This window comes from Blastococcus sp. URHD0036, from assembly GCF_000701365.1.
Classification (GTDB): domain Bacteria; phylum Actinomycetota; class Actinomycetes; order Mycobacteriales; family Geodermatophilaceae; genus Trujillonella.
Map to the genome: position 1 here is coordinate 56,217 of NZ_JNIK01000003.1, position 56,972 is coordinate 113,188.

Below are 56,972 nucleotides of genomic sequence, written 5' to 3' on the forward strand. Positions count from 1 at the left end.
TGTTCGAGCTGAACGAGGCGTTCGCCATCCAGGTGCTGGCCTTCCTCGACCACTTCGGCATCGCCGACGACGACGCGCGAGTGAACCCCTGGGGCGGCGCCATCGCCGTCGGCCACCCGCTGGCCTCCTCCGGCGTCCGGCTGATGACGCAGCTGTCGCGGCAGTTCGCCGAGCGTCCCGACGTCCGCTACGGCCTGACCGCGATGTGCGTGGGCCTCGGCATGGGCGCCACCGTGATCTGGGAGAACCCCAACTGGGAGGGCGACAAGTGACCGCCGTGTTCGAGAACGAGGTCGTCACCGAGGCGCACGTCCGCTTCCTGACCTACCCGGGCCTGGCCGGGGAGATCGCGCTGATCACCCTGGACAACGGGCACGACCACACCCGGCCCTCGACCTTCGGCCCGGGCGGGCTCGCGTCGCTGGACGCCGCCCTCGACGAGGTCGCGGCGCACACCCCGGCGCCGGCGGCCATCGCCGTCACCGGCAAGCCGTTCATCTTCGCCGTGGGTGCCGACCTCTCCGGCGTCCCGTCCGTCACCGACGCCGCAGCGGCGCGGGAGATCGCCGAGACCGGCCACCGGGTGTTCCGGCGGCTCAAGGACTCGACGATCCCGACGTTCGCCTTCGTCAACGGCGTGGCGCTCGGCGGCGGCCTGGAGCTGGCGCTGCACTGCCACTACCGGACGATCAGCGGCGGCGCGGCCGTCGCGTTCCCCGAGGCCTTCCTCGGGCTGGTCCCCGGCTGGGGCGGCACGCAGCTGCTGCCGAACCTCATCGGCATCGACGAGGCCGTCACGGTCATCGTCGAGAACGCCCTCGCGCAGAACAAGGTGACCGCCGGCCCGAAGGCGGCGGAGCTCGGCATCGCCGACGCGCTGTTCGAGCCGGCCGACTTCCTCGAGCGGTCGCTCGAGTGGGCCGTCGGCGTGCTCGACGGCTCGGTGGCCGTGCAGCGGCCCGAGGTCGACCGGTCGGCGTGGGATGCCGCGATCGAGCGGGCCCGCGGCATCGTCGCGGCCCGCACCCGCAACGCCTCCCCCGGCGCCGTCCGGTCGGTCGACCTGCTCGAGCTGGCGCGCGACGGCATGGGCGGCGAGGCCTTCACCGCCGGCACCGCCGCCGAGGACGAGGCGCTCACCGAGCTGCTGATGAGCGACCCGCTAAGGGCCTCGCTGTACTCGTTCGACCTGGTCAACAAGCGGGCGAAGCGGCCGGCCGGCGCGCCGGACAAGGCCCTGGCCCGCAAGGTCACCAAGGTCGGCGTCGTGGGCGCCGGCCTCATGGCCTCGCAGCTGGCGATGCTGTTCGTCCGCCAGCTGAAGGTGCCGGTCGTGCTGACCGACATCGACCAGGCGCGGGTCGACAAGGGCGTGGCCTACGTGCACGGCGAGCTGGACAAGCTGGCCCAGCGCGGTCGGCTGAACCCCGACCGGCTCAACCAGCTCAAGGGCCTGGTCACCGGCTCGCTGTCCAAGGACGTCTTCGCCGACGCCGACCTCGTCATCGAGGCCGTCTTCGAGGAGATGTCGGTCAAGCAGCAGGTGTTCGCCGAGCTCGAGGCGATCGTGTCGCCGGAGTGCGTGCTGGCGACCAACACCTCGGCGCTCTCGGTCACCGAGATGGCGTCGAAGCTCGAGCACCCGGAGCGGGTCGTCGGGCTGCACTTCTTCAACCCGGTCGCCGTCCTCCCGCTGCTGGAGGTCGTCCGCGCCGAGCAGACCGACGACGCGTCGCTGGCCACCGCCTTCGCCGTCGGGAAGTCGCTGAAGAAGTCCTGCGTGCTGGTCGCGGACGCCCCGGCGTTCGTGGTGAACCGGCTCCTCACCCGCTTCCTGGGTGAGGTCACGGCGTCGGTGGAGCAGGGCACCCCGGTGGCCGTGGCCGACCGCGCCCTGGACCCGCTGGGCCTGCCGATGACGCCGTTCGAGCTGCTCACGCTCGTCGGCCCGCCGGTGGCGCTGCACGTGGCCGAGCGCATGCACGAGGCCTTCCCCGACCGGTTTGCCGTCGGCGAGGGCCTGCGCAAGATGGTCGAGCTGGGCAAGTCGAGCGTCTACAGCGAGCCGGGCGTCGTCGACCCCGAGCTCGAGGGCATCGACGCCGGCGACGACCCGCTCACCGAGGAGCAGGTCCGGGACCGCGCCGTCGAGGCGCTGGCGCAGGAGATCCGGCTGATGCTCGACGAGGGCGTCGTGCAGGCGGTGCAGGACATCGACCTGTGCATGATCCTCGGCGCCGGGTGGCCGTTCTGGCTGGGCGGCATCTCCGCCTACCTGGACCGCGCCGGCGTCTCGGAGCGGGTCACCGGCTCGCGGTTCCTCCCGGAGGGTGTGGCCTCGCTGCCCGCCTGACGCACCGACCCGGCGGCCCGGACCCCTCAACGGCGAGGGGTCCGGGCCGTCGTCCTTTCCGGGGGCGCCCCCAGGTGCGGCAGGGGGTCAGCGGAACTTGTGGGTGAGGCTGTCCATGTCGCGCTGCACCGAGGCGATCTTCACGTGCGACAGCCCGCCGCGGGCGCCGGCCAGCATCATCGCCTCGTGCGCGGCCCGGAGCGTGTCCCAGACGAGGTCGGCCTCGCCCTCGAGCGTCGTGCCGAGCGCGCCGACCTCGTAGCGCAGCCCCGAGCCGGCGATCACCTCGATCGCGGCCTCGACGTGCGCGTGCGGGTTCTCCGGGTAGCCGGGCGGCGAGGGAGCCACCTGGATCTCGGCGATCACCCACTCGCCGGTCGGCTCACTCACTGCTGGGCGCCGTCGACGGGCTGGGCGACCCGGGCGTCGGCGCGGTCGGCCAGCACCGCCGACCACTCCACGATCCGGCGGGCGATGTCCTGCTCGGTGAGGCCGGCGTCGGCGAGCACCTGGCCGCGGCTGCCGTGCTCGAAGAACCGCTGCGGCAGACCGAGAGTGCGCACCGGGACGTCGCACTGCTGGTCCTGCAGCACCTGGCTCAGCGTCGTCCCGACACCGCCGGCCCGCCCGCCGTCCTCGACGGTGACGACGAGCCGGAAACCGGACGCAAGCACAGCGAGATCAGGGGACACCGGCAGCACCCACCGCGGGTCGACCACCGTGACGTCCACCCCGTGGTCGGCGGCGCGCTCGGCGACGGCCAGGCACATCGGCACCATCGAGCCGACGGCGACCAGGAGCACGTCACGCCGCTCGCCGCGGCGCATGACGTCCACCGGCCCGCGCCGCTCCAGGGCCGGGAGGTCCGGCGGGAGCACGCCCTTCGGGAAGCGGACGACGGTCGGGCCGTCGGCCACCGCCACCGCCTCGCGCAGCGCCTCCCGCAGGGTCGCCTCGTCGCGCGGCGCGGCGAGCCGCAGCCCCGGCACGATCGACATCAGCGACATGTCCCACATGCCGTTGTGCGAGGCCCCGTCGTCGCCGGTCACCCCGGCGCGGTCCAGGACGACGGTGACCGGCTGGCCGTGCAGCGCGACGTCCATGAGCAGCTGGTCGAAGCCGCGGTTGAGGAACGTCGAGTAGACCGCGACCACCGGGTGCAGGCCGGCCATCGCCATGCCCGCCGCCGAGGTCAGCGCGTGCTGCTCGGCGATGCCGACGTCGAAGGTCCGCTCGGGGAAGCGCTCGGCGAACGGCGCCAGCCCGGTCGGGTGCAGCATCGCCGCGGTGATCGCGACGACGTCCGGCCGCTCGCCGCCGATCCGCACGAGCTCGTCGGCGAAGGCGTCCGTCCAGGCGAGGCCGGTCTTGCGCACCGCCGCGCCGCTGTCGGGGTCGAAGATCCCGGTCGCGTGCCAGGCGTCGATCTGGTCGGTCTCGGCCGGCGCGTAGCCGTAGCCCTTGGTGGTGACGGTGTGCACGATCACCGGCCCGCCGAAGGATCGGGCGCGGCGCAGGGCGGACTCCAGGACCTCGATGTCGTGCCCGTCGACCGGGCCGACGTACTTGAGGCCGAGGTCTTCGAACATGCCCTGCGGGGACAGGACGTCCTTGAGGCCCTTCTTGATGGCGTGCAGCGCGTCGTAGAGCGCCGAGCCGAGCACCGGCGCGCGGCGCAGCGCGTGGCGGACCTGCAGGAGCGCCTGCTCGTAGCCGGGCCGCAGCCGCAGCGTGGCGAGGGCGTCGGCGACACCGCCGATGGTCGGCGAGTAGGAGCGGCCGTTGTCGTTGACGACGATGACCACCGGCCGGTCCTGGGCGGCGGCGATGTTGTTCAGCGCCTCCCAGGACATGCCGCCGGTGAGCGCGCCGTCGCCGACGACGGCGACGACCGGCCGCGAGTCGCCGCGGACGGCGAACGCCTTGGCCAGCCCGTCGGCGTAGGACAGCGACGTCGAGGCGTGGCTGTTCTCCACCCAGTCGTGCTCGCTCTCGGCCCGGCTGGGGTAGCCGGACAGGCCACCGCGCTGGCGCAGCCGCTCGAAGTCCTCGACCCGGCCGGTCAGCATCTTGTGCACGTAGGACTGGTGGCCGGTGTCGAAGACGATCGGCTCGCGCGGGGAGTCGAAGACGCGGTGCAGCGCGATGGTCAGCTCGACCGCGCCGAGGTTGGGGCCGAGGTGCCCGCCGGTGCGGGCCACGCTGGTGACCAGCGCGTCGCGGATCTCGGCGGCCAGCGCGGGGAGCTGGTCGGCGGGCAGGGCGCGGAGGTCGGCAGGACCGCGGAGCGAGCGCAGGAGCGACACGAGGTGTCAGCGTCCTCTCTGTCGGCTGCAGGTGGGGGCGGTGCGGCACGGAGGCAGCGGGACGCCGTTCCCGACCACTGTAATCGCGAACGGCCGCCTCCTCCGGGTGAGCGGAGGAGGCGGCCGTCACGGGACGGGCGCGCTACAGCCGCGGTACCCAGCGCTCGCCGCGCAGCGCGCCGGCCACGACCGCCACGCCCCGGGCGGCGGCGGCCAGGCGGGCGCCCTCCCGCTCGTAGGCGGTCATCGCCGCCTCCATCGCGTCGGCCGGCAGCTGGTCGGCGAGCTCCACGCGCACCGTCCGCCACCCGCTGCGGGCGGCCTCCAGCCCGGCCGCGACGTGGTCGCGGGCGAACCGGGCCAGCAGCACCGGGTACCGGCGCAGCACCTCGTGGGCGCGGTAGTCCGGCGGCACCAGGTCGTACAGCCAGGCGACCGCGGTGTGCTCCCAGTCGGGGGCACCCGGCGGCCGCACGGCCTCGGGCCAGCCCGGCGGCGTCGCGTCCACGCCGCTGATCGTGCCACGTCAGTCGAACGCGTGTTCGACCGACGCGCTCACTCGACGGGGCGCTTCAGCCAGAACTGCTCGAAGCCCCAGGTGCCCGCGCCGCTGGAGTGGTAGCTGACCAGCTCCCACCCCTCGGCACCCAGGCGGTTGAGGACCGAGCTGGTGTCCCCCGCCTGACGTTCCAGCGCGCCGTGGGGCAGCTTCACGCTGACCCCTGCCCGCTGCGACTGCGCGTCGTTGGCCGTGATGACCGAGGCGTACTCCCAGGAGGTCACCCGACGACCGTAGCGGGACGCCCTCCCGGCCGGACGGCCCCCGCCCGGGAGGCGGCTACCAGCCCTGGTCCATGCAGATGGACAGGGCGTCGAGCACGTGCAGGTCCAGGTACCGCGCCTTGCCCCCGTCGACGAGGCGTTCCGCGTCGGACACGACCTTCTCCACGTACGGCCGCAGGTCGGTCGACAGGGTGCCCCCCTCCGCCACCGGCCCGAGCCGGTCGACGATCTCCTCGAGGGCCGGGACGTCGTCGTCGAGGGAGCTGTCCTGCTTGCTGAACAGGTAGTCGCATGTCTGCGCGTCGGCGTCGGAGACGTGCGCGCACCCCGCCAGTAGGAACCCGCCGAGGAGGACGACCGCGGCAGCCGGCCCCGTCCGCGCCCGTCCCATCACGCCTCCATGATCGACGACGGGGCGGCGGGCACCAGCAGCGCCACGCACTCGACGTGGGCGGTCATCGGGAAGGCGTCGAACCCGCGCAGCTCGGCGAGCCGCCACCCCGCCGTCCCGAAGGCGGCGACGTCGCGGGCGAGCGCCGCGGGATCGCAGGCGACGTAGACGACGGCCCGCGCGCCGGAGCCGGCCAGCACCCGGCTCACCGCGGGCCCGGCGCCGGCCCGGGGCGGGTCGAGGACGACCACCGACGGCGCCTCCCCGAGCTCCGCCAGCAGCTCCTCGAGCCCCTCGGCGTCGACCTCGCCCTGCCAGACCTCGGCCTGCGGCAGGCCGGCCAGGTTGGCCTCGGCGGCCGCGCAGGCGCCGGCGTCGGCCTCCACGCAGACGACGCGCCCCTCCGCGCCCGCGGCCGGGGCGAGCGCGCCGCCGAACAGGCCGGCGCCGGCGTAGAGGTCCAGGACGGTGTCCCCCGGCTCGACCCGGGCGAGGCCGGTGACCGCGGCGACGAGCGCGTCGGCGGCGGCCGGGTGCACCTGCCAGAAGCCGGTGCCCTCGACCTCCCAGTCGCGGCCCCCCGCCGTCCGGGCGGCCCGCGCGACCGGCTCCTCGGGCAGGTCCCCGCCGGGTCGCAGCACCCGCGAGGTCGTCGGCACCCCGCGCCGGTCCAGCCGGGTGGTGGTCACCGCTCCGGCGGAGTCGATGGCGACGTCCACCGCGCCGGCGCCGGGCCAGCGGCGGCCCAGCACCACGGCCGCGGCCGGCTCCAGGGTGATCGGGCAGTCCGCGAGCGGCACGACGTCGTGCGACCGGTGCCGGCGCAGCCCCGGCGTCCCGGAGCGGTCGACGGCGAAGCGGGCCCGCGAGCGCCAGCGCAGCGGCCCGCCGGGCAGCTCCTCGACGACCAGGCCCTCGACGACGGGGTCCCCGGCGAGCCCGGCCAGCCGGCTCAGCTGCTCGCGGACGACGGCGGCCTTGAGCCGGTGCTGCTCGGCGGGCGCCACGTGCTGCCAGTCGCAGCCGCCGCACCGGCCGGGGCCGCTGTACGGGCAGGGCCGCTCCACCCGGTGCACGGACGCGGTCAGCACCTCGACGGCGTCGGCGCGGCAGTAGCCGGGCTGGCGGTCCTCGGTGACCTCGACGACGACCCGCTCCCCCGGCAGCGCGTGCCGCACGAAGACGACGCGGCCCTCGTGCCGGGCCACGCAGTGCCCGCCGTGCGCCACGGGGCCGACCTCGACCTCGAAGCGCCGGCCTCCCCAACCGAGGCCCCGGTCAGCCATACGGCGTGGGATCGACGTCGTCGGTGATGCCCCGGCGGAGGTCGCCCGGAGCGGGCCCGTTCCGGCGGCCGTCCTCGTCGTCCCGTCCGACGGAGCTCTCCAGCTGCCACGGCACGGTGGTGATCATGACGCCGGGCTGGAACTGCAGCCGGGCACGCAGTCGCAGGGCGCTCTGGTTGTGCAGGACGTTCTCCCACCAGTGCCCGACCACGTACTGCGGCACGAACACCACGACCAGCTCGCGCGGGCTGGTGCGGCGGATCGCCTTCACGTAGTCGACGACCGGCCGGGTGATCTCCCGGTAGGGGGACTCGAGCACGGTCAGAGGCACCGGGATGTCGTAGCGCTCCCAGTCCGCCTGCAGCCCGCGGAGATCGGCGTCGTCCACGTTGACCGTCAGCGCCGTCAGCGCGTCGGGCCGGGTGGCCCGCGCGAAGGCCAGCGCCCGCAGCGTCGGCTTGTGCACCTTCGAGACGAGCACGATCGCGTGCACCTTGCTCGGCAGCATCCGGGAGTCGGTGTCGGGCACCAGCTGCTCGGACACGTGCGAGTAGTGCCGGTTGATCGCCCGCATCAGGACGAACAGGATCGGCATCGCCACGAGCACGAGGTAGGCGCCGTGGGTGAACTTCGTCAGCACGATGATCACCAGGACGACGGTGGTGAGCGAGCCGCCGACGGTGTTGATGATCTGCGACCTGCGGCTGCGCCGCCGGACGGCGGGATCGGTCTCGGTGCGCAGTTCCCGGTTCCAGTGCCGCACCATGCCCCACTGGCCGATGCTGAAGCTGGTGAACACCCCGATGATGTAGAGCTGGATCAACCGGGTGACGTCGGCCTCGAACGCGATGATCAGGAGGGCGGCGAAGCCGGCGAGCAGCAGGATGCCGTTGCTGTAGACCAGCTTGTCGCCGCGGGTGTGCAGCTGCCGTGGCAGGAAGCGGTCCTGGGCGAGCACCGACCCCAGCAGCGGGAAGCCGTTGAAGGCGGTGTTGGCGGCGAGGATGAGGACGAGCGCCGTCGCGGCCTGGATGTAGAAGAAGCCGAACGAGCCGTCGCCGCCGAAGATGGCCGCTGCCAGCTGGGCGATGACGGTCCGCTGCGGCTCGGTCTCGCAGTCGGCGAAGCCCTGCAGGTCGCAGGCGTTCTCCGTGTAGCGGACGTCGGAGATGAGCGCCAGCGCGGTCACCCCGGCGAACATCGTGCAGGCCAGGCCGCCCATCAGGGCCAGCGTGGTGGCCGCGTTCTTGCTCTTCGGCGGCTTGAACGCCGGCACGCCGTTGGCGACGGCCTCGATGCCGGTCAGGGCCGTGGTACCCGAGGCGAAGGCGCGCAGGGCGAAGAACAGGAGTGCGAGGCCACCGAGGTCGGTGTACCCGGCCTCGGGCGTGATGCTGTACGCCGCGGTCTCCGCGACCGGCGCCGATCCGAAGACCGCTCGCAGCAGGCCGGTGGTGATCATCACCAGGATGCCGGCGGCGAACAGGTAGGTCGGGACGGCGAACGTCTTCCCGGACTCGCGCAGGCCGCGGAGGTTGGCCGCGGCCAGCAGCGCGACCAGGGTGACCGCGATCAGCACGCGGTGCTCGTTGAGCGCCGGGAAGGCCGAGATGATGTTGTCCGTGCCCGAGGAGACCGACACGGCGACCGTCAGCACGTAGTCGACGAGCAGGGCGCTGGCGACGACGAGGGCGGCGAACCGGCCGTGGTTCTTCATGGCGACCTCGTAGTCGCCTCCGCCCGACGGATAGGCCCGCACCACCTGCCGGTACGAGAGCACGACCACGACCAGCAGCACGACGACGCCGGCGGCCAGCCACGGCGCCAGGTACAGGTAGGCCGTCCCGCCCAGCGTCAGGATGATCAGGATCTCCTGCGTGGCGTAGGCCACGGAGGAGAGCGCGTCGCTGGCGAAGATCGGCAGCGCGAGGCGCTTGGGGAGCAGCGACTCACCCGCACGGTCGCTGCGGACCGGACGGCCGAGGACGAGGCGTTTCGGGAGTTGCCCGAGGTCGGACAGGCTGGGCACGGCGGCGATGGTACGGACGCACGGCCCGTTCGCCGCGCGCCCGGCCGCGACACCGCCCGCGAGAGGGACTCCCCCGCCGGCGGCCCCCTGCGCCGGCGGGCGGGTGTAGCTTCGCGCCGGTGCGGGCGCCGGTCGTGCGCCCGCAGGACCCCCGATCGAGGAGCGACACGTGCACGTGGTCGTCATGGGCTGCGGCCGCGTCGGCTCGGCCATCGCGCGGCGGCTCGAGGAGGTCGGCCACAGCGTGGCGGTGATCGACCAGGACCCGGAGGCCTTCCGCCGGCTGGGTCCGGAGTTCGCCGGCCGCCAGGTGACCGGGCTCGGCTTCGACCGGCAGACCCTGCTGGACGCCGGCATCGACTCCGCCGGGGCCTTCGCCGCCGTGAGCAGCGGCGACAACTCGAACATCATCAGCGCCCGCGTGGCCCGCGAGACCTTCGGCGTCCAGCACGTCGTGGCCCGCATCTACGACTCGAAGCGGGCCGAGGTCTACGAGCGGATGGGCATCCCCAGCGTGGCCACCGTCCCGTGGACGGTGAACCGCCTGCTGCGCGAGCTGCTCTCGGTCAAGGTCAACGAGCTGTGGCGCGAGCCCACCGGGCAGGTGCTGATGCTGCGGGTGACCGTGACCGACGTGTGGGTGGGCCGCAAGCTCGTCGAGCTGGAGAAGGCGACCGGCGCGCGGGCGGCGTGGCTGGTGCGTTTCGGCGAGGCGCAGCTGGCGACGTTCACCACAGTCCTCCAGGACGGCGACCAGCTGGTCCTGGCCGCGACCGACGCCATCACCGCCCGGGTGCACGAGGTCGTCGAGCGCGGGCCCGAGGGAGGACACGGCTCATGAGGGTCGCCATCGTGGGCGCGGGCGCCGTCGGCCGCTCGATCGCCGGGGAGCTGCTCAGCAACGGGCACAGCGTGATGCTCATCGAGAAGGACCCCCGCAAGGTCCGCACCCGGGCCGTGCCGGGCGCCGAATGGGTGCAGGCCGACGCCTGCGAGGTGACCTCCTTGGAGGAGGCCCAGCTGGCCACCTGCGACGTCGTGGTCGCGGCCACCGGCGACGACAAGGCCAACCTCGTCATCTCGCTGCTGGCCAAGACGGAGTTCGCCGTCAACCGCGTGGTGGCCCGCGTCAAGGACCCGCGCAACGAGTGGCTCTACACCGAGTCCTGGGGCGTCGACGTCGCCGTCTCCACCCCGCGCGTGCTCGCGGCCCTGGTCGAGGAGGCCGTCACCGTCGGCGACGTCGTCCGGCTGATGACCTTCCGCAAAGGCGCGGCCAACCTGGTGGAGATCACCCTCGCCGAGGACACCCCGTGGGTGGGCCGGCCGCTGCGCGAGGTGCCGCTGCCGCGGGAGACCGTGCTGACGGCGATCCTGCGCGGGGAGCGGGTGATCACCCCCAGCCCGGACGAGCCGCTCGAGGCCGGTGACGAGCTGCTGTTCATCGCCCACTCCGACGTCGAGGAGCAGCTGCAGGAGGTCCTCTCCGCCGCCCGTCCCGTCTGAGAGGGACGTCAGGCGGCGGGCTGCCCGCCCGACCGGTGCCGGTGCAGGCGGGAGACCGCCCAGAGGGTGATCGCCAGCTCGACGACGGTCACCGGGATGCCCAGCACCAGCGAGACGACGCCGAGCGCCGTGGCGTTCCCGTCCTCGCTGGAGAAGTACAGCGGCCCGGTGACCGCGGCGCGGATGAGGAAGACGACGGCCCAGAACACGGTCAGCCAGCCGTAGGCGCGCACCAGCCGCGGGTCGTCGCGCCAGTGGCACTCGGCCTCGGGGTCGACCGCGCGCGTGCCGGTCTCCGGGTCCCGCTCGGCGGGGCGCAGCACCGCCGAGGCGCGGTGCAGCCGGCCGCGCAGGCCCGGCGGGTGCGCCTCGTGCGTGGCCATGGCCCCCAGGTGGCTGGGGGCGAGGAACTCGGCGATCACCCCGACCAGCGGCCAGCGGACCACCACCGACCCGAGCAGGACCACGCCGATGGCCGCGTTGCGGATGATCCCGATGACGTAGAAGTCGCGGGCCTGCCCGGAGTAGGCGGCGATGGCCACCGCGATCCCGACGGCGAACAGGCCGCTGAAGGCCTGCTGGACGCTCTCCCGCCGGACCAGGCGCAGCAGGAAGACGAGGAGCGCGGCACCGAGGGCGCTCCAGATCCCGACCCGCAGCCCGGCGAGGGAGTTGGCGACGATGAACGCCACCGTCGGCAGGCTCGCGTCGAGCATCCCGCGCCAGCCGCCCAGCTGGTCGAGGACGACGTGCCGGTCGAAGACCGGTGCCCGTCCGGCGTCGTCCGCGTCGGGACCGGGCCGCTCCTCCCCCGTCGCGCCCTCGGCAGGGCGGTCGCCGCCGGCCGCAGCCGTCACCCGAGGCCCAGCTCGTACCAGGGGTTGTAGATGACCTCGCGGCCCTCGAAGGAACCGAACCGGCCGCGGGCGGTGAGGGTGCGGCCCGGCTCGATGCCGGGGATCCGCCGGCGGCCGAGCCAGACCAGCGTGACCGAGCCCGAGCCGTCGAACAGCTCGGCCTCGAGGGTGGGCACGGTCTCCCGCGGCGTGTAGACGACCGACTTCAGCCGCCCGGTCACGGTGACGACCTTGCCCTTCTGGCAGGCGCTGACGGCCTCGCAGCCGGCGAAGGCCGCCTCGTCGCGCAACTGCTCGGCATCACGGGTCTGGTCGTCGACCGTCAGCCGCTGGAGCTTCCGGGTCAGCCAGCCTGCCGGCCGGGTCTCTGTCACGGTTCCAGCGTAGTCCCGGCACCGCGGCGGCCGCGTCGTGTCCGCAGCCACTCCCGGACCAGCGCCCAGGCCGGCCCCGCCGGGTCGATCATCGCCATGTGGTCGCCGGGCACGAGGCGGACCTCCACGGCGTCGCCGGCGCGCCCGGCGGCCTGCGCGTAGCGCTCGCTCTGCTCCGGCGGGACGACGTCGTCGCCGGTGCCGTGCACGCAGAGGACCGCCGCGCCGGTGGGCAGGAGGGCGACCGGTGAGGCCAGCGCGAGGACGTCCGGGGCGGGCGGGCCGCCGAGGAACTCCCGCACGGCTCCCCGGCCGAGCCCCTGCTCGTCGGCGCGCGCCAGGTCGAGCACGCCGGCCTGCAGCACCGCGGCCGCCACCCGCACGCGCGGACCCGCGCCGGGTGCCCCCGCGGGCAGCAGCGCCCGTCCGGCGGCCCAGGCCGCCAGGTGACCGCCCGCCGAGTGGCCCACCACCGTGACGTCGTCCAGGTCGAGCCGGGCGACCTCGTCCAGCCCCGGCAGGGCGTCCAGCGCGGCGGCGACGTCCTCGACCGTCGCCGGCCAGCCACCGCCGGCACCCACCCGGCGGTACTCCACGGCGACCGCGGCGAACCCGGCGGCCGCGAGGTCGGCGGCCAGCGGACGGGCCAGGTCGATGCCGTACGCGGCCCGCCAGAACCCGCCGTGCAGCACGACGACGACCGGAGCCCGGTCCTCCCCCGCGGGGAGGGTGAGCTCGAGGAACTGGTCCGGGTGCGGCCCGTAGGCCACTCCCGGGGTCACGCGGGCGGGGGCGGGGCCGCCGCGCCGCCCTGCTGGCGTGCGGCCTGCTGGGCGGCCACCTGGGCCGCCGCCTGGGGCGGCAGGGTGAGCGGCAGCTGCTCGCGCACCGGCATGGGCTCGGTCCCCCGGACGACGACGATGCCGCGGAAGACCTCCTCCAGCGGAGCGGCCGCCTCGGCACTCTCCGCCGCCGGGCCGCTGATCATGCCGCGCAGGAACCAGCGGGGCCCGTCGACCCCGAGGAAGCGGGTGGCCCGCCGGACCGGGGCCGGCGCCGGCTGTCCCGGCTGGGCCGGCGGGGAGACCCGCACGTGCCCGGCGAGCTCGGGCCCGAAGGGGCCCTCCACCTCGGTGAGCGAGCCACCCTGGCCGGAGGCGCTGACCGCCAGGTCGGCGCGGACGTCGTCCCAGATGCCGGTCGCCCGGGGCGCGGCGAACGCCGAGACCTGCAGCAGCGACTCGCCGTAGCGCATCGTCGCGCCGACGACCTTCTGCTGCTGGTTCACGTCCACCCGCAGCTCCATCCCGCCGACCGCGGGCAGCCGGAGCGCGCCCAGGTCGATGCGGGCGCGGCCGTCGTCGGGCGCGTCGGCCTCGTCGTAGGGGCCGGCGGTCTCCTCGACCTCCCGCGCGCGGATCTGCGGCTCCGGAGGCACCCCGCGCTCGCGCAGGCTGCGGTCGATGCGGTTGCGGCGGCGTCCGAACGGCATGTCAGGCCCCCGCGCCCTCGTCGGTGGAGCCCACGCCGGTCGAGCCGTGCCCGCCGGCGCCGCGGTCGCTGCCGGGCAGCTCCGCCACGGGCACGAACCGGGCGCGGACCACCGGCTGCACGACCAGCTGCGCGACCCGGTCGCCGCGGCGCAGGGTCAGCGCCGTCGTCGGGTCCAGGTTGACCAGGTTCACCTTGATCTCCCCCCGGTAGCCGGCGTCGATCGTCCCCGGCGCGTTCACCAGGCTCAGGCCGAGCCGGTGGGCCAGGCCCGAGCGCGGGTGCACGAACCCGGCGTACCCCTCCGGGATGGCCACGGCCACCCCGGTGCCGACCAGCGCGCGCTGGAGCGGGGCCAGTTCGACGTCCTCGGCCAGGGTGAGGTCGGCGCCGGCGTCGCCGGGGAGGGCGTAGCGGGGCGCCAGGGCCGGATCGGTGAGCCGCACCGGCACCTCCACCTCGGCGGGACCGGGCGGGACCGGGGGCGTGAGCACGGTGCCGATCCTAGGAGGGGCGGCGCAGGTCGTCGCGGACCCGGCGGGCGAGCGTCTCGGTGGCCCTGCGGTTGCCCCGGCTGCCCAGCGCGGCGCCGAGGAGGAAGGGGGCCGCGGCGGGGGCGCCGCGGACCATGCGGCGACCGAGCCGGCGGCTCAGCGCGCGGAATCCGGCGACGCCCAGGACCACGCCCACGCCCGTGGGGCCGGTGCGGTCGGCGGCGCGCTGCGCCGACCAGCTGGCCAGGTAGGCCGCCGCGCGCTCCCGTGCGTCGCCGGCCGGGCCGCGGCCGTGCAGCTCGTGGAGCTCGCCGAGCAGGACGATCTCGACCGCGGCCGTCAGCACCGTCTCGGCAGCGAGCTCCAGCGGCAGCGCCACCATCGACGGGGGCGCGAACCAGTGCGCGGCCGACAGCCCACCGGTGGCTCCGCCGACGGCGGCGGTGAGCCGGCCGGCGCGCAGCACCAGGGCGTCGGCGATCTCCTCGTCCGACGCCCCGTGGTGGGCCGCCCGCAACCGGGCGGCGTCGCGGATCGGCAGCCTCGGCACCGCGGCGGCCAGCAGGTCCCCGAGGACCGCGCCGGGTGCCCGCGGGGCGTCGCCGGGCGCACCGGGATCGCCGGAGCCGCCCCGTCCGGGGGTCACCGCCGACGCGACGGCGGCGAGGACGTCCCGGAGGGTGCCCGCCGTCCCCGGCGCGCCGCCGTCCGACGCCCCCGGGCGCGACGGGTGGCCGAGGAGACCGGTCACGGCGTCGGCGAGGAGCCGGGCCGCGCGCGGTGCCCCGCTCTCCACGTCGGCGGCCGCAGGGCGGCCGACCGGTCGTGGTGGCGGCACCTCGCGCGGCGGCCCGGTGCGGTGGGACCCGGTCACGGTCGCCTCCCCCTCCCGCGGCGTGCGGGGAACCTCAGGCGCAGTCGCGGCAGAGCAGCTGGTCGCCCCTGGTCGACGCGAGCCGGGTCCGGTGCTGCACCAGGAAGCAGCGCGAGCAGGTGAACTCGTCCTCCTGCTTGGGCAGCACGCGGACGGTCAGCTCCTCGCCGCTCAGGTCGGCGCCGGGCAGCTCGAGGTTCTCGTTGAAGTCGGTCTCGTCCACGTCGACGGACGAGGACTGGGCCTCGGCGCGCCGTGCCTTGAGCTCCTCGAGCGAGTCCTCGCCGAGCTCGTCCGCCTCGTTGCGGCGCGGGGCGTCGTAATCGGTGGCCATGGAGTGTGTGCCCCTCCTCCGGGGTGCGTCGGGCTGGTGGCCCGGCTGGTCGACGGCGGCACCGGGGCACCACCGTCCTGGCCGGCCGCTCGTGGCGACCGGATGGTCGGTCCCGGCGGCCGGCGCGTGCGCGCCTGCCGCTGGAGGTCGTTCACCGGGCCACCCGTCACCGGCGCAGTACGCGGCGGCGGAGGACCGGCAGGCCCCCCAACGCCGTGCAGCCCCGGTTTGTGCCCGGCTGCCGCCGACCGACGCATTCGCGCCGGATCGAGCCGGAGGGCCACGGAGCGCCAGAGGTTACCCTGCGGCGGTGTCGACTCCCGTGGGTGCTGATCCGGTCGTCGTCGGGCCCTACCTCGCCACCGCGCTGGGCGACCAGCGCTGGCGGCAGGTGAGCGTCGAGCTCATCGCGGCCGGCATGTCCAACCTCACGTACGTGGTGACGCCGCAGGGCGGCACCGCCGACGACGCGGTGATCCTGCGCCGCCCGCCGACCGGCGCCGTGCTGGCCACCGCGCACGACATGGAGCGCGAGCACCGCGTCATCTCCGCCCTCGGCGGGACCGCCGTCCCCGTGCCGCGGACGCTGCACCTGTGCACCGACACCGCCGTCCTGGGCGCGCCCTTCTACGTGATGGAGAAGGTCGACGGCGTGCACGTGGTCGACGCGCTCCCCCCGGGCTACGCCGACAAGCCGGCCCAGCGGCGGGCGATCGGCGACGGGCTGGTCGACGTCCTGGCCGACCTGCACGCCGTGGACCCCGCGGCCGTGGGGTTGGCCGACTTCGGCCGCCCCGAGGGCTTCGCCGCCCGCCAGGTGCGCCGGTGGAGCAAGCAGTGGGACGCCACCCGCGACCGCGACCGGCCCGCCATGGACGCCCTGGCCGCCCGCCTGGCCGAGACGGTGCCGGCCACCCAGCGGTCCGGGATCGTGCACGGCGACTACCGGCTGGACAACTGCCTGCTCGACCCGGGAACGCCGGGGCGCATCCGCGCCGTCCTGGACTGGGAGATGTCCACCCTCGGCGACCCGCTGACCGACATCGGGATGCTGTTCGTCTACTGGCCGGAGGCCGGTGAGGACCCGCCGGCGGTGCAGAGCGCGGTCACCGCGCTGCCCGGGTTCCCGACCCGGCAGGAGATCGCCGAGCGGTACGCGCAGCGCAGCGGCATGGACCTGGGCGAGCTCTCCTGGTACGTCGGGTTCGCCTACTTCAAGTTCGCCGCGATCGTCGCCGGCATCGTGGCCCGCTCGAAGGCCGGGGCCATGGCCGGCAAGGACACCAGCGGCTACGCCGAGCGGATCGACGGCTGCGTCGACCGCGGACGCGCCGCGCTGGACGACGGTGCGATCTAGCGCCGGCGCGCGGCCCTAGACTCCCCGGCCGTGGGCCTGGAGCAACGGTGAGCACGACCACGGACCGTCCGACGGTCGGGCCGCGCCCCCGCCGCAGCGGTCGCCGCCCCCTCCCCCCGCTGATCTTCCTGCTGGTGCTGGCCATCGCCGCGCTCGGCGTCTGGTGGAAGGTCTTCGGCGACGCCGCCGCCGACGAGGACCGCGAGGAGGCCGCCTGCGCGGTCGCCTCGACCGCGCCGCCGCAGCTGGACCCGACCACGGTGCGCCTGCGGGTGTTCAACGCCACCGACACCGCCGGCCTCGCGCAGCAGGTCGGCGACGAGCTGCGGGCCCGCGGCTTCGTGGTGGAGGAGGTCGCGAACGACCCCACCGAACGTGAGGTCACCGGCGTCGGCGAGATCCGCCACGGCCCCCGCGGCTCCGACGCCGCGTCCTACATGACGGTGTACATGCCGGGCGCCGGCGACTGGCCCGACACCCGCGCCGACGACCGCGTCGACTTCGTGATCGGGCCCGACTTCCCCGGCGTGCCGAGCCCCGAGGAGGTCGCCGCCGTCCTCGCCCCGGCCTCCAGCGCCGCCGCGGAGTGCGACGTCCCCGTCTCCTAGCTCCAGTGCAGCCGGTCCAGCAGCTCGACGAACGGACCGGCCACCGACGGCGCCACCGCGATCGCCAGCGGATCGGCGAACGCACGGCCGGGCAGCCCGGTGACCACCAGCCCCGCCTCGGCGGCCACGAGCGCGCCGGCGGCGTGGTCCCACGGCTTCAGCCCGGACTCGTAGTAGGCGTCGACCCGGCCGGCCGCCACCGTGCAGAGGTCCAGCGCCGAGGAGCCGTGCCGGCGGATGTCCCGGACGACCGGCAGCAGCTCGGCGACCACCGCACCCTGCACCCGCCGCTGCTCGACCCGGTAGCCGAAGCCGGTGAGGACGAGGGTCTGCTCCAGCGACACGGGGCTGCTGCCGCGCAACCGCACCGGCTCCGGCTGCGCCGGCGAGCTCTCGAAGGAACCGCCGCCGGCCGTCGCCGTGTACCGCTCGCCGGTCAGGACGTTGTGCACGACCCCGGCCACCACCTGCCCGTGCACCTCCGCCGCGATCGACACGGAGAACGCCGGCAGGCCGTAGAGCAGGTTGACGGTCCCGTCGACGGGGTCCACGACCCAGCGCACGCCCGAGGTCCCGGCCCGGTCGGCGCCCTCCTCCCCGAGCAGCCCGTCGTCGGGGCGGGCGGCGAGCAGCCGCCGGGTGATCAGCTCCTCGGCCGCCCGGTCGACGGCGGTGACGACGTCGGTGGGACTGGACTTCGTGTCCACGTCGGCGCCCGCACCCGTCCGCTCGCGGGCGATCAGCGCGGCGGCCTCGTCCGCGGTGGCGACGGCCAGCTCGAGCAACTCGTTCGGATGGGTCACGGCCCGATCCTCCCCGCACCTGCCGCGGTCCCGGACACGGGTCACTACGGTGACGGCGTGCAGGGCTTCGGGGTGGACATCGGCGGCAGCGGCATCAAGGGGTGTGTGGTCGACCTCGAGCGGGGCGAACTCGTGGGCGAGCGGCTCCGCATCCCCACGCCTCAGCCGGCCCATCCGGACGCGGTCTGCGACGTGGTGGCCGAGATCGTCGCCGGCTTCGACTGGACCGAGCGGGTCGGGGTCACCTTCCCCGGCGTCCTCAAGAAGGGCGTGGCGCACACCGCCGCCAACGTCGACCACAGCTGGCTGGGCACCAACCTGGCCGTCGGCGTCGAGGAGCGGATCCCCGGCACGGTGACGACGCTCAACGACGCCGACGCCGCCGGCATCGCCGAGATGCACTACGGCGCCGGGCGCGGGCGCGAGGGCGTGGTGCTGATGCTCACCTTCGGCACGGGGATCGGCAGCGCCCTCTTCACCGACGGCGTCCTCGTGCCGAACACGGAGTTCGGCCACATCCAGGTCGACGGCGAGGACGGCGAGAAGCGCGCCTCCGCGTCGGCCCGGGAGCGCGAGGAGCTGAGCTACCACGAGTGGGCCCGCCGCGTGGACCGCTACCTCGACGTGCTCGAGGCCGGCGTCTGGCCCGACCTCATCATCGTCGGCGGCGGGGTGAGCAAGAAGGCCGACAAGTGGGTCCCGCTGCTGTCGACGCGCACCCCCGTCGTCCCCGCCCAGCTCCTCAACGACGCCGGGATCGTCGGCGCCGCGCTCGCCGCCGCGGAGGGCATCCACAACTGACTCCGGGGGGCCGCGCACCCCGTCCGGGCGAGGCCGTCACGACGAAGCCGGTGGAACCGCGCGAAACCGTCGTTACAATGGAGGAGCCCCGCCCCCGTCGCTAGCAGCCGAGAGGCTTCCCCCAGCCGCGCGCCGGTCAAACGCCGCGCAGGGTCCGGGGTCCCATCTCGTGCACACCGACGCGGTCGAGGCCGCTACCCGGGGACCGATCGGTTCCCCGGGGAACGGGACCCAGAACGGGAAGGAACCCTGAGTGCCCGCCGAAACGCCCGCACCGGACACCGCCGCCACGAGCGCCGTGACTCGCTCGAGGACGGCCGCCGGCAAGGCCGCCCCCCCGGCCCGCAAGAAGGCCCCGGCGAAGCCCGGCACCAAGAGCCGCACCAAGCCCAGCATCGCGCCGTCGCCCGGCGGTGGTGAGGGCGGTGCCGTCCTGACCGCCGTGGCGACCGGGGACACCGCGGTCGCCGTGGTCGAGGCCGGTGAGGGTCTCAAGCTCGACGAGACCGTGGTCGCCGGCCCCGACGGCGTCGCCGTCGCCGAGCCCGCCGAGGAGACCCCCGCCGAGGGTGGTGACTTCGAGTGGGACGACGAGGAGGAGTCGGAGGCCCTGCGGCAGGCCCGCAAGGACGCCGAGATGACCGCCTCGGCGGACTCGGTCCGCGCCTATCTCAAGCAGATCGGCAAGGTCGCCCTGCTCAACGCCGAGGAGGAGGTCGACCTCGCCAAGCGGATCGAGGCCGGGCTCTACGCCTCCGAGCGGCTGCGCCAGGTCGAGGAGGAGGGGCAGAAGCTCTCCCCCCAGCTGCGCCGTGACCTCAACTGGATCGTCCGCGACGGCGAGCGCGCCAAGAACCACCTGCTGGAGGCCAACCTCCGCCTCGTGGTCTCCCTGGCCAAGCGCTACACCGGCCGCGGCATGGCGTTCCTGGACCTCATCCAGGAGGGCAACCTCGGTCTGATCCGTGCGGTCGAGAAGTTCGACTACACCAAGGGCTACAAGTTCTCGACCTACGCGACGTGGTGGATCCGCCAGGCCATCACCCGCGCGATGGCCGACCAGGCGCGCACCATCCGCATCCCGGTGCACATGGTCGAGGTCATCAACAAGCTCGGCCGCATACAGCGCGAGCTGCTCCAGGATCTCGGCCGCGAGCCGACGCCTGAGGAGCTGGCCAAGGAGATGGACATCACCCCGGACAAGGTGCTGGAGATCCAGCAGTACGCCCGGGAGCCCATCAGCCTCGACCAGACCATCGGCGACGAGGGCGACAGCCAGCTCGGTGACTTCATCGAGGACTCCGAGGCGGTCGTGGCCGTCGACGCGGTCAGCTTCACGCTCATGCAGGACCAGCTGACCAGCGTGCTGCAGACGCTGTCGGAGCGGGAGGCCGGCGTCGTCCGGCTGCGGTTCGGCCTCACCGACGGCCAGCCGCGCACGCTCGACGAGATCGGTCAGGTCTACGGCGTGACCCGTGAGCGGATCCGCCAGATCGAGTCGAAGACGATGTCGAAGCTGCGCCACCCGAGCCGCTCCCAGGTGCTCCGCGACTACCTGGACTGACGAAGGACCACCTCGCCCCCCGACCCTCGCTCCGCTCGGGCCGGGCCCCTGCGAGGCGGCCACTCAGCACGTCACCGCGCCGGCCCCGTTCCTCTCCGGAGGGACGGGGCCGTCGTCGTCCCGGTGACGGACGGGTGTTCCGCGTGTTGCCCGCCGGGGCCTCTGTTGCGACGAGGTCACGATCTCACCCTCTGGTGCCGGACCGGCCGTGTACGACCACACCTGTCGGGTATCCGGCGTAGCGTTGGCGACGTTCAGACAGCAGCGGACCCACCAGCCGGATCCAGGCCGGCGCACGGAACTCCCCAGACCGACCGACCACAGACCAGCACCGTCCAGACATGAGTCCCTGCTGGACCCCACCGGCACCACCGGTCGCGGGTGTCCCGTCTCACGGCGGGTCGTCCGTCCGACCCGCCGGACCGGGGAACACGGGGAACCATCCTGGCGCTGTGCAGGAGGCCGATCCGCAATCGCGGGTCCGTGCGGCAGAGAGCGAGTGATGAGCCAGATGACCCAGACGCTGACGACGACGATCCCCGCCGACGACCTCGTCGTCCCCTTCCACTGCGACCGTTGCGGTGCGCTGGCCAAGGTTCGGGTCGTCCTTCCCAGTGGCAGCGACCTCGTCTTCTGCGGGCACCACGCCCGTGAGTACGAGGGCAAGCTGCGTGACATCGCCGCCGACATCATCGAGACCGACGGCGAGTAGCACCGCCCCGACTGAACGAGGCGCTATCGTCGCGCACAGCGATGAAGCCCTCACCCGACGCCGCCGCCGGTGTCCCCCGTTCGCGTGACGTGGACGAGGGCCCGGCGGCTCCGTCGTTCCCGGGTAGCCCCGGTCGACGGCCACCCGAGGAACACCCCATGCCGCCGCAGCACCCCGTGACCACCGACGAGACCGCCCGGCCCGGGGACGACGTCCCCGAGGCCCCGGAACTCCCGTCGGCCGAGCCCACCTCCGACGACGTCGTGCCGGCGCCCGAGCCCGTCGCCGGCCCCCCGGTCGAGCCGGCTCCCGAGCCGCTCTCCGACGACACCCGCCCGGTCCCCCGCGACCGCGGGCCCCTCTCGGCCGACCAGGCCCCGGTCGCCGGCGACGCCCCCGCGTCGCCCGCCGGCGGAGCCCCGGCCGCGCACGACTGGGACCAGACGGCCGACATCCGCTTCGCCCCCGGGCAGGCGCCGGGCCAGCTGCCTCCGCCCCCGGCGACGGCCACCGTCCCGGTGGCGGCTGACCCGGCGCCCCCCTCTGCGCACCCGACGACCGGCACGGCCGGCCGGGACACCGCGACGCCGGCGCTGGACGAGACGGCGGCGCTCGGGCCCGTCGGGCCCGCCCCGGTGCCCGGCTCCGACGTGCCCGGTTCCGACGTGCCGGCCTCCGGCGGTCCCGGCGACGCTGGACCGGGCGACGACGGCCCCCGGGGCCCCGGCGACGACGGTCCCGGCGACGGTGGCCCCGACGATCCGTTCCCCGGCACGCCCCGCCGTCCGTGGTGGCGGCGACCCGCGGTCCTCACCCCGGTGGCCGCGGTCGTCGTGCTGGCCAGCGCCTACGGCGTGGACCTGCTCGTGGCCGGGGACGACGTCCCCCGCAACACGGTCGTCGCCGGGGTCGACGTCGGCGGGCTCTCCCCCGCCGAGGCCGCGTCGACCCTCGAGCGCGAGCTCGCGCCCCGCGTGGCCGCCGACCACACCGTGGTGGCCGCCGACGTGACCGCTCCCCTCTCGCCCGCCGCCGCCGGCATCACCCTCGACGTCGACGCGACGGTGGACGCCGCCTCCGGGCAGCCGCTGGCCCCGTGGACGCGGGTGGCCAGCTTCTTCACCGACCGCGAGGTCGAGCCGGTCATCTCCGGCGACGAGACCGCCCTGGCCGCGCAGATCGACGCGATCGCCGCCGAGGTCGACCGCTCGCCGGTGGACGCGACCGTCGCGATCGACGGCACCTCCGCCACCGTCGTCGAGCCCGCGGTGGGCCGGGAGCTGGACCGCGAGGCCGCCGCCGAGGCGGTCACCGCCGCGCTGGCCTCCGGCGGCGACCCGGAGCAGCCGATCGAGCTGCCGGTCGAGGAGGCAGCCCCCCGGGTGGACGCCGACGAGGCCCAACGGGTCCTCGACGAGGTCGTCACCCCGGGCCTCGCCGCCCCGGTCACCGTCACCAGCTCCGACGGCGGCACCACGGTCGAGATCTCGGTCGAGGCCATCGCCGCGTCGCTCGCTTTCGCCCCGCAGGACGACGGGCAGCTGGCCGTGAGCATCGACCCGGCGCTCCTCGCCGAGGCGATGGGCGACGACTTCGCCGCCTTCGGCACGCCCGCGCAGGACGCCCGCTTCGAGCTGGCCGGGGGCGCGGTGCAGGTGGTCCCGTCCGTCGACGGCACCGGCATCGACCCGGCCGCGCTCGCCACCCAGCTGGTCGACGTGCTGCCCTCGGCCGCCCCCCGTGCCATCACCGCCCAGCTGGGCCCGGTGCCCGCCGAGCTGACCACCGAGGAGGCCCAGGGACTGGGCGTCCGCGAGGAGATCAGCAGCTTCACGACCACGACGACCAGTGCCGCCAGCGGCACGAACATCCGGGTCGTCGCCGAGGAGGTCGACGGCGCCCTGGTGATGCCGGGCGAGACCTTCAGCCTCAACACCTTCACCGGCCCGCGGGGCACGGCCCAGGGCTACGTCCCCGCCAACGTCATCAGCGGCGGCCGGCTGTCCACCGCGGTCGGCGGCGGCATCAGCCAGTTCGCCACCACGATGTTCAACGCGGTCTTCTTCGCCGGGCTCGAGGACGTCTACCACAAGCCGCACAGCTTCTACATCAGCCGCTATCCGGCCGGCCGGGAGGCGACCGTCTACGAGGGTCAGATCGACCTGCAGTGGCGCAACGACTCCGACACCGCCGTCTACGTCGACACGGCCTGGGCGCCGCGCGCCGGTGGCGGTGGCTCGCTGACCGTGACCTTCTTCGGGACGAAGCGGTACGAGATCGAGGCCGTCGAGGGTGAGCGGACCAACTACCGGGAGCCCGCGGTGCTGGAGCGGCCGGACGACGGCAGCTGCATCGCCCAGTCCGGCGTCCGCGGCTTCGACGTCACCGTGACGCGGATCTTCCGCGACCTGCAGAGCGGCGCGGAGATCCGCCGGGAGACGTTCCGCACCTCCTACGCCGCCGAGGCCGTGATCACCTGCGTGCCGGCCCCCGCCGCTCCCGAAGCACCTCCGGCCACGCCCGCTCCCGGTCCGGCGACAGGCCCGGCCGGGCGCCGGCCGGCGAGGCGCCGCGCGGCCTGAGGCGTCGTCGTCCGGGCTGCTCACCGCCCCGGCGTGCACACTGGGGCGGTGAGCGCCGTGCTGCCCGGGGGCTCCCCGGCCCGCGCCGGCGACTCCCTCGACCCCCCGCCCCCGGGGGAACCGTCCGGGGGCAGCACCGCGTCAGGAACCGGGCGCACCCGCGGCCGGGGCTGGTGGCTGGCACCGGTCCGGGTGCCGGTGCAGGTGCTCGGCCGGACGGTCGCCAAGGCGTGGCAGGACCGGATCCTCGGGCTCTCCGCCGAGGCCGCCTTCTGGCAGGTGCTCTCGATCCCCCCGCTCCTGATCGCCCTGCTCGGATCGCTGGGCTACCTCGGGGACTGGATCGGCGGGGACTCCGTCACCCGCATCGAGGACCAGCTGGTCGACGCCTCGGCCAACGTGCTGACCCCCGACGTCGTGGACTCCCTGGTCCGGCCCACGCTCGCCGACATCCTCGGGTCCGGCCGGCTGGACGTGGTGAGCCTGGGCTTCCTGCTCACGCTGTGGGCGGGGTCCTCGGCGACCGCGACGTTCATGAACACGATCGTGATCGCCTACGGCCAGCGCGACGTGCGCGGTCCGATCGCCACCCGGCTGATGGCGCTGTGGCTGTTCATCGTGGGCCTGTTCCTGGCGGTGCTCACCCTGCCGCTGCTCGTGCTCGGCCCGGGCCTGCTGGTGGACCTGTTCACGCCGGACTGGCGGGACACGGCGAGGGTCCTGGTGAACGCCGTCTACGGGCCGATCGTGCTGATCGGGGCGATCGTGGGGCTCACGAGCTTCTACCACGTGATCCTGCCCCGCCGGCTGCCCTGGCGGCGGCACCTGCCCGGCACGCTCTTCGCGCTCGCGTTCTTCTTCGTGGCTGCCACGGTCCTGCGGGTCTACATCGCCGACATCCTGGTGGCGGCCCTGCCCTACGGGGCGCTCGCCACCCCGATCGCGGTGCTGCTGTTCTGCTTCTTCTTCGGCATGTCGATCCTGCTGGGCGCCGAGCTCAACGCCACGGTGCAGGCCCGCTGGCCGGCCCCGCTGCGCCGGCACGAGCGGCGCCGACAGCAGCGGCGGGCGGAGAAGCTCGAACGGGCCCGCCGCCTCGACGAGATGTAGGGGGCACCACCCGGCGGTCAGGCGGAGAGTCGTACCCCGGCGGCCCAGAACCGGTGCCCGAACGGGCCGGACGCGTCCAACGGTCCCTGAACTCGACGTTGTCCCTGGCTCGGCCGTTCGCCACGGCGAGATGGCCGGCGGAGGGCCACTGCTCGTCGACTCAGGACCGACGTCGTACCCGGGCGGCCCAGAACCGGTGCCCGAACGGGCCGGACGCGTCCAACGGTCCCTGTACTCGACGTTGTCCCTGGCTCGGCCGTTCGCCACGGCGAGATGGCCGGCGGAGGGCCACTGCTCCTGGACTCAGGACCGAGGTCGTACCCGGGCGGAGAAGCTCGAACGGGCCCGCCGCCTGGACGAGATGTAGCGGCTCAGTCCTTCTTGAGCTGCTGGTAGATCTCCTTGCAGGCCGGGCAGACCGGGCTGCCGGGCTTGGGGCTCTTCGTCACCGGGAAGACCTCGCCGCAGAGCGCTTCGACCATCGTGCCCATGACCGCGCTCTCGGCGATCTTGTTCTTGCGCACGTAGTGGAAGACCTCGTTGGCGCTGCCGGTGTCGCCCTCGCGGACGTCGGGCTTCTCGAGGACGTCGCTGCTGCTCACGTGCTGCTCCCTTGCTCGCGGACGGGGCTCGGGGACGGGGCTCGTCCGGCCCACGGACTCCGGCGTCCATGATGACAGGGTGACCGCACCACTTCCCTCCCCTCCCGTGCAGCTGTCCTCCGAGGTGGCCGAGGCGCTCGCCTCCGGCGCGCCCGTCGTCGCCCTCGAGAGCACCCTGCTGGCGCACGGTCTCCCCCGGCCGGACAACCGCGCCGCGGCCGACGAGGTGGAGGCGGCCGTACGGGCCGGCGGTGCGGTCCCGGCCACGATCGCGGTGCTGGACGGCGTCCCCCACGTCGGGCTCACCGCCGAGCAGGTCGACCGCGTCTGCGCCGATCCGGACCTGGCCAAGCTCGGCGTCCGCGACCTGCCGGTGGCCGCCGCGCTCGGGCTCTCCGGCGCGACCACCGTCTCCAGCACCGCACTGCTGGCGGAGCGGGCCGGCATCGGGCTGTTCGCCACCGGGGGCCTCGGCGGGGTGCACCGGCAGTCGATCGACACCTTCGACGAGTCCGCCGACCTCACCGCGCTGTCGCGGACGTCGATCGCGGTCGTCTGCGCCGGGGTGAAGTCGATCCTCGACGTGCCGGCCACCCTCGAGCGGCTGGAGAGCCTGTCGGTGACCGTGCTCGGCTACCGGACTCGCACCTTCCCCGGCTTCTACGTGGCCGACTCCGGGTCGCCGCTGGACTGGTCGGTCGACGGCCCGGAGCAGGCCGCCGCCGTGCTGGCCGCCCGCCGCGCGCTGGCCCCCGGCGCGGTGGTGGTGGCCAACCCGCTGCCGGTCGACGAGCAGCTCGACCCGGTGCTGCACGACCGCGTGATCGCCGAGGCGCTCGCCGCCGCGGACGCCGCGGGCGTCCGGGGCAAGAACGTCACCCCGTTCGTCCTCGACCACCTGCACCGGGCCAGCGGCGGCGCGACCCTTGACGTCAACGTGAGGTTGGTACTGCGCAACGCCGAGCTGGCCGGCCGGATCGCCGCGGCGCTGGCCGCCCTCCCGGGCTGAGCGCGGTCCCCGTGCGCCCGCCGGTCGTCGTGGTCGGCGACGCCGCCACGGACGTCGTCGCCGTCCTCTCCGGGGAGCCGGCGCCCGGCTCCGACCGCCCGGCGAGCATCCGTGTCCGGGGCGGCGGAGCGGGGGCCAACGTCGCCGTCCACCTCGGGCGACTGGGCGTCCCCGTCACCTTCGCCGGGTGCATCGGCGCCGACGCCGCCGGCTCGGCCCTGCTCGGGGAGCTCACCGCGGCGGGGGTCGACCTCGCCGTCCGGGTGATCCCGGCGGCAGCCACGGGCACGATCGTGAGCCTCGTGGAGCCCGGCGGGCAGCGCAGCATGCTCGCCGACCGCGGGGCCAACCTCGACCTCCGCCCAGAGGACGTGCCCGGGACGGCGTCCGGAGAGCACCTGCACCTGTCCGGCTACACCCTGCTCGACCCGCGCCCCCGCCGCGCCGGGCTGGCGGCGCTGGCGGCCGCCACCGCGGCCGGCGCCACCACCTCGCTCGACCCGGCCTCGACCGGCCCGCTCACCGGTTACGGGGTGGACCGCTGGCTGACCGACACCGCCGGCGTCACCCTGCTGCTCCCCAACGCCGACGAGGCCCGCCTGCTCACCGGCTGTGCGGACGTCACCGACGCGGCGCGGGCGCTCGCCGGCCGGCACCCGGCCGTGGCGGTCACCCTGGGCGCGGACGGCGCGCTGTGGTGCGCCGGGGACCTGCTGCTGCACCGGCCCGCGCGGCCGGCCGAGGTGGTCGACACCACCGGGGCCGGCGACGCCTTCACCGCCGGTCTGCTGGCGGCCTGGCTGACGGACCCGCGACCGGCTCCGGCGGACCTGCTCGACGCCGGCCTGGCCCTCGCCGCCGAGGCCGTGGCCCGGCCCGGCGCCCGCTGAGCCGAATACGGCTCAACCGTGACGGGATCGTGACCCGCGAACAACCAAGGACACCCTAAGTTTGGTGAGGCAAGCCTCACCTGGCGTTTCCCGCCGAGGCATCCCCCGACCGGAAGGACACCATGCGCCGCGCCTCGCGACTGGCCGCCCTCACCACCGCCGCCCTCCTCGTGGGAGGTCTCTCCGCCTGTGGCGACGACTCCGACGACAGCGCGAGCGGCGAGAGCTTCACCGTCGAGCACGCCTTCGGCACCACGACGATCGAGGGCACGCCCGAGCGCGTCGCCACGGTGGCGTGGGCCAACCACGAGGTGCCGCTGGCCCTCGGCGTCGTCCCGGTCGGCATGGCCGCGGCCAACTTCGGCGACGACGACGGCGACGGCCTGCTCCCCTGGGTCACCGAGCGCCTCGAGGAGCTGGGCGGCGAGACGCCGGTGCTGTTCGACGAGACCGACGGCATCGACTTCGAGGCCGTCGCCGACACCGAGCCCGACGTGATCCTCGCCGGCTATTCCGGGCTGACCGAGGAGGACTACGAGACGCTGAGCGAGATCGCCCCGACCATCGCCTTCCCCGAGGCGCCGTGGGCGACCCCGTGGCGCGAGATGATCGAGATCAACGCCGCCGGCATGGGCATGGCCGAGGAGGGCGAGCAGCTCGTCGCCGACCTCGAGGCCGAGATCGCCGACACCGTCGGCCAGTACCCGCAGCTCGCCGGCCGCTCGACGATGTTCCTGACCCACGTCGACACCACCGACCTCAGCGAGGTCAGCTACTACACGCCGTTCGACACCCGCAGCGCCTTCTTCACCGACCTCGGGCTGACCACGCCGGCGAGCGTGCAGGCGGCCTCGACCGACGAGGAGCAGTTCTCCGGCACGATCAGCGCCGAGCAGATCGACACCCTCGACGACGTCGAGATCATCGTGACCTACGGCGACCAGGAGCTCGTCGACGCGCTCACGGCCGACCCGCTGCTGTCGCGGATGCCGGCGGTGGCCAATGGCGCGATCGTGCTGCTCCCCGACACCCCGCTCGGCACGGCGGCGAACCCGACCCCGCTGGCGATCTCCTGGGTGCTCGAGGACTACGTGGGCATGCTGGCCGAGGCCGCCGACAAGGCCGGCGCGCCGGCCGCCTGATCCGCACCCCGTGACCTCGGTCCACCCCGTCCCGACCCCGGACGCCGCCACCCGGCGACGTCCGGGGTCGGTCCGGTTCCTCTGGCTGCTCGTCGTGGTGGCCCTGCTCGCCCTGCTCTGCGCCGCCTCCGTGGCGATCGGCTCCCGGGGCGTCGGCTGGTCGGACATCCTCGCCGCCCTCGGCGGGTCCTCGGACACCATCGAGGAGGCGGCGGTCACCAAGCGCATCCCGCGCACCGTGCTGGCCGTGCTGGTCGGCGGGGCGCTGGGACTGGCCGGCGCGGTGATGCAGGGCGTCACCCGCAACCCGCTGGCCGACCCCGGCGTGCTCGGCATCAACATGGGCGCCTCGCTCGCCGTGGTCGCCGGCCTCGCCTGGTTCGGGCTCTTCAGCGCGACCAGCATCATCTTCAGCGCGATCTTCGGCGCCGCGCTCGCCGCGGTCTTCGTCTACGCCGTCGGCTCGCTGGGCCGCGGCGGCCCGACACCGCTCAAGCTGGCACTGGCCGGTGCCGCCACCTCGGCGGCGCTGACGTCGTTCATCACCGCCATCGCCCTGCCCCGCGGGGACATCGCGGCCAACGTGCAGTCGTTCCAGGTGGGCGGGGTCGGCGGAGCGACCTTCGCGAACATCACGCCGGTGCTGCCCTTCCTCGCCGCCGGCCTGCTGATCAGCCTGCTCTCGGCCCGCAGCCTCAACTCCCTGGCGCTGGGCGACGAGCTCGCGGCGGGCCTCGGCGAGCGGGTCGCGCTGGCCCGCGGGCTCGCGGCGCTCGGCTCGGTGCTGCTGTGCGGCGCGGCCACCGCGGTCGCCGGCCCCATCTGGTTCGTCGGGCTGGTCGTGCCGCACCTGTGCCGGCTGCTGGTCGGCGTGGACCACCGGTGGCTGCTGCCCTTCTCCGCCCTGACCGGCGCCGGCCTGCTCGTCGCCTCCGACGTGATCGGGCGGATCGTCGCCCGCCCCAGCGAGCTCGACGTCGGCATCATCACCGCCCTCGTCGGTGCCCCGTTCTTCATCGCCGTCGTCCGCCGGCAGAAGGTGCGCGAGCTGTGACCGCCGTCGTCCCCGCCCCGGCCGCCACGGTCGACCGGGTCACCCGGGAGCGGGTGCGCCGCTCGTCCCGCCGGCGCCTGGTGATCACCGTGCTGTCCGTGCTCGTCGTCGCGGGGTTCGTCGCGTCGCTGATGATCGGCCGCACCTTCTACCCGATCGACGAGGTCGTCCGGGTGGTCCTCGGCGAGCGCGTGCCCGGTGCCACGTTCACGGTCGGGCGGCTGCGGCTGCCCCGCGCGGTCCTCGCCGTCGTCGCCGGGCTGAGCTTCGGCCTGGCCGGGGTCGCCTTCCAGACCATGCTCCGCAACCCGCTGGCCAGCCCCGACGTCATCGGCATCAGCTCCGGTGCCAGCGCGGCCGCCGTCTTCGGCATCGTCGTCCTGTCGCTGGACGGGACCGCGGTGAGCACGATCGCCGTCGCCGCGGCGCTGGGTGTGGCGATCGTGATCTACGGCCTGTCGTACCGGGGTGGGGTCGCCGGCACCCGGCTCATCCTCATCGGGATCGGCGTCGGCGCCATGCTGAACAGCGTCGTCAGCTACGTGCTGACCAAGGCCGGCCAGTGGGACTACCAGGAGGCGCTGCGCTGGCTGACCGGCAGCCTCAACGGCACCACGTGGACGGCGGTCCTCCCCGCGCTCGTCGCGTTCCTGCTCCTGGCGCCGGTCCTGCTCGGCCAGACGAGGAACCTCTCGGCGCTGCAGCTCGGCGACGACACCGCCGCCGCCCTGGGGGTCCGGGTCGAGCGCACCCGGCTGATCGCCATCGTCTGCGCCGTCGGCCTGGTCGCCTTCGCCACCGCCGCCTGCGGGCCGATCGCCTTCGTCTCGTTCCTCGCCGGCCCCATCGCCGCCCGCATCGTCGGGCCGAACGGCTCGCTGCTCGTGCCGGCCGCGCTGGTCGGCGCCCTGCTCGTGCTCGTGGCCGACCTCGTCGGGCAGTTCGCCCTCGGGACCCGCTACCCCGTGGGCGTCGTCACCGGCGTGCTCGGGGCGCCGTACCTGATCTACCTGATCATCCGCACGAACCGCGCCGGAGGCTCACTGTGACCGCTCGCCACTCGCTCACGGCGGAGGAGCTGTCGCTCGCCTACGGCGAGCGGACGGTGATCGAGGGGCTCGACCTCGCCGTGCCGGCCGGCCGGATCACCGCGATCGTCGGGGCCAACGCCTGCGGCAAGTCGACCCTGCTGCGGTCGATGTCGCGGCTGCTGGCACCGAAGGGCGGCTCCGTCCTCCTGGACGGCCGGGCGGTGCACCGCATGCCCGCCAAGGAGCTGGCCCGCACCCTCGGCCTGCTCCCCCAGTCGCCGATCGCCCCGGAGGGGATCACGGTCGCCGACCTGGTCGGCCGCGGCCGCCACCCGCACCAGGGGGTCTTCTCGCGGTGGAGCCGGGAGGACGACGCCGCCGTGGCCGCGGCCCTCGAGGCCACGCAGACGACCGAGCTCGCCGACCGCGCGGTGGACGAGCTCTCCGGTGGGCAGCGACAGCGCGTCTGGATCGCGATGGCCCTGGCCCAGCAGACCGACCTGCTGCTGCTCGACGAGCCGACCACGTTCCTCGACGTCGCCCACCAGGTCGAGGTGCTGGACCTGCTGACCGACCTCAACCGCACCCGCGGGACGACGATCGTGATGGTGCTGCACGACCTCAACCTGGCCGCGCGCTACGCCGACTCCCTGGTCGCGCTGGCCGGCGGGAAGGTGCACGCGGTCGGGACACCCGCCGAGGTGCTGACCGAGGACTGCGTGCGGGCGGTCTTCGGGCTGGACAGCCGGGTGATCGCCGATCCGACGTCGGGTGCGCCGCTGATGCTGCCGCTGGGCCGCCACCACGTGACGGCCCCCGCCTAGCGCTCGACGGCCCGGCCTAGTGCTCGATGACCCGCCCGGGCTCGATCGCGCGGCGCACCGGCTCCTCGAGGATCCGGTCCGGCGCCGGCGGCCGGTAGCGGTGCGTGTCGAGCTTCTTCTTCGGGGGCCCGTCATTGGCCATGACGACGGCGATCCAGGGGAGCACCGTGCCCAGGACGGCGAAGATGATCGCGAGCCACAGGATCTGGTAGAACGCCGCGGCCAGCACGATGCTCACCAGCCGCACCACCATGGTGAGGACGTACCGGCGTTTCCGTGCGGCGTGCTGCTCGGCCAGGCTCGGCGCGGCCTCCGTGATGAGGACCGGCTCGGCTCGCCGGGATCGTGCGGACTGCTCGCTGGAGGCCACGGGTGCCCTTCCCTGGACGGGCCGGGGGTGGTGGCGAGGAGTCGGCGAGCGGATCCGTCGGCCCCGGAGCCCCGGCTCCTGACGCCCATCGTGCCACCGGATCGCGCGCGATGCAGGTGCCTCGGCGGCCCGTTCGCGGAGCGGTGTCAGGAGCCGGCGGCGGCCTTCGCGGCCTGCTTCTTCTCCTGCTTGGTGCGGCGTACCTCGGCCAGCGACTCGGGGCCGGTGATGTCGGCGACCGACCGCCGCGAGCCCTCCTCGCCGTACTCACCCGCGGCCTCCCGCCAGCCGGGCGGGGTGATCCCGTACTGCTTGCCGAGCAGGGCGACGAAGATCTTCGCCTTCTGCGCGCCGAACCCCGGCAGCTCGGCGACCCGCTTGAGCAGGGCCTTCCCGTCGGCGGCGTCGGCCCACAGCGCCTCGGCCCGGCCGTCGTAGCGCTCGACGAGCAGCCGGCACACCGCCTGGGCGCGACCGGCCATCGATCCCGGATACCGGTGGACGGCGGGCGGCCCCTGGAACCAGGCGGCGACCTGCTCGGGGTCGGCGTCGGCCAGCTGGGCCGCCGACAGCGTCTCGACGCCCATCCGGTCGGCCAGCAGCCGGGGGCCGGCGAAGGCCCGCTCCATCGGGAACTGCTGGTCGAACAGCATGCCGAGCAGCAGCCCGAGCGGGTCGCGGCTCAGCAGCTCGTCGGCGCGCGGGTCCTGGGTCAGGGTGAGCGGAGGCACCCGGGCAGTGTGCCGCACGGACCGGCGCACCCGGCGCACAGCAGCCGCCCCGATCGGTGGCCGGCCCTAGGCGGACGCGCCGCCGGAAGCCACCCGGTGACGCGGGTGGGAGGCCGCCCGGACCGCGAGCTTGCCCAGCTCCCAGACGACCAGCAGGACGAGGGCCGGCACCAGCGCCCACCCGAACTGGCCCAGCGTGATGGGCGTCGTGTCGAGCAGCCGGTTGAAGACGTCCATCTGCGTCACCAGCACCGCGAGGACGAACTCGGCCAGCAGCGTCCAGTTCAGCTGCTTGCTGTCGAACGTCTCGGTGGTGAACACCGTCTGCGTCTCGCTCCGGCACTCCAGGGCGCCCACGACCAGGCACAACGCGAACGACGTGAACGCCACCGACCGGGCGACCTCGAGCCCGCCGAAGTGCGTCGTCCCGAGCCAGATCAGCAGGAGCAGGCCGACGGTGATCACCGTGCCGGTGAGTGCGACGGTCGCGATCAGCCGCGGGGTCAGCAGGGTCTCGCCCCGGGGGCGCGGACGGGCTTCCATCAGGCCCGGCGACTCGCGGTCGAAGCCGAGAGCCAGCCCGAAGGCGGCGTTCACGAAGAAGTGGATCCACAGCACCTGCGCCGGCGTGAACGGCTCACCGGCGGCGATGTCGAACAGGCTGGCACCCAGGAAGGTGAGCACGAAGACGACGAGCAGGACGAGCACGAAGCGGATGTACTTCGTCAGGTTGTCGAAGATCTTCCGGCCCTGCCCGACGGCGAACACGATCGTGGCGAAGGCGTCGTCGGAGAGGATCATCCGGCCGGCGTTCTTGGCCACGTCGGTGCCGCTGCCCATCGCGATCCCGATGTCGGCGGCCTTGATCGCCGGGGCGTCGTTGACGCCGTCACCGGTCATCGCGACCACGTCACCCCGCTTCTTCAGCGTGTCGACCAGCAGCACCTTGTGCTCGGGCGCGACCCGGCCGAGGACGCCGATGCGCTCGATCCGGAACAGCCGCTCGTCCTCCGGGAGCGCCGCGAAGTCCTCGCCCAGGACCGCCTCGCCCGGGATGCCCAGCTGCTCGGCGATGGCCGCGCCGGTGACCACGTCGTCGCCGGTGACCATCCGGACCCGGATGTGCGCGGCCTGGGCCCGCTGGACGGCCAGCTTGGCGTCCGGCCGGGGCGGGTCGACCATCCCGACCAGGCTGGTCATCTCCAGGTCGGTCACGTAGGCCGCGAGGTCGCCGCCGGGGTCGAAGCCGTCGGGTTCCAGATCGCGGAAGGCCGCGGCCATGACCCGCCATCCGGCCCGCCCCATGCGCTCGACGTGCGCGTCGGCCCGTTCCTGCGCCGCTCCGTCCCAGGGGACCGGTCCCGCGGGCGACAGGGCGCTGGTCGCGAGCGCCATGACCGCCGGTGCGGCGCCCTTGACGAAGCACCGCACGACCGGCCGCCCGTCCGGCCGGGTGGTGGCGTGGAACGTCGCCATCAGCTTGATGGTGGGGTCGAAGGGCAGCGTGGCGAGCCGGGGCAGCCGCTCGCGGGTGGCGTCGACGTCGAGGCCGGCCTTGTGGGCGAGCACGAGGAGGGCCCCCTCGGTGGGATCGCCCACGACCCGGCCGTCGACCAGCTCCGCGTCGTTGGCGACGACGAAGGCGAGGATCGCCGCCTCGATCGACGGGGACGACCCGACCGCGTGGTGGACGCGCCCCTCCAGCTCGTAGCCGCTCCCGGAGACCGTGTAGCGGTCGCCGACGTCCACGACCTCGACGACCGTCATCTGGTTCATCGTCAGGGTGCCGGTCTTGTCCGAGTTGATCGCCGACGTGAAGCCGAGCGTCTCGACGGAGGGCAGCTCCTTGACGATCGCGTTGCGCTTGGCCAGGTCCACCCCGCCCAGCGACAGGATCATCTGGGTCACCGTGGGCAGCGCCTCGGGGACGGCGGCGATGGCCAGCGTCACGGCGCTGACGAACAGCACGTCCCAGGCCTCGCCACGGGCGCGGCCCAGGGCGAACATCAGCAGCATCGTGAGCCCGGCCGCGCCGGCGATCCACAGGGTGAGCCGGTCCAGCTCCGCGGTGAGGGGGGTCTTCTGCTTGCCCTCGGCCGAGAGCATCGCGGAGATCTTCCCGAGCTCGGTGTCCGCGCCGGTGGCGGTGACGACCATGGTCCCGCTGCCGTGCGTCACCGGCGTGTTCATGAAGGCCATGTCGCTCTGGTCGCCTGGGCCGAGCCGGCCGCCGTCCAGGGTCCGGGTGTCCTTGCCGGCGGGCACGCTCTCCCCGGTGAGCGCCGACTCGTCGATCTGCAGGGAGCTGGCCGCGACGATCCGCCCGTCGGCCGGCACCTGGTCGCCGGCGGCCAGCAGCACCACGTCGCCGACGACGAGCCCGTCGGCCGGCACCTCGGCGGTGTCCCCGTCGCGGCGGACGCGGGCCGTGGCCACGAGCATCGACTTCAGCGCGTTCATGGCGCTCTCGGCCTTGCCCTCCTGACGCAGGCCGATGACCGCGTTCAGGACGGTGAGGACCAGCAGGACGACGGCGGTGCTCCACTCCGCGATGAGCAGGGACACCACCGCCGCCGCCACCAGGATGATCTGCATGTAGCTGCGGTACTGCTCGAGGAAACGCAGCCAGCCGGGCCGCGGCTTCTCCTCCGGGAGGGCGTTGGGGCCGTCCGCAGCCAGCCGCTGCGCGACCACGGCCCCGGGGAGGCCGGTGCCCGGGTCCACCCCGAGGGCGCGGGCCACCTCGGCGGGCGACTGCGCGTACCACGGGCGGTCGCCGGCCACGCCGGCATGGCTCGCGCCGGCGATCCGCGGGGGCACCTGTGCTCCCGTCGTGGCCATGCCGCTAGGCCTCGCTGCCCGCCGCGGACGTGGCGACGCGCTGCCCGGACTCGTCGGTCCTCTCCGACACGGCGACCACCTCCTGACGACGTCCAGCGGATCCCCACGAGGGTGGCCCGGCCCGGCTCGGACGGCCTCCCCCCACCGGGATGAGCACGGTGCCCGGCGCGCCGCCCGTCCTGCCGTGCATCGTCAGTACGGGGTCGGGATCCGCCGGATCGGGACGGTGGGCTCGCGGTAACCCCCGGGCTTCTGCCGTCGCGGGAAGCTCACCGTCGCTTCCGGCAGCGGCTCGTAGGGGATCTGGCTGAGCAGGTGGCTGATCACGTTCAGCCGCGCTCGCTTCTTGTCATCGCTGTCCACGACCCACCAGGGAGCCCACGCGGTGTCGGTCCCCTCGAACATCGCGTCACGGGCGCGCGCGTAGTCGTACCAACGGCTGTAGGACTTCAGGTCCATCGGGGACAGCTTCCAGACCTTGCGGCCGTCCTCGGCGCGGGCCTCGAGGCGGCGGGTCTGCTCGGCTGCGCTGACCTCCAGCCAGTACTTCACGAGGATGATCCCGGAGTCGACCATGGCCCGTTCCACCCCGGGGACCTGGCGGAGGAACCGCTCGGTGTCCTGGGGCGTGCAGAAGCCCATCACCCGTTCGACGCCCGCGCGGTTGTACCAACTGCGGTCGAAGATGACGACCTCGCCGGCCGCCGGGAAGTGCGAGATGTAGCGCTGCACGTACATCTGCGACTGCTCACGCTCGGTGGGCGCCGGCAGCGCCACCACGCGGAAGACCCGCGGGCTCACGCGCTCGGTGATGCGTTTGATGGTGCCGCCCTTGCCGGCGGTGTCGCGGCCCTCGAAGACCACGCAGACCTTCGCGCCACTCCTCTTGACCCACTCCTGCATCGCCACCAGTTCGGCCTGCAGCGGCTTGAGCAGCTTCTCGTACCGCCTGGTCTTCAGTCGCCTGTCACCGTCCGGCGATCCGGCCGGCACCACCGCGACGTCCGAGCCCGCGACCACGGCCGTGGGGGTGGACAGGGCCGTCGGCACGGGGTCGGCTGCGGTCGAGATGTGCTCGGCGGATCGGGGTCGGGAATCGGTCACGGTGCCGCCCTCGCCCGTGTGCGGCGTGCCCTCGTCCGCGCTCCTGCCCATGACACGCATCCCCTTCCGCGCCCCTGTCCGAGGGGAGTCGCGCAGCGCGATCGGGACTCCTCGCCCCCTGCGACCTGGAGCGCCCACCGTCGTCCGTCCGGCGCATCGCGGCATCACCCCTCGAGGAGGGTCATGGCGGCCGGAACTCCTACGGGGTGATCTCGGCGACCCGGCGTGCAGGCGGAGGCGGCGGCTGCGCGGTGTCGATCCCGTGCACCTTCGGGATGACGTACTCGGCCAGGTACCGCTCGTGGTCGCTGGACGGGTTCTGCAGGGTGCTGCCCAGGTGCGCGGCCAGCTGGTCGGGATCCACCCCGTCCCACACCAGCACCATCAGATCGCCCATCGGCGTCTGCTGGTGGAACAGGGTCTCCTTGCTCACCCCACCCCGGCGGAGGAACGCGCGGTGCGCGTCGCTGCGGGCGCCGGTCGTGATCTCGTCGGCGAATCTCTGCCAGGCGTCCACGTCCGCGAGGGGCAGGACGGCGACGGCGATCTGGGTCATCGGGGACCTCCGCGCCCAGCGGGTTCCGCCGGCGGTCGCGGCGACAGTCGGCGAGCCAGGCACGCCGGACTGTCGTCCCCGTGAGCGGCGATGACAAGACCGGACGCCCTCACGTCTGCCGAGGCCCGCTGCCCGCCGACCGTGGACCTCGGCCTCTGTTCCCGCACTCCGGACAGACCTACGTTCACGCACATCGGCACGGGGAGTCCGCCGGTCAACCGCGACGTCTGCCCGGGCAGAGGAGTCTTGCGCATGTACGCACGAGTGGTGGTCTACACACACCAGGACGACAAGGTCGAGCTCGAGGCGAAGGCCCGCGCCGGCGTCATCCCCATCGTCAGCGGCACCCCGGGGTACATCTCGTACGGGGTGATGTTCGACGACGACAGGGTGGTGTCGATCAGCCAGTGGGAGTCCGAGGAGCACGCCAGGTCGGCAGACGCCGAGCTGGCCGCCTGGGTGAAGGCCAACACCACGATGACGAGCGAGACCCGCATCACCGGGGACCTCGCGTGGCTGGAACTCGCCTCCCGCACTCCGGAGGCATGACGTGTCGACGATCCTGGTCACCCACGAGATCGACGACGTCGACCAGTGGCTGGCGTCGCCCCGGCGGGCCGACCTGCTGGGACCACTCGGCTACACGGTCCGCACGTTCGTCGACCCGACCGACGCCCATCGCGTCAGCCTGATCGTGGAGGGGCCGGGTCTGGAGGCCTTCGAGCAGTTCATGCAGACCGATGCCGCCGCGGACGCCATGCAGCACGACGGCGTACGTCCTGACACGGTGCGCGTGCTGCTCGAGCGGTGAGCCCCGCGGGCACCGACCTGCGCTCGGTGCCCGCGGTCGGTGCGGGCGGCCCCTCCCCCTCGTCGGATGAGGCCGCCCGGCCCCGCCCGCCGCAGGCTGCGGCATCGGGGGACGACGGAGGAGGCGGGATGTTGCGAGGCAGGCGGGCCGAACGGCGCGAGGAGCGGCGCGACGGCGACGGGCGGGTGCACTACCGGATGCGGCAGCGGCTGGTGTCGATCGGCGACGACTACTGGATCGAGACCGACGACGGTCAGCGGGCGTACAAGGTCGACGGCAAGGCGCTGCGGCTGCGCAAGACCCTGCGGTTCGAGGACCCGGGCGGGCGCGAGCTGGCGAGGATCCAGGAGCGGGTGGCCCGGGTGCGCGACTCGATGGAGATCGAGGACGCCGACGGCCACCGGCTGGCCATGGTGAAGAAGGCGCTGATCAGCCCGCTGCGCGACCGCTGGGCCGTCGACGTCGAGAACGGGCCGGACCTCGAGGTCCACGGCAACGTCCTGGACCACGAGTACACGTTCACCGACGGCGGCACCACGGTGGCCACGGTGTCGAAGAAGTGGTTCCGGGTCGCGGACAGCTACGGCGTGGAGATCGCGCCGGACCGGGACCCCGTGCTCGTCCTGGCCGCCACGGTCGCCGTCGACATGATGGCGCACGAGGGGAAGTAGCGGGCCGAGCAGCGCCTCACTCACCCGGCCCGGATGACGCCGGGTCCGGGTCCGGCGCACGAGGGTGGCGCTGCCCGAGTCCCGTCCCGAGAGGTGAGTCATGGCCAAGCAGGAGCACGACACCCTGTACGTGATCGCAGGCGCCTACGCCGACGTCGACGACGCCGTCGCCGACTACGAGGCCGTCAAGGCGCTGTACAAGGCCGTGCACAGCTCGCACGACTTCGACGCCGCCGTGATCGCCAAGGACGAGGCCGGCAAGGTGCGGATCGTCAAGAAGCACGAGCAGCCCACCCGCCACGGCGCGGCCGTCGGACTGGGGTGGGGACTGGCCACCGGCGTGGTCGTGGCGCTCTTCCCGCCCGTGGGCATCGGCATCGCCGCCGCGGGAGGCGCCGGAGCCGCGATCGGCGGGGTGGCCGGGCACGCCCACGGCGGCATGTCCCGCGGTGACCTGAAGGACCTCGGCGATGCCCTGGACGCCGGTCAGGCCGGCCTCATCGCCGTCTACGAGACGAACCTGGCCGACCAGATCGCGGCGACCATCAAGGCCGCCAACCGCATCGTGTCGAAGGCGACCGACATGGCCGCCGACCAGCTCGCCGAGGACATGAAGCAGGCGGAGGCGGAGGCCGATGCCGCGGCGCCGTCCGTCCCGAAGCAGGCCTCGCGCTCGCCGGAGTCGGCCGAGACCACGGCCCCGACCGGCGGGTGACGGCCCGGCGGGCGGTGGCCCGTCCCGGCGGGAGGCCGGGCGGGCTGCTGTGAGCCGCCGGCCGGTCCCGCGGGTCTTCGGCTCGTTGCGGGGCTACCGGATCGGCTGGCTGCGCGCCGACCTGGTCGCCGGGCTCACGGTCTGGGCGGTGCTGGTCCCCGAGTCGCTGGCCTACGCGACGATCGCCGGCGTCCCCCCGGTCGTCGGCCTCTACGCCGCCGTCCCGGCGCTGGTGCTCTACGCCGTCCTCGGCTCCTCGCGGCACCTGGTGGTGGCGTCGATGTCGGCGACCGCTGCCCTCTCGGCGGGCATCGTCGGCGACCTGGCCGACGGCGGGAGCGACCGCTACGTCGCGCTGACCGCTGCCCTGGCGATCGTCACGGGCCTGATCGGCATCGCCGCGGGCCTGGCCCGGATGGGCTTCCTGGCGGCGTTCATCTCCGAACCGGTGCTCAAGGGCTTCATCGTGGGCCTCGCCCTGACGATCGTGGTCGGGCAGCTGCCGAAGCTCTTCGGCGTCCCGAAGGGCGAGGGCGACTTCTTCCGGCAGCTCGCAGCGGTGATCGGCGATCTCGGGGACACCCACCTCCCCACGCTGCTCGTGGGTGCGGCCAGCCTGCTGCTGGTCCTGCTGCTGCGCCGCTGGCTGCCGCTCGTCCCCGGCTCGCTCGTCGTGGTGCTGCTCGGCATCGGGGCCGTCGCGCTGCTGGACCTGGACGCCGACGGGGTGGCGATCGTCGGCTCGATCGACGCCGGCCTCCCCCAGCTCGGCCTGCCCGACGTCCCCGGCAGCGACTACCTCACCCTGGCCGGGGCGGCGGTCGGCGTGCTGCTCGTCGGCTACGCCGAGGGCCTGGGCGCGGCGAAGACCTACGCCGCGCGGGCGGGCTACGACATCGACCCCGACCGCGAGCTGCTCGGCCTGGGCGCGGCCAACCTCGGCTCGGGACTCGCCTCGGGCATGGTCGTCAACGGCAGCCTCTCCAAGACCGCGGTCAACGGCAGCGCCGGCGCGCGGAGCCAGCTCTCCGGCCTGACCGTCGCCGCCCTGACCGTGCCCACCCTGCTGTTCCTGACCGGCCTGTTCGAGCAGCTGCCCGAGGCCACCCTGGCCGCCGTCGTGATCGCCGCCGTCGTCGAGCTCGTCGACGTCCCCGCCCTGCGCCGCCTCTACCGGGTGTGGACGCCGCACCTCGGCGGCATCTACGGCTGGGCGGCCCGCGCGGACTTCCTGGCGGCGGTGGCCGCGCTGCTCGGCGTGCTGGTCTTCGACACGCTCCCGGGCCTGTTCATCGGCATCGCGGTGTCCCTCGTCCTGCTGCTCTACCGGGCCTCCCGCCCGTACGTCGCCCGGCTGGCCCGCGGCACCGGCGACGGCGCCTGGCTCGACGTCGACCGGCATCCCGGCCTGGTGCCCGACCCGGCGGTGCTGGTCCTGCGGGTGGAGTCCGGCCTGTTCTTCGCCAACGCCGACCACGTCCGCGACGCCGTCCGCGCCCGGCTGACCGCGCAGACCCGCGCGGTCGTCCTCGACGCGCAGACCGCCCCGTTCATCGACGTCACCGCCACCGGCATGCTCACCCAGCTCGCGCACGACCTCGCCCGACGGCAGGTCACCCTCGCCATCGCCCACCCCGTCGGCCAGATCCGCGACGTGCTCCGGACGGCCGCCGGGGCCGCGGGCGTCGCGCTCGGCAGCTACGCCGACGTCGACGCGGCCGTCGCCGCGGGCCTGCACCCCGGCGGAACGGCACCGGGCGGGCCGACCGCTCCCTAGCTCTCGCCGGCCGGGTCGGCGCCGGTCAGTCCCGCGACGGCGCATGCCAGGAAGCAGGCGGCGCCGGCCGAGGTGGTCCAGTTCGCCGCCGCCAGGTCCAGCATCGACCCGGAGTCGGGGACGACGTACCCGGCCACCGCGGCGACGCCGAAGAAGACGCAGCCCAGGAGGTTCGCGCCGGCCTGCCACCAGCCGGGCGCCGACCGTGCCGGGAGCACCCCGTGCCGCGACGACGCCACGTAGGCGATCACCCCGGACACGAGGAAGCAGAGGGAGCCGAACGCGTCCGGCCGCCACACCAGCCGGTCGTAGTCCGCGGCCGACAACGCCGTCTGCAGGGCCCGGAACGTCGTGACGTTGAAGAAGAGCGTGCCGGCGAACTGGACGACCGCGGTCCACCACGCGGCCCGGCCGGGGCCGCCGTCCCCCCGGTCCGCCACCGCCAGCCACACCTGCAGGGCGCCGCCGGTCGTGAAGAACAACGACCCCGCGAAGAAGGTCAGCGAGTCCGCCACCGGTCCGACCAGCGAGAGGTACCCGGGGAACGGGCCGACCAGGAAGCAGGTGGAGCCGACGGCGAAGGCCAGGGACATCCACCACGCGGCCGCCGGCGGGGGCATCCGGGCAGCGTCCGCCCGCGCCGGCTCCGCGCCGCGGCTCCTCGACCCGTGCGCCGCCACGACCCGATCCCATCGGCACCGGGTCCGGGGCTGCCTCACCCTCCTCGGATGACGTCGCCGGCCGCTTCCCGACCGAGCATGGCCCGCACCGAGTCCGGCGACGTGGAGGGGCCTGTCCCATGGGTGTGTTGAAGAGCGCGACGACGACCGGCGAGGACGCGGCACTGCGGCCGCGGTTCACCCGCGCCGGGATGGTGGAGGTGCCGCGGGACTCCATCCCGGAGGGGTCGATGCTGCCGCAGACGGCGTACCAGGTCGTCCTCGACGAGGTGATGCTCGACGGCAACGCGCGGTTCAACCTGGCCACCTTCGTGACCACCTGGATGGACGAGGAGGCCGACAAGCTCTACGCGGCCACCGTCGACAAGAACATGGTCGACAAGGACGAGTACCCGCAGACCGCCGACATCGAGGCCCGGTGCGTCCGGATGCTGGGCGACCTCTGGCACGTGCCGGACGCCCTCGACAGCGTGGGCACCTCGACGACGGGCAGCTCCGAGGGCTGCATGCTCGCCGGCCTCGCGCTCAAGCGGCGCTGGCAGCAGGCGCGGCAGGCGGCGGGGAAGCCGGCCGACCGGCCCAACATCGTCATGGGCGGCAACGTGCAGGTCGTCTGGGAGAAGTTCGCCAACTACTGGGAGGTCGAGCCGCGCTACGTGCCCCTGGAGGGCGACGTGTTCCACCTGACCGCCGACCGGCTGCTGGACCACGTGGACGAGAACACGATCGGCGTCGTGGCGGTCCTGGGCTCGACGATGGACGGCACGTACGAGCCGGTGCAGGAGATCTGCGCCGCCCTGGACGGGTACGAGGCCGACAGCGGTGTCTCCGTCCCCGTGCACGTCGACGCCGCCTCGGGGGGCTTCGTCGCGCCGTTCATCCAGCCCGACCTGGTCTGGGACTTCCGGCTGGAGCGGGTGGTCTCGATCCAGTCCTCCGGCCACAAGTACGGCCTGGTGTACCCCGGCGTCGGGTGGGTCCTGTGGCGCAGCGCCGAGCACCTGCCCGAGGACCTGGTCTTCCACGTCAACTACCTGGGCGGCGACATGCCGACCTTCGCCCTGAACTTCTCCCGTCCCGGTGCGCAGGTCGTGCTGCAGTACTTCCAGTTCCTCCGGCTGGGCCGGGAGGGGTACCGCCTGGTCCAGCAGAGCTGCCAGGACGTCGCCGTCCACATCTCGCAGACCCTGGCCGCGATGCCGGAGTTCACCGTGATCGCCGACGGCACCGAGCTGCCCGTGGTGGCGTTCGGCCTGAGCCCGGCCGTGACCAAGTACGACGTCTTCGACCTGTCGCGCAAGCTGCGCGAGCGCGGCTGGCTCGTGCCCGCCTACACGATGCCGCCCAAGCGCGACGACCTCGCCGTCCTCCGCATCGTGGTGCGCAACGGCTTCAGCCACGACATGGCCGAGCTGTTCCTGCGGGACCTCCGCACGGCGATCGACTGGCTCGACGACCTCGACTCGCCCATGCCCCGGGAGGAGCAGCCGAGCGGGTTCCACCACTGACCGTCGCCGGGACGGCGCTGCTCAGCCCGCCAGGCGGAGCAGCGCCGACCGGATCTGGCCGGCGTCCATCGGGTCGGTGGACAGCGCGCTGTGCAGGACCAGCCCCTCCACCAGCGCGTCCACCTCACGGGCGGTGACCGGGTCGAGGTGGCGCTCGAGGCTGCGCCGGCTGCGGGACATCCAGTCCTGGGTCACGGCCCGCAGCGCCGGGTCGCGGGCAGCGGCGGCGTACAGCTCGACGGCGAGCACGAGGTCGCGCCCGGAGGCCAGCAGGTCACCGGTCAGGTGCCCGACCAGCGCCTCCATCGCCGCCGCCCGGTCCGGGGCGGCCCGCATGCGCGCGTCGAAGCGGGCGGCCACGGTGTCGACGTGCCGGGTGAACGCGGCCGCCAGGAGCTCGGTCAGCGAGGCGAAGTGGTAGGTCAGCGACCCGAGCGGGACGTCGGCGGCCGCGGCGACGGCGCGGTGCGAGGTCCCGGCGACCCCGCGCTCGGCGATGACGTCGAGCGCGGTGGCGACCAGGCGGTCCCGCCGCTCGGGGTCGTGCCGCCTCGCCCGCCGCGCCGGCGCCGGCCCGGTCACCGGTCCCCGGGCTCCAGCGTGCGGACGACGCGCGCCGGGTTGCCCACGGCCACCACGTCCGCCGGCAGGTCCCGGGTGACCACCGCGCCGGCACCGACGACGGTGTTCTCCCCGATCGTGACGCCCGGGAGCACGATCGCGCCGCCGCCCAGCCAGACGTTGTCGCCGATGGTGATCGGCTCGGCGGCCTCCCACTTGTCCCGGCGCGGCCCGGGCTCCACCGGGTGGGTCGGCGTGAGCAGCTGCACGTTGGGCCCGATCTGGACGTCGTCGCCGATGGTGATGGCGGCGACGTCGAGGGCGACCAGACCGAAGTTGGCGAAGCAGCGGGCCCCGATGCGGATGTTGCTGCCGTAGTCGACGTACAGCGGCGGGCGCAGCTCGGTGCCCTCCCCCACCGCGCCCAGGAGCTGCTCGAGCAGCCGGCGCCGGAGCGGGCCCTGCCGCACGGAGGTCGCGTTGTAGGCGGCGGCGAGGTCCAGCGCGGCGGCGCTCGCCTCGCCGATCTCCGGGTCGTCGGCGATGTAGAGGTCGCCGGCGAGCATCCGCTCGCGCATGGTGCGGGTGTCGGGCGCCGTGGCGGCATCGCTCATAGGAACGACCGTACACATCGGCGGGCCCGGGCGTCGTCAGGGGAGGATGCCCTTGTGCGCGCAGTCGTGAGCAGGGTCGCTACAGCGGCTGTAACGGTGGACGACGTGGTGGTCGGCGAGATCGGCCGGGGGCTGCTGGCCCTGGTCGGCGTCCGCCGCGAGGACGACGGAGAGGCGGCCCGCACGCTCGCCCGGAAGCTGCACGAGCTGCGCATCTTCCCCGGTCAGGACGGCGAGGTGTCAGCCGCCGACCTCGGGCTGCCGGTCCTCGTCGTCAGCCAGTTCACGCTCTACGGCGACACGAGGAAGGGCCGTCGTCCGTCCTGGGTCGACGCCGCGCCGGGCGGGACGGCCGAGCCGCTGGTCGGCGAGGTCGTGGCCGAACTGCGGCGGCGCGGCGCGGAGGTGGCGACCGGGGTCTTCGGCGCCCGGATGCTCGTGTTCTCGGTCAACGAGGGGCCGATGACGTTGCTGCTCGAGGTCTGACGCCGGCTGCTTCCACAGGTGTAGTTCGCCCCGGAGAGAACCGGGTACGTACGGGTGACGCAACGCACGTCCTGTGGGTTGGCTGTGAACGGTCCTGTTGTGGAACACCCGACCCCGTCGCTGCCGTTGGACAGGGCGTACCACACAGACAGAAGAGATGGAGCGAGGGCCGCCGGCAGAGGCCGGGACCCTCACATCGACGCCCGGTCGCCCCGCCGCGAATTGACGTCCGGCACGGGCATCCGAACCAGAGGCAAGGACGAAGACACATCGTGACGCTGCTGCAGTCTTCCCCCGACGACGCCCTCGAGGTGCGCTCGCCTCGCCGCGAGCCCGACACCAGCGGCCTGGTGTCCACCGACCTCGTCCGGGTGTACCTGAACACCATCGGCAAGACCGCCCTGCTCACCGCCGAGCAGGAGGTCGAGCTGGCCAAGCGCATCGAGGCGGGGCTGTACGCCGAGCGGCTGCTGGCCGAGCGCCAGCTCACGCCCGCGGTGAAGCGCGACTACACGGCCCTGGCCACCGACGGCAAGGCCGCCAAGCGCCACCTGCTGGAGGCCAACCTCCGGCTCGTGGTGTCCGTGGCCAAGCGCTACACCGGCCACGGCATGACCTTCCTCGACCTCATCCAGGAGGGGAACGTCGGCCTGATCCGTGCGGTCGAGAAGTTCGACTACACCAAGGGCTTCAAGTTCTCGACCTACGCGACGTGGTGGATCCGCCAGGCGATCACCCGCGCGATGGCCGACTCCGGACGCACCATCCGGCTGCCCGTCCACCTGGCCGAGCAGGTCAACAAGGTCGTGCGCACCCGCCGCCGGATCCACCAGGAGCTGGAGCGCGAGCCCACCGCCGAGGAGCTCGGCCTCGAGCTGGACATGACGGCCGAGCGGATCACCGAGCTGCTCGAGTACAGCCGCGACCTGGTCTCCCTCGACCAGACCGTCGGCGCCGACGAGGAGTCCCGGCTCGGTGACTTCATCGAGGACGCCGACGCCGCGGTCGCCGAGGACGCCGTCGCCTTCCAGATGATGAAGGGCGACGTCCGGAACGTCCTGCAGACGCTCGAGGAGCGGGAGCGTGACGTCGTGATCCTGCGCTTCGGCCTGGACGGCGGCCAGCCGCGGACGCTGGAGCAGATCGGCAAGCAGTTCGGGCTGTCCCGCGAGCGGGTCCGCCAGATCGAGCGGGAGACGATGGCCAAGCTGCGCGACCCGCAGCGCGCCGACGCCCTCCGCGACTACCTGGGCTGACCACCACGCGGTCCCGTCGAGAGCCCGTCACCCCGTCCGGGGTGGCGGGCTCTCGCCGTGTCTAGTCCCCCGGTGACCGCATGCGGCGGGGGCCGGGGTCGACGCGGGCCGTCGGCCGGCCGACGCGGGCCGTCGCCCCGGCGATGACCAGCGACCGGCCGCCGTGCCAGGGCTGCGCCGGGCCGACGATCACCGGTTCGAGGCTCAGCCCGAGCACCTCCGGCAGGTCGTCGGCGAGCCGCGCCACCCGCAGCAGCAGGTCCTCCAGCGCCGCCACGTCCACCGGTTCCGAGCCGCGCCAGCCGTTGAGCAGCGGCCAGGCCCGGGGGGCCCGCACCAGCTCGGCGGCGTCCAGGTCCGTCATGGGCAGCGTGCGGAAGGCACGGTCGCCCAGCAGCTCGGTGGCCACCCCGCCGACACCGAAGCTGACCAGCGCGCCGAACGAGGGGTCGTCGACGATCTCCACCACGGTCGCCACGCCGGGAGCGGCCATCTCCTGGACGATCACCGGGTCACCGGCCGGGATGGCCCGGAAGGCCGCCCGGACGGCGGCGGCGTCGGGCAGGTCCATCCGCACCCCGCCCAGGTCGGTGCGGTGGCGCAGCCACGGTGCCGTGGACTTCAGCACCACGGGGTAGCCGATCGCGTCGGCGGCCGCGACCGCCGCGTCGTCGCTGGTCACGGTCCGGGTCCTCAGCAGCGGCATGCCGTAGGCCGCCAGCAGCCGGATGACCTCGTCGTCGGTGAGCATCCGCCCGCCGGGGGCCTCGGCGAGGACGCCGTCGACGAACGCGCGCGCCGCCGACTCGTCGACGTCGGGCAGGACGGGCAGCTGCCCCACCGGCCGACGCCGCCAGCGGCCGTACTCCACGACCTTGGCCAGGGCGATCACCGCGCGCTCGGGGGTCGAGAACGACGGGACCGAACCCCGCGCGGGCATGCCGTCCTCACCGGCCACGACCAGCTCCGGGGGGATGCCCTCGGTGGAGAGGAACGTCGCGACGATCGGCTTCGGCGAGCCGACGGCGACCTCGCGCAGCACCGGCCCGAACTCGCCCGAGCCGGCCATCATCGGGGGGAGGAAGACGGCGACGACGGAGTCGACCGCGTCGTCGTCCACCGCGGCCTGCAGCGCGGCGCGGAACGCCTCCGGCGATCCGGTCGCCCCGATGTCGACCGGAGCCGCGTGGGCGAGCTCCAGCCCCTCCTCCAGGACCGCGTCGGCGACCAGCTGCCCCATCGCGGTCGAGTTGCCGACGACGGCGACCCGCGGGCCCTCCGGCAGGGGCTGGTGCGCCAGCACCGTGCCGACGTCGAGCAGCTGGGCCACCGTCTCCACCCGGATGACGCCGGCCGAGGCGAAGAGGGCGGCCACCGACTCCTCGGGAACGGCCACCGACGTGCCGGCGAGCCCGGGGGTGATGTCGACGTGCCGACCGCTCTTCACGGCGACCACGGGCTTGGTCCGCCCGACGCTCCGGGCCAGCCGCGCGAACTTCCGGGGGTTGCCGAAGCTCTCCAGGTAGAGCAGCACCACCTCCGTCGCCGGGTCGGTCGCCCAGTACTGCAGGAGGTCGTTGCCGCTGACGTCGGCCCGGTTGCCGGCCGAGACGAAGCTGGACAGGCCGATCTGGCGGCTCAGCGCGCGCTGCAGCAGGGCGATGCCGAGCGCGCCGGACTGCGCGAAGAAGCCCACCCGGCCGCGGCCCGGGATCTGCGGGGCGAGACTGGCGTCGAGTCGGACCGCGGGGTCGGTGTTGACGATGCCCAGGCAGTTGGGCCCGACGACCCGCATCCCCGACGCCCGCGCGGCCGCGACCAGCTGCCGCTCCCCGATCCGGCCCTGCTCGCCCGTCTCGCCGAAGCCGCCGGAGATGATCACCAGCCCGTGCACGCGCTTGCGCCGGCAGGCCTCCACGACCCCCGACAGCTGGTCGGCCGGAACGGCGATCACGGCGAGGTCGACGTCGCCGGGGATGGCCTCGATGTCGGCGTAGGCCGGGACCCCCCGCACGTGCCGGGCCCCCGGGTTGACCGGGTAGACCGGCCCGTCGAACCCGTAGGACAGGAGGTTGCGGAAGACGACGTTGCCGAGCTTGCCCGGGTCGGTGCTCGCACCCACGACGGCCACCGATGTCGGCGTCAGCAGCCGGGCGATCGAGCGGGACTCGCTGCGCTGCTCCCGTTCGAAGGCCACCGCCAGTGCCGCCTCGGTGGGCGCGATCGGGAAGGTCAGGTGGACCACGCCCTCCTCGTAGGTGCGGGTCGGGGTGTAGCCGGCGTCGAGGAAGACCCGCACCATCCGGTTGTTCTGGGCCAGCACCTCGGCGACGAAGCGCTTGATGCCGCGCTCCAGCGCCGCGGCGGCCAGGTGCTCCAGCAGCACCGAGCCCAGGCCGCGGCTCTGGTGGGCGTCCTCGATGAGGAACGCCACCTCGGCGTCGTCGGTGTCGGGGTAGCGGTCGTAGCGGCCGACGCCGATCAGCTGGTCGCCGAGGACCAGCACGAAGGCGACCCGGTCGACGTGGTCGACGTGGGTGAAGCGGCGGAGGTCCTTCTCGCTCAGCCGCTTCATCGGGCCGAAGAACCGGTAGTAGCGGGTCTGGTCGGAGCTGCGTTCCATGAGCCCGACCAGGCCCTCGGCGTCGCCGGGGCCGATCGGCCGCAGGTGCACGGTGCCACCGTCGGCGGCGACGATGTCGGCCTCCCAGTGCGCCGGCGGCTGCGGCTCGGGGCTCTCGGGTGCGCTCGGCTGCTCAGTCACGGGGGTCGTCCGGGTCGAGGCCGAAGTAGGGGTAGGAGGCGTGCCGGGTGCGCAGGATCGCGCGGTCCACGCGGGACTCGGTGAACGGGTCCCAGTGGGCGAAGCCGGTGTAGCCGCCCTCGGTCATGTGCGTCGGCGGCCGGGCCCGCAGCCCGCGGCGGACGACGTCCTCCCGCCAGGACTCGGGGATCTCGGTCGCCGGGTCCAGCCGGTCCCCGGAGGCCTCGGCGATGAGGTGCGTCCAGGCCCGCGGCACGCACCGGACCAGGCCGTACCCACCGCCGCCGAGCGCGATCCAGCGGCCGTCGCTGAGCTCGTGGGCCAGGTCGTGCAGCGCGCGGTAGCTGGCCCGCTGGCCGTCGACGGTGAGGGCGAGGTCGGCCATCGGGTCCTCGTGGTGGGCGTCGCAGCCGCACTGGGTCACCAGGATCTGCGGCTGGAACGCCCGGAGCGCACCCGGGACGACGGCGGAGAAGGCCCGCAGCCAGGCCGAGTCGTCGGTGCCGTTGGGCAGCGCCAGGTTCACGGCGCTGCCGAGGGCCTTGTCCGGGTCCCCGGTCTCCTCGGGGAAGCCGGTGCCCGGGAACAGCGTCAGCGGGGTCTGGTGGACGCTGACGGTGAGCACCCGCGGGTCGTCGTAGAAGGCCGCCTGGACGCCGTCGCCGTGGTGGACGTCGATGTCGACGTAGGCGATCCGCTCGTAGCCCTGGGCCAGCAGCCAGGCGATGGCCACCGCGGCGTCGTTGAACACGCAGAAGCCGGCTGCCCGGTCGCGCATCGCGTGGTGCAGCCCGCCGGAGATGTTGATCGCGTGCTGGCTGCGGCCCTCGTGGACCAGCCGCGCGGCCTGCACGCTTCCGCCGGTGATGAGCGCCGCCGCGTCGTACATCCCCGGGAAGATCGGGTTGTCGTCGGTGCCCAGCCCGTGGCCGACCCCGGGGTCGCCCGGTGCCCGGCGCACGGCCTCCAGGTAGGCCGGGTCGTGGACCAGGGTGAGCAGGTCCACGTCGGCCGGCTCCGGCTTCACCACCGTGATCCGGTCGTTGGCCAGCACGCCGAGGCTGTCGGCCAGCTGGATCGTCAGGTCCAGGCGCACCGGGTGCATCGGGTGCTCGCCACCCATGGTGTAGCCCAGCAGTGCGTCGTCCCAGACGACGGCGACCGAGTCACTCACGCCTGTTCCCCGCTCGCCGTCGTGCCGGCCACCGTGCCTCGATGCTCACCCCCGGACGCTACCGCCGGGAATCGCCGGAGGTGCGCCACCGTTTCCCACCTCCGGCGAGCCTGGGAAGTCGCCCCCCGCCCGTACGATGGACGGTGACACCCGAGGAGAGTTGTGAACGATCTGATCGACACCACGGAGATGTACCTCCGGACGGTCTTCGAGCTGGAGGAAGAGGGCGTCGTCCCTCTCCGTGCCCGCATCGCGGAGCGCCTGCACCAGAGTGGTCCGACCGTCAGCCAGACGGTCGCCCGCATGGAGCGCGACGGCCTGCTCACGGTCGAGGGAGATCGGCACCTGCAGCTCTCGGAGGAGGGCCGCCGCCTCGCCACCGCCGTCATGCGCAAGCACCGGCTGGCGGAGTGCCTGCTCGTCGACGTGATCGGCCTGGAGTACGCCGACGTCCACGAGGAGGCGTGCCGCTGGGAGCACGTCATGAGCGAGGCGGTGGAGAAGAAGCTCCTCGCGCTGCTGGGCAACCCCACGGTCTCCCCCTTCGGCAACCCGATCCCGGGGCTGGAGCAGCTCGGCGGGGACTCCCCGGCCGCACCGCTCGGCGGCGAGACCTCCGCCGTGCTCGACGCCCTCACGCTGCTGTCCACCACCGCGACGCCCGACGGCCGGCGGGTGGAGATCCGCCGGATCAGCGAGCAGCTGCAGGAGGACACCGACCTCATCCGCTCGCTCGCCGAGCAGGGCCTGCGGCCCGGCGCGACGGTCACCGCCCGCGTCGAGCGGGACACGGTCAGCGTCGACGGCGAGCTGCTGCCCGCCGGTGTCGCCCAGCACGTGTTCGTGAACGCGCTCGACGAGGAGCTGACCCCCGCCCAGGCCGCGCCGCTCCTGTAGGGAACGCCACCCCGCACGCCTCCGGAGCCGCCGTCCCCCACGGGACGGCGGCTCCGGCGCGTGTCGGGCCCCTTCACTACGGTGGCCAGGGTGAGTTCGCCCGACGCCGCCAGCACCCCCGCCAGCAGTCCCTTCGCCGACCTGGCCGACTACGCGGCGCTGCCCCGGGTCAGCGGTCTCGCGCTGTCGCCGGACGGCCGGCGCCTGGCGGTCTCGGTGCAGACCCTCGACGCCGAGGGCAAGAAGTGGGCCTCGGCGTTGTGGGAGGTCGACCCGGAGGGGCAGCGACCGCCGCGCCGGCTGACCCGCAGCGCCCCGGGTGAGTCCGCACCGGTCTTCGCCCCCGACGGCTCGCTGCTGTTCACCTCCGCGCGGCCGGACCCGGCGGCGGGGCCGGACGCCGGGGACCCCAAGCCGGCGCTGTGGAGCCTGCCCGCCGACGGCGGCGAGGCCCGGCTGGTCGTCGCCCATCCGGGTGGCGTGGGCGGGGTGACGGTCGCCGCCGACAGCGGGGACGTCGTGGTCGTCGCCTCCGCGACGCCGGGGGCGGCCGACGCCGAGGAGGAGGCCGCCCGGCGCAAGGCGCGCAAGGACGCCGGCGTCACGGCGGTGCTGCACGAGCGGTACCCGGTCCGCTACTGGGACAGCGACCTCGGCCCCGCCACGTCACACCTCTTCTGGGCCGGGCAGCTCTCCGCCGAGGACCCGACCGGCGCCGCTGCCGAGCCGGTCGCGCTCCGCGACCTCACCCCGGAGGCCCGGCCGCCCGCCGGCGGAGGCGAGGACCCGGCGCTGTCCCCCGACGGCAGCCGGCTGGTCGTCGTCGAGTCGGTGCCCGACGGCCCGGCCGGCCAGCGCAACCGGGTCGCGCTGGTCGACCCCGCCACGGGTGGGTCCCGGCCGCTGGTCGACGACCCGCTGGCCGACGTCTACGCCGCGCGTTTCTCCCCCGACGGGTCCGCGGTCGTCTGCGTCCGCGAGGCGCTGTCCAGCTTCGCCGAGCCGCCGGACTACACCCTGCTGCACGTCGACGTGGCGTCCGGGGAGATCCGCGACCTCACCGCCGGCTTCGACCGCTGGCCGAGCGCCCCCCAGTTCGCCGCCGACGGCGGGTCCGTCTACTTCCTGGCCGACGACGGCGGCCGGCACGCGGTGTTCCGGGTGCCCGTGGCCGGCGGGGAGCCGGTGCGGCTGACCGCCGACGGTGCCTACAGCGACCTGCGGATCGCCCGCGACGGCAGCGCCCTCTACGCGCTGCGCTCGGCCTACGACGAGCCGCCGACCCCGGTCCGGCTGGACCCCGAGGCGCCGCTGCAGCAGCCGGCCGGGCTGCCCTCCCCCGGTGCCCTGGGTCCGCTGTCCGGGACCCTGCACGAGCTCACCGCGACCGCGACGGACGGCGTCCCGGTCCAGTCGTGGCTGGTGCTGCCGGAGGGCGCGTCCGCCGACTCGCCCGCCCCGCTGCTGCTGTGGGTCCACGGCGGCCCGCTGATGAGCTGGAACTCGTGGTCGTGGCGGTGGAACCCGTGGGTGATGGCCGCCCGCGGGTACGCCGTCCTGCTGCCCAACCCGGCCCTGTCGCAGGGCTTCGGGCAGGAGTTCGTCCGCCGCGGCTGGGGCTCCTGGGGTGAGGCGCCCTACACCGACCTGATGGCCGCGGTCGACGCCGCCCTGGAGCGGCCCGACCTCGACGCCGGCCGGACGGCGGCGATGGGCGGCTCCTTCGGCGGCTACATGGCGAACTGGATCGCCACCCGGACCGACCGCTTCCGCGCCATCGTCACCCACGCGAGCCTCTGGAACCTCGACTCCTTCGTCGGCACCACCGACGCGGCCTACTACTGGGAGAAGGAGTGGGGCGACCCGTTCACCGAGCCGCGCCGCTACGAGCTGCACTCGCCGCACCGCTACGTCGACGCGATCCGCACGCCGATGCTGGTGATCCACGGCGACCGGGACTACCGCGTGCCCATCGGCGAGGCGCTGCAGCTCTGGTACGGGTTGCAGAAGCGCGGCGTCCCGTCGAAGTTCCTCTACTTCCCGGACGAGAACCACTGGGTGCTCACCCCCGGCAACTCCACGGTCTGGTATGAGACGGTGCTGTCTTTCCTGGCCGAGCACGTCCTCGGTCAGGAATGGGAGCGCCCCGAACTGCTGTGAGGTGGCCGGGTCACCACGCCACCCACGTCCTCGGTCAGGAATGGGAGCGCCCCGAACTGCTGTGAGGTGGCCGGGTCACCACGCCACCCACGTCCTCGGTGCCGAATGGCAGCGTCCCGAGCTGCTCTGACGCTCAGCCCGGCGGGCCGACCACGTCGACGATGAGCGCGCGCAGCTCCGACGGGTGGACCCGCGCGGCCAGGCCGTCGGCCAGCAGGCCCGCGAGCCCGTAGCCCGGGCGGGAGGTCAGTGCCCGCTCGAGCGCGACGTTGGCGAAGGCCCCGTCCCCGCGCAGCCACGCGGCGGCCGCCAGCAGCGTTGCCGGCGCCGCGTCGAACGGCGCCGGCGCCCGCCGGGTGCACTCGGTCCACAGCGTCTCGGCGGCCCCGGCGTCCGCGCCCAGCGACAGGCCCAGCGCCCGGTCGCGCACCGTGAGATCGGTGAGCGCCCGGACGACCGCCGCCACCTCCCGGTCGCCGAGGCCGCCGGTCCTCCCGGGGCGGCACAGCTCCAGGGCACGGAGCACCGCGGCCCACCCGCCGGCGGCCCCCGGGAGCAGCGGCGAGATCGCCGCCGCGCAGGTGTCGGTGTCCGGTCCCGGCACGCGGTCGATCCGTGCGGCGAGGGCCGCCCGGCTGGGTTCGACGACGGCGCCGGCGGCCACCGCCGCGACCTGGACCTCCGACACCCCGCCGGGCAGCGGTGTACCGACGCCGGGCGAGCAGCACGGTCGCAGGCAGTCGTAGGACCACCACCGACCGGCCCGCACGAGGAGCGCATCCCGCACGGGGACGTCGAGATCGGTCAGCGCCAGCACCAGGTCGTGCACGAGCGCCCGGTGCGGCAGGTCGGCCACCACCTCCCCCGGCGGCCCGAACGGGAGCTGCTCCCGCTCGTCGGGGAGCTCGGTGACCACGAACACCAGCGCGCCGGCCGGTTCCTCCCCCGCGACCGCCGAGGCCAGGTCCCAGACCGACGGCCCTCCCCCGGCGGTCCCGCGCGGCAGGTCGGCGCGGACGGTGAGCCCGACCCGCCTGCCCGTGGGGCCGCCGATCGCCATGAGCACGACCGACTCGTGCGGCGGGAAGCCCAGCAGCGCGGGGAGGGCGGCAGCGATCTCGCCGGGGTCGGAGACGCGCACCAGGGAGCGCGGGGGTTCGTCCATGACCCCGACCGTGCTGGTGGCGCGACTCTCCCTGGCCCGTCCCGGCGGATCTGTGGACCCGGCCGCCGGCTGTGGACGAGGCGCTAGACCTCGTACTGGACGGCGGTGCGGGCGGCCAGGATCGGCGTCACGTGCTCGGCGATGACCTGCAGGTGGACCGGGTCCTCCGCGTACCGGCGCCAGGCCTCGGCGTCCGGGAAGTCGGCCACCAGGGCGGCGTGCGCGTTGCCCGCTCGCAGCCCGGCGTCGGGACCGATCGCGAAGGAGGTCATCCCGCCGACCGTCTCCGGAAGCCGGCCGAGCTCGGCGAGCGTGGCGGCGCGGCGCTCCTCGTCGGCGTCGTCGGACCAGGTGAACACGACCACGTGGCGCAGCATGCGTGCCAGCCTCCCAGCCGGACCGACCGGCGTGCATCCGACCCGCGCCGGTCCGGGTCCCCAGCCGGGGTCGTTAGAGTCCCGGTCATGGGACGGCCGCTGCGCATCGCCTTGCTGTCCTACCGCAGCAAGCCCCACAGCGGCGGCCAGGGGATCTACGTCCGTGCCCTGTCGCGCGAGCTGACCGAGCTGGGGCACGACGTGCAGGTCCTCAGCGGCCAGCCCTACCCCGAACTCGACGAGGGCGTTCCGCTGGTGCAGGTGCCCAGCCTGGACCTCTACCGGGACCCGGACCCGTTCCGCATCGTCCGCCCGTCGGAGATCCGCGACTGGATCGACGTCGCGGAGTGGGCGAACATGGCCGTGGCCGGATTCCCCGAGCCGCTCACCTTCAGCCTGCGGGCCGCGCGGCTGCTGCTGGGCGGGCGCGGCGGGTCGAGCCTCGCGCCCTTCGACATCGTGCACGACAACCAGTGCCTCGGGTACGGCCTGCTGCGGCTGGTCAAGGCCGACGTCCCGACCGTGGCCACCGTGCACCACCCGGTCGCGATCGACCGGCAGCTGGACCTGGCGGCCGCGCCGTCGCGCTACCGCAAGCTCACGCTCCGCCGCTGGTACGCGTTCACCCGCATGCAGGCGCGCGTGGCCCCGCGGCTGGACGCCATCACCACCGTGTCGGAGAGCTCGCGGGCCGACATCGGCACCCACCTCGGGGTGCCGGCGGAGCGGATCGAGGTCATCCCGGTCGGGATCGACCCCGACGTCTTCACGCCGCCGCCGGCCGACCGGCCGCGCGACCCCGAGTCGATCGTGGTGATCACCAGCGCCGACGTCCCGCTCAAGGGGCTGGTGCACCTGCTCGAGGCCGTGGCGAAGCTGCGTACCGAGCGGGCCGTGACGCTGACCGTCGTCGGCAGCGCCCGCCCGGGCGGCCCGGCAGAGAGCGCACTGGACCGCCTGGCCCTGCACGACGCCGTCACCTTCACCGGCTCGGTGCCCGAGGCCGAGCTCGTCCGCCTGCTGCAGCAGGCCGCCGTCGTGGCGATCCCGTCCCTGTACGAGGGCTTCTCGCTGCCGGCGATCGAGGCCATGGCCTGCGGCACCCCCCTGGTCACCACCGACGCCGGCGCGCTGCCCGAGGTGGTGGGCAGCCAGGCCGGCCTGCGGGTGAAGGCCGGGGACGTCGACGAGCTCACCGCCGCCCTGCGGCTGGTGCTGGACTCCCCCTCCCTGCAGGAGCAGCTGGGCCGCGCCGGACGGCGCCGGGTGCTCGCCTCCTACACCTGGCGGTCCGCGGCCGAGCGCACCGCGGCCTGGTACGCCGAGGTGCTGGACCGGAAGAAGACCGACCGATGAGGACCCGCACGTGCTGACAGTCGACTACGACCTGCTGGACCTGCGCCCCGGGATGACCCTGCTCGACCTGGGCTGCGGCGAGGGCCGGCACACCTTCGAGGCCTACCGGCGCGGCGCCCGGGTCGTGGCCCTCGACTGGGGCGTCGACGAGGTCACGACCACGCAGAAGTGGGTGACCGCCATCGGCGAGGCGGGCGAGGCGCCGGCCGGCGCGGCCGCGACCGCGGTCCGGGGCGACCTGCTGCACCTGCCGGTCCCCGACGCGAGCGTCGACCGGGTCATCGTCGCCGAGGTGCTCGAGCACATCCCCGACGACGCCGCCGCGATGGCCGAGATCGTCCGGGTGCTCAAGCCCGGCGGACGCGTCGCGGTCAGCGTGCCCCGCTGGCTGCCGGAGCGGATCTGCTGGGCACTCTCCGACGAGTACCACGCGAACGAGGGCGGCCACATCCGCATCTACCGCGGCGACGACCTCCGGACCCGGCTGACCGCAGTGGGCCTCGAGCCGGGCCGGACGCACCACGCGCACTCCCTGCACGCGCCATTCTGGTGGCTGAAGTGCGCCATCGGCGTCGGACGCGACAACGCCGCCGTCCGCGCCTACCACCGGCTGCTGGTCTGGGACCTCACGAAGCGGCCCTGGCTGACCCGGACCGCCGAGAAGGTGCTGGACCCGGTGATCGGCAAGAGCCTGGTCGTGTACGCCGACAAGCCGGCTGCCGAAGGGGACGGGCCGGCGGTCGCCGGCGCGCCCGCCGCGCGGCGCTGGACGGCCGGCTCCGCCGGTGTGGACCGGGAGCGGGCCGCTGCCCGCTGAGCCGGCGCTCCTGCCGGAGCTGCCGGGGATCGTGTCCGGCGGGCAGGTGCGCCGGACCGTCGACTGGATCGCCGACCAGCAGGACGCCGACGGCGCCCTCCCCTGGTTCCGCGGTGGCCAGCTCGACCCGTGGGACTCGATCGAGGCGGCCATGGCTCTCGACGTCGGAGGCCGGCACGACTCCGCCGCAGCCGCCTACCGCTGGCTGGCCGCGCGGCAGCGACCGGACGGGTCCTGGGCGTCGGAGTACCGGCTCGCGTCGGGGACGTACGCGGAGACCTCTCCCGGGGTCGAGAGCAACCACGCCGGGTACCTGGCCGTCGGGCTGTGGCACCGGTGGCTCGTGACGGGCGACGACGCCCTGGTGGCCGAGCTGTGGCCGGCCGTGCGCCGGGGGCTGGACCTGGTCACCCG

Annotated in this window: 58 protein-coding genes (2 of these 58 cut by a window edge); 30 read left to right on the plus strand and 28 right to left on the minus strand. The window is 74.3% G+C overall.

The annotated features are described in order from the left end of the window. Positions 1-272, plus strand: the final stretch of a protein-coding gene (locus N555_RS0102805; RefSeq protein WP_029429979.1) for a thiolase family protein. The gene continues 931 nt to the left of window position 1, outside the view; only the last 272 of its 1,203 coding nucleotides appear in the window; its start codon lies off the left edge, out of view; the stop codon is at positions 270-272. Beyond that, positions 269-2,353, plus strand: coding sequence for a 3-hydroxyacyl-CoA dehydrogenase NAD-binding domain-containing protein (locus N555_RS0102810; protein ID WP_029429980.1), 2,085 nt, complete (start codon positions 269-271; stop codon positions 2,351-2,353). Before N555_RS0102805 ends, N555_RS0102810 begins: the two co-directional genes overlap by 4 nt. Positions 2,354-2,440: 87 nt before the next feature. Here the strand turns inward: N555_RS0102810 and N555_RS0102815 are convergent, their stop codons facing one another. The 7 genes from N555_RS0102815 to N555_RS0102845 form a co-directional block, all read right to left on the minus strand. Further along, positions 2,441-2,743 (minus strand): thiamine-binding protein, encoded by a 303-nt coding sequence (locus tag N555_RS0102815; RefSeq protein WP_231502574.1) that lies wholly within the window; start codon positions 2,741-2,743, stop codon positions 2,441-2,443. Beyond that, on the minus strand, positions 2,740-4,659 hold the full coding sequence (gene dxs, locus N555_RS0102820) for a 1-deoxy-D-xylulose-5-phosphate synthase (RefSeq protein ID WP_029429982.1): 1,920 nt from the start codon (positions 4,657-4,659) through the stop codon (positions 2,740-2,742). The genes N555_RS0102815 and dxs overlap by 4 nt, the downstream gene beginning before the upstream one ends. A gap of 142 nt (positions 4,660-4,801) precedes the next feature. Further along, positions 4,802-5,167 carry a hypothetical protein gene (locus N555_RS0102825; protein ID WP_029429983.1) on the minus strand — a complete coding sequence of 122 codons (366 nt, stop codon included), beginning with the start codon at positions 5,165-5,167 and terminating at the stop codon, positions 4,802-4,804. A gap of 47 nt (positions 5,168-5,214) precedes the next feature. Further along, the gene (locus tag N555_RS0102830) at positions 5,215-5,442 is read right to left on the minus strand and encodes a DUF4177 domain-containing protein (protein WP_029429984.1); all 228 of its coding nucleotides are present in this window, start codon (positions 5,440-5,442) and stop codon (positions 5,215-5,217) included. A 55-nt stretch (positions 5,443-5,497) separates the two neighbouring features. After that, complete coding sequence (locus N555_RS0102835; protein WP_029429985.1) at positions 5,498-5,833, minus strand: hypothetical protein; 336 nt, start codon at positions 5,831-5,833, stop codon at positions 5,498-5,500. Continuing rightward, the gene (locus N555_RS0102840; RefSeq protein ID WP_029429986.1) at positions 5,833-7,119 is read right to left on the minus strand and encodes a class I SAM-dependent RNA methyltransferase; all 1,287 of its coding nucleotides are present in this window, start codon (positions 7,117-7,119) and stop codon (positions 5,833-5,835) included. Before N555_RS0102840 ends, N555_RS0102835 begins: the two co-directional genes overlap by 1 nt. Then, positions 7,112-9,148 (minus strand): APC family permease, encoded by a 2,037-nt coding sequence (locus N555_RS0102845; protein WP_029429987.1) that lies wholly within the window; start codon positions 9,146-9,148, stop codon positions 7,112-7,114. Before N555_RS0102845 ends, N555_RS0102840 begins: the two co-directional genes overlap by 8 nt. 169 nt (positions 9,149-9,317) lie before the next feature. Here N555_RS0102845 and N555_RS0102850 point away from each other — a divergent pair, with 169 nt between their 5' ends. Continuing rightward, positions 9,318-9,989, plus strand: coding sequence for a potassium channel family protein (locus N555_RS0102850; RefSeq protein ID WP_029429988.1), 672 nt, complete (start codon positions 9,318-9,320; stop codon positions 9,987-9,989). Continuing rightward, complete coding sequence (locus tag N555_RS0102855; protein WP_029429989.1) at positions 9,986-10,654, plus strand: potassium channel family protein; 669 nt, start codon at positions 9,986-9,988, stop codon at positions 10,652-10,654. The genes N555_RS0102850 and N555_RS0102855 overlap by 4 nt, the downstream gene beginning before the upstream one ends. An 8-nt stretch (positions 10,655-10,662) precedes the next feature. Here N555_RS0102855 and N555_RS0102860 read toward each other — a convergent pair whose 3' ends face one another. Genes N555_RS0102860 through N555_RS0102890 form a run of 7 tightly spaced genes read right to left on the minus strand, consistent with a single transcriptional unit; the run spans position 10,663 to position 15,078 of the window. After that, on the minus strand, positions 10,663-11,511 hold the full coding sequence (locus N555_RS0102860; protein WP_029429990.1) for a DUF3159 domain-containing protein: 849 nt from the start codon (positions 11,509-11,511) through the stop codon (positions 10,663-10,665). Beyond that, a complete protein-coding gene (locus tag N555_RS0102865) occupies positions 11,508-11,885 on the minus strand; it encodes an OB-fold nucleic acid binding domain-containing protein (RefSeq protein ID WP_029429991.1) in 378 nt (125 codons plus the stop codon). The genes N555_RS0102860 and N555_RS0102865 overlap by 4 nt, the downstream gene beginning before the upstream one ends. After that, positions 11,882-12,667 (minus strand): alpha/beta hydrolase family protein, encoded by a 786-nt coding sequence (locus tag N555_RS0102870; RefSeq protein ID WP_029429992.1) that lies wholly within the window; start codon positions 12,665-12,667, stop codon positions 11,882-11,884. Before N555_RS0102870 ends, N555_RS0102865 begins: the two co-directional genes overlap by 4 nt. Continuing rightward, complete coding sequence (locus N555_RS0102875; RefSeq protein ID WP_029429993.1) at positions 12,664-13,377, minus strand: DUF3710 domain-containing protein; 714 nt, start codon at positions 13,375-13,377, stop codon at positions 12,664-12,666. The genes N555_RS0102870 and N555_RS0102875 overlap by 4 nt, the downstream gene beginning before the upstream one ends. 1 nt (position 13,378) lies before the next feature. Next, positions 13,379-13,870, minus strand: coding sequence for a dUTP diphosphatase (gene dut / locus N555_RS0102880; RefSeq protein ID WP_029429994.1), 492 nt, complete (start codon positions 13,868-13,870; stop codon positions 13,379-13,381). Between the two features lie 10 nt (positions 13,871-13,880). Further along, entirely contained in the window at positions 13,881-14,744 is an 864-nt protein-coding gene (locus tag N555_RS0102885) for a hypothetical protein (protein ID WP_029429995.1), read from the minus strand. A 34-nt stretch (positions 14,745-14,778) separates the two neighbouring features. Then, positions 14,779-15,078 (minus strand): DUF4193 domain-containing protein, encoded by a 300-nt coding sequence (locus N555_RS0102890; protein WP_029429996.1) that lies wholly within the window; start codon positions 15,076-15,078, stop codon positions 14,779-14,781. 310 nt (positions 15,079-15,388) lie between these two features. Here N555_RS0102890 and N555_RS0102895 point away from each other — a divergent pair, with 310 nt between their 5' ends. After that, a complete protein-coding gene (locus tag N555_RS0102895; RefSeq protein ID WP_029429997.1) occupies positions 15,389-16,435 on the plus strand; it encodes a phosphotransferase family protein in 1,047 nt (348 codons plus the stop codon). 47 nt (positions 16,436-16,482) lie between these two features. Continuing rightward, on the plus strand, positions 16,483-17,043 hold the full coding sequence (locus N555_RS0102900; protein ID WP_034508551.1) for a LytR C-terminal domain-containing protein: 561 nt from the start codon (positions 16,483-16,485) through the stop codon (positions 17,041-17,043). Here N555_RS0102900 and N555_RS0102905 read toward each other — a convergent pair. Next, positions 17,040-17,846: an inositol monophosphatase family protein gene (locus N555_RS0102905; RefSeq protein ID WP_029429999.1), complete on the minus strand. Its 807-nt coding sequence runs from the start codon at positions 17,844-17,846 to the stop codon at positions 17,040-17,042. The two genes, N555_RS0102900 and N555_RS0102905, sit on opposite strands and share 4 nt — an antisense overlap. A gap of 57 nt (positions 17,847-17,903) precedes the next feature. Here N555_RS0102905 and ppgK point away from each other — a divergent pair, with 57 nt between their 5' ends. From ppgK to N555_RS0102930, 5 genes are all read left to right on the plus strand, one after another. Further along, on the plus strand, positions 17,904-18,647 hold the full coding sequence (gene ppgK, locus N555_RS0102910) for a polyphosphate--glucose phosphotransferase (RefSeq protein ID WP_029430000.1): 744 nt from the start codon (positions 17,904-17,906) through the stop codon (positions 18,645-18,647). Between the two features lie 253 nt (positions 18,648-18,900). Then, positions 18,901-20,211 carry an RNA polymerase sigma factor gene (locus tag N555_RS0102915; RefSeq protein ID WP_029430001.1) on the plus strand — a complete coding sequence of 437 codons (1,311 nt, stop codon included), beginning with the start codon at positions 18,901-18,903 and terminating at the stop codon, positions 20,209-20,211. A 511-nt stretch (positions 20,212-20,722) separates the two neighbouring features. Then, positions 20,723-20,923 (plus strand): DUF7455 domain-containing protein, encoded by a 201-nt coding sequence (locus tag N555_RS0102920; protein ID WP_034508576.1) that lies wholly within the window; start codon positions 20,723-20,725, stop codon positions 20,921-20,923. A gap of 158 nt (positions 20,924-21,081) precedes the next feature. Further along, positions 21,082-23,505 carry a VanW family protein gene (locus N555_RS25540; RefSeq protein WP_081865942.1) on the plus strand — a complete coding sequence of 808 codons (2,424 nt, stop codon included), beginning with the start codon at positions 21,082-21,084 and terminating at the stop codon, positions 23,503-23,505. Between the two features lie 48 nt (positions 23,506-23,553). Further along, positions 23,554-24,615 carry a YihY/virulence factor BrkB family protein gene (locus N555_RS0102930; protein WP_029430004.1) on the plus strand — a complete coding sequence of 354 codons (1,062 nt, stop codon included), beginning with the start codon at positions 23,554-23,556 and terminating at the stop codon, positions 24,613-24,615. 371 nt (positions 24,616-24,986) lie between these two features. On the opposite strand, the gene N555_RS0102935 is transcribed toward N555_RS0102930, so the two are convergent. Then, entirely contained in the window at positions 24,987-25,217 is a 231-nt protein-coding gene (locus N555_RS0102935) for a DUF3039 domain-containing protein (protein WP_029430005.1), read from the minus strand. Positions 25,218-25,323: 106 nt separating this feature from the next. On the opposite strand from N555_RS0102935, the gene N555_RS0102940 reads away from it, so the two are divergent. The 6 genes from N555_RS0102940 to N555_RS0102965 all read left to right on the plus strand — a co-directional run bounded on the left by N555_RS0102940 (position 25,324) and on the right by N555_RS0102965 (position 31,167). Beyond that, entirely contained in the window at positions 25,324-26,226 is a 903-nt protein-coding gene (locus tag N555_RS0102940) for a pseudouridine-5'-phosphate glycosidase (RefSeq protein ID WP_231502575.1), read from the plus strand. Positions 26,227-26,237: 11 nt separating this feature from the next. After that, positions 26,238-27,116 (plus strand): carbohydrate kinase family protein, encoded by an 879-nt coding sequence (locus N555_RS0102945; RefSeq protein WP_029430007.1) that lies wholly within the window; start codon positions 26,238-26,240, stop codon positions 27,114-27,116. Positions 27,117-27,238: 122 nt separating this feature from the next. Further along, on the plus strand, positions 27,239-28,258 hold the full coding sequence (locus N555_RS0102950) for an iron-siderophore ABC transporter substrate-binding protein (protein ID WP_029430008.1): 1,020 nt from the start codon (positions 27,239-27,241) through the stop codon (positions 28,256-28,258). Between the two features lie 10 nt (positions 28,259-28,268). After that, on the plus strand, positions 28,269-29,312 hold the full coding sequence (locus tag N555_RS0102955; protein ID WP_029430009.1) for a FecCD family ABC transporter permease: 1,044 nt from the start codon (positions 28,269-28,271) through the stop codon (positions 29,310-29,312). Further along, on the plus strand, positions 29,309-30,361 hold the full coding sequence (locus tag N555_RS0102960; protein ID WP_029430010.1) for a FecCD family ABC transporter permease: 1,053 nt from the start codon (positions 29,309-29,311) through the stop codon (positions 30,359-30,361). The genes N555_RS0102955 and N555_RS0102960 overlap by 4 nt, the downstream gene beginning before the upstream one ends. Next, entirely contained in the window at positions 30,358-31,167 is an 810-nt protein-coding gene (locus N555_RS0102965) for an ABC transporter ATP-binding protein (protein ID WP_029430011.1), read from the plus strand. The genes N555_RS0102960 and N555_RS0102965 overlap by 4 nt, the downstream gene beginning before the upstream one ends. 16 nt (positions 31,168-31,183) lie before the next feature. On the opposite strand, the gene N555_RS0102970 is transcribed toward N555_RS0102965, so the two are convergent. The 5 genes from N555_RS0102970 to N555_RS0102990 form a co-directional block, all read right to left on the minus strand. Further along, complete coding sequence (locus N555_RS0102970; RefSeq protein WP_029430012.1) at positions 31,184-31,537, minus strand: DUF3099 domain-containing protein; 354 nt, start codon at positions 31,535-31,537, stop codon at positions 31,184-31,186. A gap of 146 nt (positions 31,538-31,683) precedes the next feature. Continuing rightward, positions 31,684-32,268 (minus strand): HhH-GPD-type base excision DNA repair protein, encoded by a 585-nt coding sequence (locus N555_RS0102975; RefSeq protein ID WP_029430013.1) that lies wholly within the window; start codon positions 32,266-32,268, stop codon positions 31,684-31,686. 66 nt (positions 32,269-32,334) lie between these two features. Further along, positions 32,335-35,109: a cation-translocating P-type ATPase gene (locus tag N555_RS0102980; protein ID WP_051683658.1), complete on the minus strand. Its 2,775-nt coding sequence runs from the start codon at positions 35,107-35,109 to the stop codon at positions 32,335-32,337. A 192-nt stretch (positions 35,110-35,301) separates the two neighbouring features. Continuing rightward, positions 35,302-36,264 carry a polyphosphate kinase 2 gene (ppk2, locus tag N555_RS0102985; RefSeq protein WP_081865943.1) on the minus strand — a complete coding sequence of 321 codons (963 nt, stop codon included), beginning with the start codon at positions 36,262-36,264 and terminating at the stop codon, positions 35,302-35,304. Positions 36,265-36,412: 148 nt separating this feature from the next. Next, the gene (locus tag N555_RS0102990) at positions 36,413-36,769 is read right to left on the minus strand and encodes a hypothetical protein (protein ID WP_029430016.1); all 357 of its coding nucleotides are present in this window, start codon (positions 36,767-36,769) and stop codon (positions 36,413-36,415) included. Between the two features lie 252 nt (positions 36,770-37,021). Here N555_RS0102990 and N555_RS28170 point away from each other — a divergent pair, with 252 nt between their 5' ends. From N555_RS28170 to N555_RS0103015, 5 genes are all read left to right on the plus strand, one after another. Next, positions 37,022-37,318 carry an antibiotic biosynthesis monooxygenase gene (locus N555_RS28170; protein ID WP_197028889.1) on the plus strand — a complete coding sequence of 99 codons (297 nt, stop codon included), beginning with the start codon at positions 37,022-37,024 and terminating at the stop codon, positions 37,316-37,318. A gap of 1 nt (position 37,319) precedes the next feature. Further along, entirely contained in the window at positions 37,320-37,580 is a 261-nt protein-coding gene (locus N555_RS0103000; protein ID WP_029430018.1) for a hypothetical protein, read from the plus strand. A gap of 128 nt (positions 37,581-37,708) precedes the next feature. Continuing rightward, positions 37,709-38,251 carry an LURP-one-related/scramblase family protein gene (locus tag N555_RS0103005; protein WP_029430019.1) on the plus strand — a complete coding sequence of 181 codons (543 nt, stop codon included), beginning with the start codon at positions 37,709-37,711 and terminating at the stop codon, positions 38,249-38,251. 100 nt (positions 38,252-38,351) lie between these two features. Then, positions 38,352-38,966, plus strand: coding sequence for a DUF1269 domain-containing protein (locus N555_RS0103010; protein ID WP_081865945.1), 615 nt, complete (start codon positions 38,352-38,354; stop codon positions 38,964-38,966). Positions 38,967-39,015: 49 nt separating this feature from the next. Further along, positions 39,016-40,743: a SulP family inorganic anion transporter gene (locus tag N555_RS0103015; protein ID WP_051683660.1), complete on the plus strand. Its 1,728-nt coding sequence runs from the start codon at positions 39,016-39,018 to the stop codon at positions 40,741-40,743. Here N555_RS0103015 and N555_RS0103020 read toward each other — a convergent pair. Further along, entirely contained in the window at positions 40,740-41,363 is a 624-nt protein-coding gene (locus tag N555_RS0103020; RefSeq protein WP_051683661.1) for a hypothetical protein, read from the minus strand. The two genes, N555_RS0103015 and N555_RS0103020, sit on opposite strands and share 4 nt — an antisense overlap. Before the next feature lie 179 nt (positions 41,364-41,542). Here N555_RS0103020 and N555_RS0103025 point away from each other — a divergent pair, with 179 nt between their 5' ends. Next, the gene (locus N555_RS0103025; RefSeq protein WP_029430023.1) at positions 41,543-42,931 is read left to right on the plus strand and encodes a glutamate decarboxylase; all 1,389 of its coding nucleotides are present in this window, start codon (positions 41,543-41,545) and stop codon (positions 42,929-42,931) included. Between the two features lie 21 nt (positions 42,932-42,952). On the opposite strand, the gene N555_RS0103030 is transcribed toward N555_RS0103025, so the two are convergent. Together N555_RS0103030 and N555_RS0103035 are read right to left on the minus strand one after the other, a co-directional pair. Beyond that, positions 42,953-43,513 (minus strand): TetR/AcrR family transcriptional regulator, encoded by a 561-nt coding sequence (locus N555_RS0103030; RefSeq protein ID WP_029430024.1) that lies wholly within the window; start codon positions 43,511-43,513, stop codon positions 42,953-42,955. Further along, positions 43,510-44,106 (minus strand): maltose acetyltransferase domain-containing protein, encoded by a 597-nt coding sequence (locus N555_RS0103035; protein WP_029430025.1) that lies wholly within the window; start codon positions 44,104-44,106, stop codon positions 43,510-43,512. Before N555_RS0103035 ends, N555_RS0103030 begins: the two co-directional genes overlap by 4 nt. 66 nt (positions 44,107-44,172) lie before the next feature. On the opposite strand from N555_RS0103035, the gene dtd reads away from it, so the two are divergent. Together dtd and sigB are read left to right on the plus strand one after the other, a co-directional pair. After that, positions 44,173-44,592 (plus strand): D-aminoacyl-tRNA deacylase, encoded by a 420-nt coding sequence (gene dtd, locus N555_RS0103040; RefSeq protein WP_369794003.1) that lies wholly within the window; start codon positions 44,173-44,175, stop codon positions 44,590-44,592. 272 nt (positions 44,593-44,864) lie between these two features. Then, entirely contained in the window at positions 44,865-45,848 is a 984-nt protein-coding gene (sigB, locus tag N555_RS0103045) for an RNA polymerase sigma factor SigB (protein WP_029430027.1), read from the plus strand. 61 nt (positions 45,849-45,909) lie between these two features. Here the strand turns inward: sigB and N555_RS0103050 are convergent, their stop codons facing one another. Together N555_RS0103050 and N555_RS0103055 are read right to left on the minus strand one after the other, a co-directional pair. After that, a complete protein-coding gene (locus tag N555_RS0103050; protein ID WP_029430028.1) occupies positions 45,910-48,612 on the minus strand; it encodes a bifunctional acetate--CoA ligase family protein/GNAT family N-acetyltransferase in 2,703 nt (900 codons plus the stop codon). After that, entirely contained in the window at positions 48,605-49,786 is a 1,182-nt protein-coding gene (locus tag N555_RS0103055; protein ID WP_029430029.1) for an acetoin utilization protein AcuC, read from the minus strand. Before N555_RS0103055 ends, N555_RS0103050 begins: the two co-directional genes overlap by 8 nt. A gap of 162 nt (positions 49,787-49,948) precedes the next feature. Between N555_RS0103055 and N555_RS0103060 the strand changes: the two genes are divergently transcribed. Together N555_RS0103060 and N555_RS0103065 are read left to right on the plus strand one after the other, a co-directional pair. Next, the gene (locus N555_RS0103060; RefSeq protein WP_029430030.1) at positions 49,949-50,683 is read left to right on the plus strand and encodes a metal-dependent transcriptional regulator; all 735 of its coding nucleotides are present in this window, start codon (positions 49,949-49,951) and stop codon (positions 50,681-50,683) included. Between the two features lie 90 nt (positions 50,684-50,773). Further along, complete coding sequence (locus N555_RS0103065) at positions 50,774-52,843, plus strand: S9 family peptidase (protein WP_051683663.1); 2,070 nt, start codon at positions 50,774-50,776, stop codon at positions 52,841-52,843. Positions 52,844-52,976: 133 nt separating this feature from the next. Here the strand turns inward: N555_RS0103065 and N555_RS0103070 are convergent, their stop codons facing one another. Together N555_RS0103070 and N555_RS0103075 are read right to left on the minus strand one after the other, a co-directional pair. Then, entirely contained in the window at positions 52,977-54,008 is a 1,032-nt protein-coding gene (locus N555_RS0103070) for a DUF4192 domain-containing protein (RefSeq protein WP_029430032.1), read from the minus strand. 83 nt (positions 54,009-54,091) lie between these two features. Beyond that, positions 54,092-54,385 carry a Dabb family protein gene (locus N555_RS0103075; RefSeq protein WP_029430033.1) on the minus strand — a complete coding sequence of 98 codons (294 nt, stop codon included), beginning with the start codon at positions 54,383-54,385 and terminating at the stop codon, positions 54,092-54,094. Positions 54,386-54,472: 87 nt separating this feature from the next. On the opposite strand from N555_RS0103075, the gene N555_RS0103080 reads away from it, so the two are divergent. The 3 genes in view from N555_RS0103080 to N555_RS0103090 are tightly spaced (at most 10 nt apart) and all read left to right on the plus strand, a layout consistent with a single transcriptional unit that may run on beyond the window. After that, a complete protein-coding gene (locus tag N555_RS0103080; protein ID WP_081865947.1) occupies positions 54,473-55,741 on the plus strand; it encodes a glycosyltransferase family 4 protein in 1,269 nt (422 codons plus the stop codon). Between the two features lie 10 nt (positions 55,742-55,751). Continuing rightward, complete coding sequence (locus N555_RS0103085; RefSeq protein WP_081865948.1) at positions 55,752-56,558, plus strand: class I SAM-dependent methyltransferase; 807 nt, start codon at positions 55,752-55,754, stop codon at positions 56,556-56,558. Beyond that, on the plus strand, positions 56,527-56,972 hold the 5' end (the start) of the coding sequence (locus N555_RS0103090; protein WP_231502576.1) for a prenyltransferase. 661 nt of this gene lie beyond the right edge of the window; 446 of the gene's 1,107 nt are visible here — the first part of the coding sequence; its start codon is at positions 56,527-56,529; its stop codon lies beyond the right edge, outside the window. Before N555_RS0103085 ends, N555_RS0103090 begins: the two co-directional genes overlap by 32 nt.

Bases quoted from the DNA above. Each gene is read 5' to 3' on its own strand.
- N555_RS0103010 (WP_081865945.1), top strand. From the start codon at position 38,352: ATGGCCAAGCAGGAGCACGACACCCTGTACGTGATCGCAGGCGCCTAC.
- N555_RS0102890 (WP_029429996.1), bottom strand. From the start codon at position 15,078: ATGGCCACCGATTACGACGCCCCGCGCCGCAACGAGGCGGACGAGCTC.
- N555_RS0103020 (WP_051683661.1), bottom strand. From the start codon at position 41,363: ATGCCCCCGCCGGCGGCCGCGTGGTGGATGTCCCTGGCCTTCGCCGTC.
- N555_RS28170 (WP_197028889.1), top strand. From the start codon at position 37,022: ATGTACGCACGAGTGGTGGTCTACACACACCAGGACGACAAGGTCGAG.
- N555_RS0102920 (WP_034508576.1), top strand. From the start codon at position 20,723: ATGACCCAGACGCTGACGACGACGATCCCCGCCGACGACCTCGTCGTC.
- N555_RS0103005 (WP_029430019.1), top strand. From the start codon at position 37,709: ATGTTGCGAGGCAGGCGGGCCGAACGGCGCGAGGAGCGGCGCGACGGC.
- N555_RS0103025 (WP_029430023.1), top strand. From the start codon at position 41,543: ATGGGTGTGTTGAAGAGCGCGACGACGACCGGCGAGGACGCGGCACTG.
- N555_RS25540 (WP_081865942.1), top strand. From the start codon at position 21,082: ATGCCGCCGCAGCACCCCGTGACCACCGACGAGACCGCCCGGCCCGGG.
- N555_RS0103080 (WP_081865947.1), top strand. From the start codon at position 54,473: ATGGGACGGCCGCTGCGCATCGCCTTGCTGTCCTACCGCAGCAAGCCC.
- N555_RS0103070 (WP_029430032.1), bottom strand. From the start codon at position 54,008: ATGGACGAACCCCCGCGCTCCCTGGTGCGCGTCTCCGACCCCGGCGAG.
- N555_RS0103075 (WP_029430033.1), bottom strand. From the start codon at position 54,385: ATGCTGCGCCACGTGGTCGTGTTCACCTGGTCCGACGACGCCGACGAG.
- N555_RS0102980 (WP_051683658.1), bottom strand. From the start codon at position 35,109: ATGGCCACGACGGGAGCACAGGTGCCCCCGCGGATCGCCGGCGCGAGC.
- N555_RS0102855 (WP_029429989.1), top strand. From the start codon at position 9,986: ATGAGGGTCGCCATCGTGGGCGCGGGCGCCGTCGGCCGCTCGATCGCC.
- N555_RS0102875 (WP_029429993.1), bottom strand. From the start codon at position 13,377: ATGCCGTTCGGACGCCGCCGCAACCGCATCGACCGCAGCCTGCGCGAG.
- ppk2 (WP_081865943.1), bottom strand. From the start codon at position 36,264: ATGGGCAGGAGCGCGGACGAGGGCACGCCGCACACGGGCGAGGGCGGC.
- N555_RS0102835 (WP_029429985.1), bottom strand. From the start codon at position 5,833: ATGGGACGGGCGCGGACGGGGCCGGCTGCCGCGGTCGTCCTCCTCGGC.
- N555_RS0102840 (WP_029429986.1), bottom strand. From the start codon at position 7,119: ATGGCTGACCGGGGCCTCGGTTGGGGAGGCCGGCGCTTCGAGGTCGAG.
- N555_RS0102990 (WP_029430016.1), bottom strand. From the start codon at position 36,769: ATGACCCAGATCGCCGTCGCCGTCCTGCCCCTCGCGGACGTGGACGCC.
- N555_RS0103035 (WP_029430025.1), bottom strand. From the start codon at position 44,106: ATGAGCGATGCCGCCACGGCGCCCGACACCCGCACCATGCGCGAGCGG.
- N555_RS0102950 (WP_029430008.1), top strand. From the start codon at position 27,239: ATGCGCCGCGCCTCGCGACTGGCCGCCCTCACCACCGCCGCCCTCCTC.